The sequence below is a fragment of the Hydrogenophaga sp. genome, from assembly GCF_019635465.1.
Taxonomy (GTDB): Bacteria; Pseudomonadota; Gammaproteobacteria; order Burkholderiales; family Burkholderiaceae_C; genus Hydrogenophaga.
Genome location: NZ_JAHBZK010000019.1, coordinates 57,672 through 107,702 on the forward strand (window position 1 = coordinate 57,672; position 50,031 = coordinate 107,702).

A 50,031-nucleotide genomic window follows, 5' to 3' on the forward strand; every position below is an offset into this window, starting at 1 on the left:
TGCTCCGGCGAGTCGTCGATTGGACGATCGCATGAATGCCGTGGCCGAACAGACGCTGTTATTGGGGCCCGCCAATGGCCTGGTGGGCGTCATCACCCCTGCGCAGCCGCCGGCCGACGGTATTGGCGTACCCGATGACAAACCCTTCGTGGTCATCCTCAACGCCGGCATCATTCATCGTGTGGGTCCCAATCGCCTGCACGTGTCCCTGGCGCGTGCGCTGTCCGCCGATGGCTTTCCGGTGTTGCGGGTGGACCTGTCGGGGTTGGGGGACAGCGCGGCTCGCGAGGACGGCGCGGCCCCGCTCGAAGCCGCCATGGCCGACATCAAGGACGTCATCGACACCTTGCAGGCCACACGCAAGGTGCAGCGCGTGGTGTTGATGGGGCTGTGTTCGGGGGCCGACCATTCGGTCATCTACGCAGCCTCAGACCCCAGAGTGGTGGGCGTAGCCTTGCTCGATCCATCGATCCCGCGCACGACCGGTTACTACCTCAAGCACTATGCGGGCCGATTTTTCCGCGCGCGCACCTGGATGAATGTGGCCTCAGGGCGGCATCCCCTGTGGAAGGTCGTTACCCGGCGTCAATCGGTCGCCAGCGCAGACATGGCCGATGCACGCCCTGCGGTCACCCTGGAGCATCCCGAGGTTCGGGCATTCCTTGAAAAGGCCTATGGCGGCGCGCTGGCCAACGACACACAGATGCTGGCCGTGCTGACGTCCGATCGCGAGCGTCAACACAACTACCGGCGTCAACTGCTCGATGCCTTTCCCGCGCTGAATTTCAAGGGGCGCCTGTTGATCGAATACTTTGATCACTGCGATCACACCTTCACGACGCTGGCGAACCAGCAGCGCCTGGTGGCCCTGGTGCGGCGGTGGATGCAGGGCACCCGGTTTCGTTGACGGTGCTCGCACCCCTGGCGGGGGAGGCCGTGGCGGGTGTTGTCAGCCTTTGCGGTTGGCTGGCAACACGCGATGTTCGACCCAGCGCGTGGTCATGTCGATGAACGCCTGCTTGGCGGGGCCGCTGGTGATCAGGTGATCGGTGGTTTCGAGCAACTCGAACGCAACACGCGGCAACCAGGGTTGGCCGCGAAACATCGCCGCAAACTGTCCGCGGTGGTTGAACCACTCCGGCTGGCCACCGCAGTAGGCAAACAGCAGCTCGACCCCCTGTGCAGTGAGTGTGTCAACACGCGCCATGAACTCATCCTTGGGCGGCGACACCGACATTTCGCCCTTGGGCTTTTCGGGCGTGTCGTCAGGCGGCACCAGACGCAGTGCGCGCAGTGCCATCACCGCGGCCTTGCGCGTGGAACCGGCCAATCCCGCGCGCCCGATCTTGAAGGCGAGTTTGCGCAGGCGCGATTGCAGCGTGGGGTAGGCATACATGTCCCACAGCAGAACCGCTCGCATGCGCGGGTCCTCCAGGGCGACCAGGTGACCAATGATGGCGCCCGAACACAGGCCCACCATGAAAAAGCGGTCACACCCGAACTGTGCCTGTGCAGCGTTCATGACATCGCGGGTATCCGCAACCCATTGCTCGGTAACAGAGCGCGTGTGGTTGCTGCGTTGGCTGTCGCCCAGCCCGCTCATGTCGAAGCGCACCGAAGCGATTCCCATGTCGGCGAGCGCGCGGGCCAGCAGGACGTTGATGCGATGGGGACCGCTGCGGGGAATCACACCGGAGTTGCTCAGCAGAGCGACCACCGGTACAGGGTTGCCGGGGATGGTGGCTGCTGGGGTGAAAGTGGCCACCAGATGGCCTTCCGACCCCACGATGCGGGTTTGCTCCTGCATGGTCAGTTCAAAGAAGACAAGAGCACCCTGGGAATGTCGGGTGGCGCGATGGCGGTTCCCATGGCCTGACTGGACATCCAGTCGGTGGGGTGTTCGACGGTGTGCAGACGAAGGGCGGCCAGTCCTGTGTGGGCGGCGAGCGGGTTGGGCCGATCGCCTCGCGTGGCACAGGTGACCTGAAGCCCGCGCCGCAGGGCGGGGAGCACGTTGAAATCGGGCAGGGCTCGCAACTCGTCCACCAATCGGGCACCGAAGGTGAAACCCAGGACGTCGCCGGGCAAGGTGGGCTCGGCCACTTTCGCTTGGCGTACCAGCTGGTCCCAAGGTTGGGCAAACATCATGGCCAGCTCGGTTCGATGGCCTTCCAGCAAGGCATCAAGGTACTGGGCGCCATTGAGCACCGGCTCCCAGAGCACCAGGTGCCTCGGCGGTCGCCTGGCCAGCAAAGCCGCACGCAAGGCGATGACCGCGCCCAGCCCCATGCCGAACCAATGCACCGGCACGTCGTCGGTGGCCACCAGTTCGTGTGCGATCAATGTGTCGTGTACCCAGTCGTCGAGTGACTGGTCTGCCTCGTCACCGAGCGAATCGCCGGTGCCGTGGTAGTCAAAGCGCAGCGATTCGATGCCTTCGCGCGACAGCCGCTCGCCAGCGACCCGGAAGACGGCCGCACTGCGCACTGCCTCCTGCCCCAGTGGGCGACAAAGCAGGAACCTGGCGCGCGGGGGCGTTGCTCCCTCGGCGAGCGCGTGAACACCCACCATCGGCCGGTTCCATGGGCCGAAATGTCGGATGGAAATGGTCATGGACCCCGACGGTAACAGGCCTGGCCGGTCATCGCAGTCAGGCGCGTTGCACCAGCCGTCGCAGGCGGTTCATGATGCCGCCCGCAGAGGTGGGCGTGGAGGCAGCGGGTTCGCTGGCTGTGGCAGCCGACGTGTGCGCCTGTCCGTCGTAGGCAGCGGCAAGCTGCGCCAGGGTCTCGGAAACATAGCGGCGGGGACTGACTTGCTTGCCGATCTTCTGTTCCAGCTTCTGCACCGCCTGCATCGCAGTCAGTGACGTGCCGCCGAGGTCGAAGAAGTTGTCGTTGCGTCGAATGGCGGCCGTCCCCAGCAGGTCTCGCCAGACGAGGAAGATCTCGCGCTCGGTGGCGGAACCCTGAAAGTCGTTCGCGCTGTCCGTCACGCTTGCCTGCCTGCGCAGCCGGGATGCAGCGATCGCCAATCGGCCATCGGCCGTCGTGGCCAGGCGGTCAAAGCACAGCACGTCGACCGATGCGCGCAGATTGTCCGGGACCCACTGCGTCAGCCGTTGCTGCACGCGCTGCAACAGGGCCGTCAGGCCGCCCTCCTGAACGTTGCTGTCGGGTTCGATGCCGACGATCAGCCGGCGCGTGCCATCCGGCTGCACTTGCACGGTGGTGGCCGCGCGTTGCATCAAAGGCAGTTGGGTCAGGTCGGCAGCGATCTCACCCAGGGACAGGCGTTGCCCGTGGAGCGTTGCGTGTCCATCCAGTTCACCCAGGAACTGCAGCACGCCGTCGGCACGCCATCGCGCCAGCACGCCGGCGTTTCGCCAGGCGCCCTGGCTGTCGCGCAACCACAGGGGTGCCGGCACGCCGATGGCGGCGAGCTGGTCGGCTTGTTCACCAATGTGCACTGTGTCTCGCACGAGGGGGCGGCCGAAGGTGTCATGATCGCCCGCCCCGTTGGCCCACCCGGCGGCCACAACGAGCCCGGTGGACGGGTCGAGCGCGAGGTGGAGTGCGCTGGTAGGCGTATCGGCCAGGCGCTGCGACAGCATGGGCGTCGTCTCGCGAACGTCCAGTGCGGCGATGAGGGACAGCGCGCGACCTTCGTTGGCGTCCAGCAGCGCACCCCAGGTGTTGGCATCCGCAAAGACCAGCGCGGTGTCATCGGCGCGCAACTCGCTTACGCGGGTTGGGTCGATGGCTGCACCGGCATCGAGCAAGCTCAGCTCGACGCCTTGTCGCAGCGCCAGTCCCATCAGGCACAGCAGAAAGCCAGGCTGGCCTCCGTAGGCGAGCATCCGGTCACCCGGAAGCAGCTGGACCTGTTGGGCCAGCGCCTCCACCGTGTTGCGCCAGCGGCCAGCGTCCACCACGCCACCGGCCTGCAGTTGGACGCCGCGACCCGTCTGGAGGGCGGCAAGCATGGTCAGCAATGCATCCGCTGTTGCGGGGCCGGGCACGGTGACGGCGCCATTGCCTTGATCCAGACGGGCCTCGGCAGAGGCCATGCGCGCGCGTATGCCTGCGGCGTCCAGCCATTCGCCATTCGCTCGCAGCCGCGTGCTGCAATCGTCCCGTCCGAGCGCTTTGAATGGGTCTTGTCCGTTCAGTGCCGGTGCATCCAGCGCCTGCAGGCGAGCGGTCTCGTCGGCGCCCAATGCGATGGTGTCGGCGATGCGCTGCGTCGGCTTGTCGGCCAGGGCCATCAGGGTGGCCATGAATCGCTTATGCAGCAGCCTGGCCGTGCTGGGCAGGAACAATTGGGTGTCGTACTGAATGCCCCCCTCGATGCCGGTGGGAATTTCAACCAGCCAGAAGTTGAGATCTTCGGTCGCGCCCCGGTGCTTGAACTTGGTGCGCTCGTGGGTCAAGGGGCCCCAGTTTGCGGGTCTGGCCCGCGCGTCCTGGAACGTGAACAGCGCCTGGTAGAGGCGTCCGTGCTGGCCGGGCTGTGCGGTTTCAAGCGCCTCCGAGAGTCGCTCGAAGGGCACATCCTGGTTGGCAAAGGCGTCCACCATCGTGGCCCGGACCTGTTTGATCCAGTCGAGCCAGGTGAGGTCGTGGCGAACGCTCAGTCGCACGGGAAGCATGTTGTTGAAGAACCCCATGATGGGTTCCAGGTCCGGATGCGGCCGGCCACGAACGGGGACACCGATGGTGGGTTCGGGGTCGTGCAACAGCTGCGAAGCCAGTACCGCGTAGACCGCAAAGGCCACGATGCTCAGCGTTGCGCCGGTCTGCTTGGCCACTTCGCGCACACGCTCGGCATCGGCCGGCTCAAGGTGCATGTACTCGGTGGCGCCTTCGCGCTGGGCGCCGGGCAGACGGGGCAGGTCCGTTAGCGGGGCGGGTACCGGTCGCTTGAGGAACGGCTTTTGCCAATGGTCGAGCTGTGCGGCAATTTCCTCGCTTTGCATCCACTCGTTGTGCCAGGCCGCAAAGTCCAGATATTGCAGCGGCATCGCAGGCAGATCGGCCTCGCGGCCTTCGAGCTTGGCCGTATAGAGCGCGCTGAGGTTTTCATAGAGCAGGTCAAACGACCAGCCGTCCCACACAACGTGGTGGGTCATGAAGAAAAAGATGTGGTGGTCTTCTTCCAAGCGGATCAGACGCGCGCGAAACAGCGGCGCCTGATCGAGTTGAAAGGGCTGCGCCACCCAGGACGCGACCAGATCGGACATGGCTTCTTCGCGTTGGGCGGCGGGCACATGACTCAAGTCTTCGATGGGCAGCAGCGAGCAGGGCACCTGATCCAGTGTGCGCTGCACCCAGGCGTTGCCATCGCGCACGACGATCGTGCGCAGTGACGCCTGGCGCCGCACCATGGCCTGAAACGCTGCGTCGAACACCTCGGCGTTCATGGGGCCGCGCAGCCGGTGCGCCGACGGGACGTTGTAGACCACACGGCCAGGGTGCATCTCTTCGATGAACCGGATGCGCTCCTGCATCAGGGTAAGGGGTGCCTGGCGGCGCTCGGGTTGGTGTGTCAACGGTGCACGCTGAGGCGTCTTGCCCCCGCGCTGAGCGTCGATGGCGCTGGCCAGCTTTTCGACAGTGGGGGACTCGAACAACACGCGCAGGTTCAGCTGCAGGCCCAGGGACTTGTTGAGCTGGCCCATGAGCTTTGCCGCCAGCAGCGAGTGCCCGCCCATGGCAAAGAAGTTCTCGTCGGCGCCGATCGCAGGCAGATTCAGCACAGCCTGCATGGCGGCCATGACTGCGCGTTCGGTCTCGCTGGACGCGGCTTTGAGTGGCCCATTGGCCGCGGGCGCCTGCGACGTGGGAACGGGCAGGGCTTTGCGGTCGATCTTGCCGTTGGGCAGCAGCGGCATGGCATCGAGCAAGACCACTTGCTGCGGCAGCATGTAGTCCGGCAAACCACCCCGCAGGGCCTCGCGCAAGGCCTGCGGATCGGGGGTGGCGCCGGTGGCGGCAACGGCGTAGGCGATGAGGCGCACATCGCCTGGAGTGTCCTCGCGGGCCATGGCCACGGTGCGCGCGATGCCGGGCAAAGCGGCCAGTCGGGCCTCGATCTCGCCCAGCTCGATGCGGTAGCCCCGGATTTTGACCTGGAAGTCCAGCCGACCCAGGTGTTCCAGGGACCCATCGTCGAGCCAGCGAGCGAGGTCGCCGGTGCGGTACATGCGCGCGCCAGGCTGCTGGTGGTAGGGGTCAGGCACGAAGCGCTCGGCCGTGAGTTCGGGGCGCTTGAAATAGCCATTGGCAACGCCTGTGCCACCAATGCACAGCTCACCTTCCTGGCCGATTGCGCAAGGCTTGCCTTGTTCGTCCAACACCCAGACCTGGGTGTTGGCAATCGGGTGCCCGATGGTGATCTTCTGGCGCGGATCCGTGATGCGACACAGCGTGGACCAGACGGTGGTCTCGGTCGGCCCATACATGTTCCAGAGCTCGACACCGCTGGTGAGCAGCTTGGCGGCCAGTGACGGTGGCAAGGGCTCGCCACCGCACAAGGCGCGCAGGTCGGCGCTGGCCTGCCAGCCGGCATCGAGCAGCATGTGCCAGGTTGTCGGGGTGGCTTGCATCACCGTGATGCGGTGCTCAAGCATCAGGCGGCCCAGCACTTCGCCGTCCATGACCTCATCGCGCTGAGCGAGTACGGTGCATGCGCCGGTGATCAGCGGCAGATACAGCTCGAGCACTGCAATGTCAAAGGACAGCGTGGTCACGGCGAGCAAGCGGTCGCTGGCCTGCAGGCCCGGTTCGCTCTGCATGGTGGCCAGGAAGTTGCTCACCGCGCGTTGCGGCACCACGACGCCCTTGGGCTTGCCGGTGGAGCCCGAGGTGTAGATGACGTACATCGGCGCGTCACCGTCGGGGTTGATCGGTGCCGGCAGCGGATGGTTTGGCGCGGCATCAATGGCGGCCCGGTCGTCGTCGATCCGGATCTGTTGATCGCGCGGCAAACCGCCCAGGGCGGCGTTCGCTGCTTCGGTGACGATCAGACGCAGGCCGGCGTCCTCAGCCATGTAGTCCAGCCGATCCTTGGGAAAGCCCGGGTCGAGCGGCACGTACGCCGCACCCGTCTTGAGGATGCCCAGCAATGTCGGGACGAGTTCGGGGCCGCGCGCCATGCACACCCCGACCAGTGCGCCTGGGCCGACGCCCCGCTGAGCCAGCAGATGTCCGAACTGATTGGCGCGCTGCTCCAGTTGCGCATAGGTGAGGCGAACGCCTTGCGCGACCACCGCCTCGGCATTGGGCGTGCGCAGCGCCTGCTGGGCAATGGAGGCCTCCACACGTGTGCTCACATCGAAAGGCACGTCGGTGGCGCGGTTCCACGCAACGATCCTCGGGTCGGCGGCAGCGCCCTTGGTGCCTGCGCTGCCGGTGGTATCCGGTTGCGGCACGGCCGCCTGCGCCTTGGCGGTCGTTGGCGCGCCGTTGAGGCGATCGATTTCCTGCAGCAGACCGTCGACGAGTGCCTGCGCGCGCGCTGGGCTAAAGAACTCGGCACTGTGGTGCAGGTCCAGCGTGAGGGCGTCGCCCTGTTCGTAGAAGTTGAAGAACAGCTCTGCCAGAAGGCCCTGTTTGCGCCCCTCGTGCATGGAGGCCTGCAACGGCAGGTAGCCCGAGAGATCGACCTTGGGGTTGAGGTTGAAGTAGATCCCCGTGAGCGGCGGACGGTCACCGCGGCTGGGCATGCCCAGCGCACGTGCCAGCGTGCCTTGGGTCATGACGGGGTACTCCAGGGCATCCATGAGGCGCGAGCGCACCAGCGTGAGCAGCGTCTCATCGGTGTCCTGAGCAGTACAGGCCAGGCGCAGTGGCAGATCGAGCACACCGTCGGCCATCAATGGGCCGTGTCGATCGAGGGATTGACTGGCATAGGGAATGCTCACCACGAAGTCGCCCTGGCCGCTTTCGGTGTGGATCAGGCGGGTGATGGCGGCCAGAAGCCACTGAAACAGGGTGGCGCGTTTGGCTTTTGCGCGCTCGCGCAGCATTGCAAAGCGCTGGCCATCGATCCGGACCCGGACCGTGTCTGCGATGAATCGACGGCGCCCTTGCGGCTGGCGGTCGCCCAGGTTCACGGGCGCAGGCGCGTTGCGCAGGGCTTCCTTCCAGAAGTCGAGTGCCTCCTGGCCCTGCGCACCGCTCATGCGGGCCTGCTCGACCAGCGCAAAGGCGACGGGGGACTCGGCGGTTTTGGCAAACCGGGGGGCGTGACCCTGTCGTCGGGCCTGGTATGCCTCGGCGAGTTCGGTGTTGAACACGCTCGATGCCCAGCCATCGAAGATCAGGTGGCTGGCCACCACATGCACCACCACCCGGCCATCGGCCAGATCGATCAGGCTGAACGCGGCCAGTGGCGCCTGGTCGAGCTGGAAGTCGCGCTGGCTGGCCTGGGTGCAAAAGGCATCCAGGGCCGCTTCGGCGTCGTCCTCATGGCGCAGATCGACTTCGGCGATCACCACGGGCTGGGCCGGGCGCACACGCTGCAGCGGTTCGGTGGTGTCAAAAGTCAACTGGAACGCGTCATGGCGCATGGCGACGTCTTGCAGGGCCTGTCGAAGTGCGGCCTTGTTGACGTCACCCCGGACGCTGACGCAGAACGACTCGTTGAGTGCGCGCCGGGCGGCGTCGTCAAAGGCGGCCACCAACCAGCGTTCGGTCTGACCCGGCGACAGCGCTCCTTCGGTGGGCTGGGTTGCCGAAAGAGCTTGTGTCTGGGGCTCGGCGGCGTCGGGCTTACGGCCACCACCCGGGGCGCCGCCGTCGCGCCGAGGGATGAAGCCCAGGCCCATGAGCTCGTCCAGGGCCTTGAGCATGGTGTCTGCGATGCGGTCGATGACAGCGTCGTCCATGGCTTCGGTGACGAAGTGGCCGAACTGCTCGTAGACGTGCAGACCCAGATGGCGGATCAGGTAGTAGAAGAGGCTGACGTTTTTCAGGCCGTCATCCCAGTGCAGGCGCCAGATGGAGGTGCAGTTCACGGCGTTGCAGGGCGCGCCAAGGCGGGTGAACCCGGCGTTGAGGCGGTCGACGAGGCGCTGCGCGCGCTGGTTGATGGTGTCGTAGAACGCCGCGCCCGCGCGCTGGATGTGCAGCAACGAGGCGTGCGCCGCAGCCAGGGCCAGCGGGTGGCGCACGAAGGTGCCGGCAAAGTAGGTGACGCCGGCCTCGGGGTAGGAGTCGTCGCCGTACTGCCAGTGGCCGCCATCAAGTGCGTCCAGCCAGTGGGAGGCACCGGAGATGGCGGCAAAAGGCAGCCCGCCCCCAATGACCTTGCCAAAGGTGGCGATGTCGGCGCGCACGCCGTAGAACTCCTGGGCACCGCCGCGGGCCACGCGAAAGCCCGTCACGACCTCATCGAAGATCAGCGCACAACCCGATTGGGTGGCGATGTCTCGCAGGGCCTGCACAAAGGCTTTGGGTCGGACGTTGGGGTACTTGTTCTGGATCGGCTCGGTCATGATGGCCGCCAGTTGTGGCCCCTGCTCGCGCAGGATGCGCAGCGACTCCTCGCTGTCCCAGTCAAGCACCAGAATGTTCTCGACCGCATTGGCCAGGATGCCGGGCGCCGCCGACAGCGAACGCAGCTGCTTGGTGCCGCGCACGATCACCTCGTCGAAGATGCCGTGGTACGAGTTGTTGAAGATCGCGATCTTCTTGCGCCCGGTCACCGTGCGCGCAATGCGCATCGCGCCCATCACGGCTTCGGAACCGGTGTTGCAGAACGCCACGCGCTCCATGCCGGTGAACTCGGCGATGAGTCGTGCAACGTCGGCCGACAGCGGATGTTGGGGGCCCACCTCCAGACCCAGGTCGAGCTGGCGGTGCATGGCCTGCAGCACGTCGTCAGGCTGGTAGCCCAACATGTTGGCGCCGAAGCAGGACAGCAGGTCGATGTACTCGTTGCCGTCGATGTCCCACAGGCTGGCACCTTTGGAGCGGTCGACCACGATCGGGTAGACCAGGTCCTTCCACATCGGGTTGAAGCCGGTGACGACGCGCGGGTCCGCCATTACCTTGCGGTTGTCCTGGCTGAAGGCTTTGGACTTGCCGGTGCGCGCGTTGTACCGGGCGATGAAATCGTCGATCCAGCGATGCTGTTCCGGTGTGAAGTCCTGCCCGGCCTGAAGGGTCAGGCGGGGAGAGGCGCCAAAGGGCTTTTCAACCAGGGACTTGATGTCGGGCTCGCTCGCGCCGGTCGGGGCGGAAGCACCCGTGGCGGCGGCCGGCGCGCTCGTCGGGGCCGGCGCCACAGCGGCGGTCTGCGTCGGTGCCACCTGCACGGGAGCCATGGGTGCGACAGGTATTTGCGGCGCACCGGCCAGCAGCGCCAGCTGCTGGGACATCAGCTGCATTTGCTGCTGGATGAGCTGCTGCAGGGCCGAGCCAGCAGGCGCGGCCATGGCCGTCGCAACGGCCGGGATGGCCAATGCCTGGGTGGGAGCCGGCATGGCCGCAGCGGCCGTGGGTACTGCCGCAGGGGCGACAGCCGGTGCTGGCGCAAAGCGATCGGGCGGCAGTTCGGTGTCGAGCAGACCGGCCAGCTTGCCGATGGTGTCCAGGTCTTCAAGCAAGCGCCTGAAGCGCAGCTTGAGGCCGAACACCCGTTCGATCTCCAGCGTGGCCTGGGTCAGCGACAGGGAATCGAGACCCTGGTCAACGAAGCTGGCGTCACGCGTCAGCTCAGCGGCGGGTACCCCGGACACATCGCTGACGATGCGTTGGAGTTCGGCTTCGAGGTTGGGCAGTCGACTCATGGGCAGGGAGGGCTCGGGTGATGAAACGGGGACGGCGATGGCCGCGCTGGTGTCGCTGGACAGGGTCGACAGGGCTGGTGCCTGCGGTGCCCTTCTCGCAAACCAATGGCGATCGCGCTTGAATGGGTAGGTGGGCAGGGTCGCCCGGGGGGCCGATGCCGCAACAGGCCAGCGAACGCGCACGCCATGGCTCCACAGCGCCCCCAGGGCGGTCAATGCATGGCGTTCGGCATCGCCGGGGGCGTTGGCCGGACCCAGCAAGGCCAGGTTATTCGGCACCTTGGCTTGCGCCGTGCGGTGCTGGCGTACGAGTGCCGACAGGGCCTGGCCGGGTCCGACTTCGAGAAACAGAACGTCGCCCTTGGCCAATTCGGTCTCGATGGCTTTGCTGAACATCACGGGGGCGCGCACCTGGCGTGCCCAGTAGTCGGCGTCGAGGGCCTCAGCGGCTGTCAGGGGGGCACCACTGACGCAGGAATAGACGGTGCGTTGCGGCGCGCGACGCGTGCACTGGTCAATTGCCGCGGCGATGCGCGGCAGTGCGCCCTGCATGGCGGCGCTGTGAAAGGCGTGCGAAACCTTCAGGCGGGTGCAGTCCACTTCCTGCGCTTCCAGCGTGACCGCAAACGCCTCAATGGCGGCAAAGGGTCCGGCCACCACGGTCAGCGCAGGCGCATTGCACCCAGCGATCTCAACCTCGGGCGGAAGGCGGGGGCGCAGCACGTCGGCGCCCAGGCGCACGGCGAGCATTGCACCGGTGGGTTGCTCGGCCATGGCGGTGGCGCGGGCAATCACCGCTTCGACGGCGCCGTCCAGCTCGAACACGCCCGCGTGGCATGCCGCGGCGTACTCGCCGATGCTGTGGCCGATGGCCGCGTCGGCCTGCACGCCAAGGCTGTCCAGCCAGGCCGTGAGCGCGTACGACATGGCAAACAAGGCCGGTTGCGTGTGCTGGGTGAGCGCCAGTTGGCTGGCCGCCTGCGCGTCGCCGGGCTCGGCGTGCACCAGCCACGGCAACAGGTCAACGCCCGTCCGCTGGAGGACCCGCGTCAGGCATGCGTCGAGCGCGTCGCGAAAGGCCACCGAGCTGTCGTACAGGCCGCGGGCCATGCCCGGGTGTTGGGAACCTTGACCCGGATACAGGAACACCAGGCGCGGGGTTTTGGCTGCGGTCGCGGTTTTGATGGACCGAAGCGCCTGGATGGCTTCCTCAACGGTCTCTGCCACCACGCTGGCGCGTTGGCCCATTTCGCGACGTCCGCGCATCAATGTGGCCGCCACGCTAGCGATGGGCGTGCCCGGATGCTGCTGCAAGTGGCTGGCCAGTTGTTCGGCTCGCCCCGACAACTCGTCGGCCGTGCGGGCAGACAGGGGTAGAACCCAGCGGGCAGATTCCTGGGGCTTGACCACGTCTGCCAGGGCAGGGGCTTGCTCGATGATGACGTGGGCGTTGGTGCCGCCCACGCCCAGCGAGCTGACCGCAGCGCGCCGCGGCGAATCCGCGGTGTCTGCCCATGGCGTGTTGTCAGCGGTGACCCGAAACGGCGAGTGCGCAAAGTCGATTTGCGGGTTGGCATGCTGGAAGTGCAAGGTGCCCGGAATGGTGCCGTGCTGCAGGGCCAGCGTTGCTTTGATCAGCCCCACGACGCCGGCACCCGCTGCGAGGTGGCCGACATTGCCCTTGACCGAGCCGATGGTGCAAAAGGCGTTGTCGCCGGTGTCACCCCGCCAGGCCTGGGACAGCGCCGCGATCTCGATCGGGTCGCCCAGCGAAGTGCCCGTGCCATGCGCCTCGACGTAGCCGATGCTGCGCGCGTCAATGCCGGCGTGGTCCAGTGCCATGCGAATGGCGTCCGCCTGGCCGCTCACGCTGGGCGCAGTGAAGCTGGCTTTGTCGCCACCATCGTTGTTGACGCCCACGCCCTTGATCACGGCGTAGATGGTGTCACCGTCGGCCAGCGCATCCTCGATGCGTTTGAGGACCACCATGCCGCCGCCGCTGCCGAAAACCGTGCCGCTGGCGTCTGCATCGAACGGGCGGCAATGGCCATCGGCAGACTCCATGCCGCCTTCGACGTGGAGGTAGCCCGTGGCCTGGGGAACGTGCACATTGGCGCCGCCGGCCAGGGCGATGTCGCACTGGTCGCTTGCAAGGGCATGCCAGGCCTGTGCCACCGCCACCAGGCTGGTAGAGCAGGCGGTATGGATGCTGATGGCCGGCCCTTTGAGATTGAGGCGGTTGGCGATGCGGGTGGCGACGTAGTCCTTTTCGCTGGCCAGCATGGTGGCGAACTCGCCGTACTGCTGGATCAGCTCGGGCTGTTCCTGGCGCAGCGCGTGCGCGTAGGCGTTGTTGCCCGTGCCGGCATAGACCCCGATGCGCGACGCAGAGCGGGTGTGGTCGATGCCGGCGTGCTCGAGGGCGGTGATGCTCAGCTCAAGCATCAGGCGCTGTTGCGGGTCGAGCACGGTGGCCTCGCGGGCCGACACGCCGAAGTGCGCCGCGTCGAATCGATCGGCGTCGTCGAGCACGCCGTGTGCGGCCACAAAATTGGGGCGTTGCCGCCAGTCCGTGGGCACGGCGGGGTCGAGCTCGGATGGGCTGAAATGGCGGATGCCTTCCTTGCCTTGCAACAGAGCGCTCCAGAACGTGTCGACATCGCCTGCACCGGGCACGCGCGTCGCCATGCCTACGATGGCGATGCCGTTCGTGGCGCTGGCCTGTCCTCGGCGGGTCTGACGTTTGGCGGTGGCCACCGAGTCGTCAAGCCTGCTCAGAATGCCCGCAATGGTGGGCTTGTCATATACATCGGCGACACCGATGCGCTGAACACCGGCGTCGCGCAGGCGGGCAATGAAGCGCATCACCAGCAGCGACTTGGCGCCCAGTTCGAACAGGTTGTGTTGTTCGTCAATGTGCTCGACACCCAGCAGTTCGCTCCATACTTGGTGAACGAGTGCGCGAGGATCGGACGCGTCGCCGTGGGAGAGGGCGACCTCTGGCAAAGGCAGGTTGCGCCGGTCGATCTTTCCACTGGGCGTCACCGGCAGGCGCGGCAGCACCACGTAGCGCAAGGGCACCATGTACTCTGGCATGCGTGCGCGCAGGAAGGGGCGCCACTGTGCACTCAGCTTGCGGGTGCCCTCATCACTCAGCGGTTCGTGCAGCACCACGTGGGCCACGAGCTGCTTGCCGATACCTGGCACATCGGGTGCCGTGACGACCGCCTCCTTGACCGTCGGATGCGCCATGAGGGCGATCTCGATCTCGCCGGGTTCGATGCGAAAGCCATCGACCTTGACCTGTTGATCAGCGCGTCCGAGGTAGGTGAGGGTGCCGTCGGCGGCCTGACGCACCAGGTCACCGGTGACGTACCACCTGCCAGGCAGGTCGGCGATGTCGGTACGAAACCGCTCTGCGCTGAGCTCTGCGCGACCGAGGTAGCCGTTGGCCAGCGTGTCGCCACCAAGCAGCAGTTCACCTTGCGTGGCACCACCATCCATTTGCTCCGTCTCGCGCAGCGCCACGCGCACATGCGGCAAGGGCAAGCCGATGGGGGGAATTTCGGGCCAGCCACTGGCGGCACCGGTCAGCTCGTGCGCGGTGACCACGTGGCTCTCGGTGGGGCCGTAGTGGTTGTGCAGTTGCGCTTGCGGCAAGCGCTCGAACATCGATCGGATGGCGGGACTGACCTGCAACTGCTCGCCGGCGCTGATCACCTCGCGCAACGCGCAAGGGGCTTCGTCGCGCGAGGCGTCAGCAATCATCTGCAGCGCGACATAGGGGACGAAGATCCGTTCGACACGCTGCGCCAGCAGCAGCCGGTGCAATTGGGCGGGGTCGCGCCGCTGTGCCTCAGGCACCAGCACGAGGGTGCCGCCGCAGGCCAGGGTGGAAAAAATCTCCTGAAAGTGGACGTCGAAAGACAGCGGGGCAAATTGAAGCGTGCGCGCCGCCAGGCCCAGACGCGGGTGCCGAGCGTGCCAATGAATGAGATGGCGCAAGGGCAGGTCGCCCATGGCCACCCCTTTGGGGCGACCGGTAGACCCTGATGTGAACAGCACGTAGGCCAGGTCAGGGGTGGCCGCATGCAGCCCTTGTTCGGCTGGCGCGGGGTTGTCCAGCGTCGGCAATACAGGCACTTGCGCCCGCAGGGCGGCCAGTGCGTCAGGAGCGCCCACCACTGCCCGCGGTGCGGCATCTTCCAGCATGGCCTGCAGCCGCTCAGCTGGGTAGGACAGGTCCAGCGGCACGTAGGCCACCCGCAGGTGGGCGGCCACGAGGATGGACACCACCGACGCGGTGCTTCGCGACGCCGCGATGGCCACCCGCTCGCCGGGCTGAACGCCGGCAGCCGTCCACTGCGCGGCCTCGGCTTCGACCTGACGCAGAAGCTGGGCATAGGTCAGTTGCCCTTCGATCACGCTGTCGATGGCAACCTGACTGCCCCATTCGGTCGCACCACGGACCAGCCAATCCCCAAGACGGGGTGCCTCGTCCGCTGAAACCGATCCCTGCTTCCTTGTGCGCATGCCCGCAGTCCCGTCTGACCAAAGCCGGTCAATCTAATACAAAAGAGCGCTACCTGATACCAACTGTAACGAAGCCATTTGCAGAATCGACCTCTTGTTGGGGGACGTTGTGTGAACTATTTGGCCTGTGCACCCCAACCCGACGGAATCTATGGCGTCGGAATGACACTGTCGGGGCAGCGGCGACCACCGTGGGCCTTCAGGGCGCCACCGGTTGGGTGCCCGAGGTGCTCAGAGCCAGCCAAGCGCGCCGAGCGCGCCGCCAGCACCCAGCAGCCAAAGCAGGTGCAAGCGGGTTCGCCAGACAAGGCCGGCACTCACCGCGGTCACCAACCACAGGCGCCAATCGCGCGCGGGCTGGTCGTGAGCGGCGGTCACCAGCCAGCCCGTGGCAATGAGCAAGGCGATGACGATGGGCGCCATGCCCGCTTTGAAGGCACGCACCACACGGCGTTCCCGGTTGCGGTGCGCCCACTGGGTTGCGGTGTAGGTCAACACCGAGGAGGGCAGCAGGATGGCCACCATGGTGGTCACGACGCCAAACAGACCCAACACCCAGGACCACCATCCCGCCTGCGGACCACCACCGGCATTCAAGCCCGCATTGAAGCCGAGCAAGGCAATGAACAGCACGTTGGGGCCCGGCGCCGCTTGCGACAACGCGATGGAAGAGGTGAACTGCGTGTCGCTGAGCCAACCGTGCTCGGTAACCAGAAAGCGGTGCATGTCGGGCGCCACGGTGATGGCGCCCCCTACCGCGAGCAACGACAGCGTCAGGAAATGCAGGAACAGCTGCAGCCAGTCGATGGCAACAGGTGCTGCCGTCACGGTGAGGCCACCTGTCTGGCCAAGCGGTGCCAGGCCCAGCCGCAGGCCAGCGAACCAAGGCCGAGCAGCACCCAGGCCAGCGGCCATCGCAGCAAGGCGACTGCCACGAAACTGGCCAGCGCAAAGCCGATGCAGGCGCCCATGCCCATGACGTTGGTGCGCAGCGCGCCGATCATCTTTAAACCGGTGGCCGCAATCAGGCCCGCCGCTACCGCCCCCATGCCGCGCAACGCAGCCTGCACCTGAGGGGCATCGGCCAGCTGGCTGTACACGGTTGCCAGGGTCAGCAGCAGCGCCAATGGCGCCAGCAACATGCCGGCCAGCGCGGCCAGCGCGCCCGTGAGACCGAAGTGGCGCCCGCCGATCATCATGGACAGGTTCACCACGTTGGGGCCGGGCATGATCTGCGCGACGGCCCAGTCTTCAACGAACTGCTCGCGGGTGAGCCACTGGCGTTTCTCGACCAGTTCGCGTTGCACCACGGCCAGCACACCGCCAAAGCCCTGCAGCGCCAGCCAGGTGAAGGCAGTGAACAGTTCGGCGCGAGACTGCGGTTTGGCCGGCGCCTCTTCGCCCATGGCTCAAGCCGCCTTGAGCATGTCGCGAACCATGTCGGCCATCAGGGGTTTGATGACGTATCCCTTGATGACGGGAATCTCGCTGGCGCGCTGGCGATCCTGAGGAGCGCCGGAGGAGGTCAGCATCATCAGGATCGTGGTGGGCTTGCCTTCCAGCAAGGGCGCGGCATTGGCCGCCACCTCGAAGCCGTCGATCACTGGCATGTTGATGTCCAGGAAGATGCAGGTCGGCAGTTTGAGGGGGTCCTGCTGCAGAAAGCTGAGGGCGTCGCTGCCGTTGTCAAAGATCACCACGTCGCCCTTGAAGCCGGCGCGGCGGATCATGATCTCGTGGTAGACGTTGTCTGCGTCGCTGTCGTCAATCAGGATGAAACGTTCTGGCGCTGTCATGGGAGTCTCGGGAATCAGGCGGGTCCGGCGGCGGCCGGCAGGTGCAAGGTAAAGCAACTACCTTGCCGGGGTTCGGACTGCAGGCTCAGCCGTCCTCTGTGCAGGTCGGCCACCCGTTGGCAGATGGCCAGTCCCAAGCCGGCGCCATCGTACTCGCGGCGGTTGTGAAGCCGGGTGAACAGGCCAAAAATGTTCCCGTGGTGCTCATGGGCAATGCCCACGCCGTTGTCGGTGACGTGCAGCATGTCCAGGGCCTCATCCTGCGTGGCCTTGACTTGCACCACGGGCGGTACGCCGGGCCGCGCGAACTTCAGCGCGTTGCCAATGAGCTGGTGCAAGGCCATGCGAAGCAGGTTGGCGTCGGCCATGATGATCGGCAGGCTGCCGACCTCGATGCGTCCGGCGCAAGTCGTAAGCTCGCCGTCCAGGGCTTCGCGAACCTGGCGCACGATCTCCGCGGTGTCCACGGGTTCAAGGCGCAGCGCGTGATCATCGAGTTGTGCGTAAGTGGCCAGGCCGTCAATGAGGCGGCTGATGCGCAAGCCACCCTCACGCACAAAGCCAAGATGGCGGTGGGCGGTTGCGGGCAGGGACTGCGCGTGTTCTTCCAGCAGCAGCGATGAGAAATTGTTGACGGCATTGACCGGTTCGCGCAGGTCATGCGACAGCATGTGAATCAGGCGCTGTTGCTCGAGCGTCTTGCGCTCGAGCTGGTTGACCGCTGCGTTCAGGCGTGACTCGTTGCGCTTGAGGACTTCGATGTCCCGGCCCCGCAGCACCACGCCGGCGAGTTTCCCGTCGACTTCGCGTACCGGAAGCAGGGCGACCTCCATGTGCCGCTTCCCCCGTCCCTTGAAGTCGGCCTGTCGTTGATACAACACCGACTCGCCCGACAGCGCACGCGCCAGCTGGCGCCCGACGACGTCGCGGTACAGCGCTTCGCCCACATGCTCGGCCACATGGCGGCCGATGACGTCGCTGGCGGCGCAGCCGTTGTATTCGAGGTAGGTGTCGTTGACGTGGCGGTAGATGCCGTCCGGGTCGATGAATGCCTGCAGGTCCATGCCGGCGGCGGTCATGGCCGTCAGCCGCGCGTTGCGCGTCGCGGTGTCGCGCTCGGTCTGCTCCTGCTCCAGCCGGCGCACGCCTTCGTGCTCGAGCAGGTCGCTGACGATGTCGGCAAGGCGTTTCAGGGAGGTGACCTGCACCTCGGTGATCTGCCTGGGCTGGTGGTCGATGACACACAGCGTGCCCAGGGCCAGCCCGTCGCGTGTGACGATGGGCGCACCGGCGTAGAAGCCAGTGCCGCCCAACAATTGCGCCAGTGGGCTGCCGGCAAAGCGGGCGTCCGCGGCCATGTCCTCGATGACCATGACGCGCTCGGGCGTCAGGATGGCGTGGGCGCAGAAGGCCGAGGCCCTGGGCGTCTGTTCGTCAGGGACGCCGATGCGGGATTTGAACCACTGGCGGTCTTCGTCGATGAAGGAAATCAGCGCGATCGGCGTGTCACAGAGGGTTTGCGCCAGGGCCGCAATGTCGTCAAAAGCCCGCTCCGGCAGGGTGTCCAGGACGCGCAGGGCCCTCAGGCGGGCCAGGCGTTGCGGTTCATTGGCAGGAGTGGCGGGGGGAAACATTCAGGGCAGGGCGGCGCGAAAACCCGAATTTGTAACACGCCCCGGTGACGCGGTTTGCCCACCCGGCGGGCCCGCTCGCGTCTGCGGATTCCGTCACGTCAACTGTCTAGGGAAGCATGCCTACTTTCACACCGACATGCCGCCGCTGACCTCGATCACCGCGCCATTCACGTAGCTGGCATCGTCGCTGGCCAGGAAGGCGTAGACGCTGGCCACTTCTTCAGGCCTTCCGAGGCGACCCAGCGGCACACGGTGCTTCATCTCGCCGATCACCTTGTCGGGGATCGTGCCCAGGATCGGTGTTTCGATGAATCCGGGCGCCACGGCATTGACGCGCACGCCCTTGGGGCCCAGTTCGCGTGCCCAGGTCTTGGTGAAGCCGATCACCCCGAACTTGCTGGCGGCGTAATTGGTCTGCCCGTAGTTGCCATAGATGCCGACCACTGACGAGGCGTTGAGGATGACGCCATGCCCCTGCTTGACCATGGCGTCGGCCACCAGCTGGGCGCAATGGAACACGCCGCGCAGATTGACGTCGATGACGCGATCGAACTGCGCCAGCGTCATTTTTTGCAGCCTGGCGTCCTGGGTGATGCCGGCGTTGTTGACCAGCACGTCGATGCGGCCATGGCGCGCCAGCACCTCGGCCACCACACGCTCGACGGCGTCGCGATCCGTCACGTCCAGTACCTGACCTTCAGCGGTGGCGCCCAGCGCCTGGCAGCGGTGTACGGCGTCGGCCACGGGCTCGGGCTTGAGGTCGGCCACGATGACGGTGGCGCCTTCGCGGGCAAAGGTTTCGGCGGTGGCCAGGCCGATGCCCTGGGCGGCGCCGGTGATGAGGCAGATCTTGTGGGACAGACGGGGCATGAAAGGGGATGGGTTCAAAAAGGCAGAAGAAGGTGGCTCAGTAGACCGACTGGAATCGGCGCAGGGCGTCGCGTGCCGCGCCGTCGAGCAGGAAGCCCGGTCCATATCGGCGAGCCAGTTCGTCGCAGCGGCGCTCGAAATGCTCGATGCCCTGGCCATAGACGAATTGAAGCGCGCCACCGGTCCAGGCCGGAAAGCCAATGCCGAAGATGGAGCCGATGTTGGCGTCGTGGGCGCTGGTGAGCACGCCCTCGGCCAGGCAGCGTGCCGTCTCCACGGACTGCCGGTACAGCAGGCGGTCCTTGACGTCGCGCAGCTCCCAGGCGAGCTTGGGGTCCTCGAACAGGCCTTTCAGTTCGGGCCAGAGGTGCTTGCGCGCCCCTTGGGGGTAGTCGTAGAAGCCGCCGCCAGCCGCACGGCCCGCACGCTTGAGCGTCTTGACCATGCGCTCGACCAGCAGTTCGCCCGGTGAGCCTTCGTAGGACTTGCCTTCGGCCTTGAGGTCGGCGCGCGTCTGATCCAGCACATGCACCGACAGCGACAGGGCGGTCTCATCGAGCACCGCCAGTGGGCCCACCGGCATGCCGGCCTGGACTGCGGCGTTTTCGATCACCGGTGCCGGAATGCCCTCGCCCAGCATGGCGGCGCCTTCCATCACGTAGGTGCCGAAGGTTCGGCTGGTGTAGAAGCCGCGCGAATCGTTGACCACGATGGGCAGCTTGCCCAGTGCCTGCACGTAGTCGTAGGCTCGCGCAATGGTCTCGTCATCGGTCTTCTGGCCGCGGATGATCTCGACCAGCTTCATCTTGTCGACCGGGCTGAAGAAATGGATGCCCACGAACTTCTCGGGACGGCGGCAAGCCTTGGCCAGCCCCGTGATGGGCAGGGTGGAGGTGTTGCTGGCCATGAAGCCACCGCGGGCCAGTTGCTCCTCGGCCTCGCGGGTGACCTGTGCCTTGACCTCGCGGCTTTCGTACACCGCCTCGATGATGAGCTCGCAGCCCTGCAGATCCTTGGGGTGGTCGGTGGGCGTGATGCGGTTGAGCACGGCTTGCTGCTCGCGCGTACTCATCAGGCCCTTGTCCACACGCGGCTGGGTGATGCGCAGGCTGTAGCTGCGGCCCAGCTCGGCGTTTTCGAGGCTCACGTCTTCGATCACGGTGTGAATGCCTCGGCTGGCCTGGGCATAGGCAATGCCGGCACCCATCATGCCGGCGCCGAGCACACCCACCTTGGTGGGGCGGTACTTCGGCACGTCCCTGGGGCGCGAGCCGCCGCTCTTGACCGCGTTCATGTGGAAGAAGAACGTGTTGATCATGTTCTTCGCCACCGGACTGACGATCAGCTGCGCGAGGTAGCGGCTTTCGATGCGCAGGGCTGTGTCGTAGTCGACCTGGGCGCCTTCAACCATCGCCGCCAGCGCGGCCTCGGGCGCCGGGTACAGGCCATGGGTCTTTTGCCGCAGCATGGCGGGGGCCACCGTCAGCATGCCGGCCACCTTGGGATTGGCCGGCGTGCCGCCGGGCATGCGGTAGTCCTTGGCGTCCCAGGGGTGGTGGGCCTGGGGATGGGTGGCGATGAAGGCCTCGGCGGCGGCGCGCATGGTCATGGCATCGGGCGCCAGCTCATGGACCAGACCCAGTTCGAGGGCTTCGCGCGGCGAAAACAGTCGGCTCTCCAGGATGTAGGGTTGCGCACCCTGCAGGCCCAACAGCCGGGTCATCTTGGTGATGCCGGTGGCCCCCGGAATGAGCCCCAGCGTGATCTCGGGCAGGCCCAGCTGGATGCGCGGGTTGTCCAGCGCGACCCGGTGATGGCCCACCAACGCCACCTCCCAGCCGCCGCCCAATGCGGCACCGTTGATGCAGCTCACCACCGGCACACCCAGGGTTTCCAGCGTGCGGAAGTTCTTCTTGAGCTGTTCGATCTCGGCGAACACGCGGGGCGCATCGCTGGGCTGCAGCCGCATGGTCCCCTTGAGGTCGGCGCCGGCGAAGAAGGTCTGTTTGGCCGACGCCAGGATGATGCCCTTGATGAGCGCCTTGTCGCGCACCACCAGGCCGGTGACGGTGGTCATGTCGCGCTGCCAGTCGGCGCACATGGTGTTCACCGGCGAGCCGGGCTCATCGAAGGTGATGGTCGCCACACCCTGGTGCAGCTCGTACTGGATGGTCTTCATCGGTTCAAACCCGTTCGATGATGGTGGCGATGCCCATGCCGCCGCCCACACACAGGGTGGCCAGTCCGCGCTTGAGGTTGCGCCGCTCCAGCTCGTCGAGCAGCGTGCCCAGGATCATGGCGCCTGTGGCACCCAGCGGATGCCCCATGGCGATGGCGCCGCCGTTGACGTTGACCTTTTCGTGCGGCACGCCCATTTCGCGCATGAACTTCATGGGCACGGCTGCAAAGGCCTCGTTGACCTCGAACAGGTCGATGTCGTCGACCGTGAGCCCCGCCAGGGCCAGCGCCTTGCGGCTGGCCGGCATCGGTCCGGTGAGCATGATGGTCGGGTCGGCACCCGACAGCGCGGCCGAGACAATGCGTGCGCGCGGTGTCAGCCCATGGCTCTTGGCAGCGGCTTCGGTGCCGATCAGCACGGCGGCTGCGCCGTCGACGATGCCCGACGAATTGCCGGCATGGTGCACGTGGTCGATACGTTCCACCTGGGGATAGCGCTGCATGGCCACGGCGTCGAATCCCATGCCGCCCAGTTGCTCGAACGCCGGGCGCAGGGCACCCAGGCCCTCCAGCGTCGTGTGGGGCTTGATGAACTCGTCTTCGTCCAGGATGGTCTGGCCGATCGCGTCGCGCACCGGTACCACCGAGCGTTGAAAGCGCCCCTCCGCACGGGCTTGTGCCGCGCGTTGTTGCGACGTCAGGGCGAACTGGTCGACGTCGTCGCGCGAAAAGCCTTCGAGCGTGGCGATCAGGTCGGCGCCAATGCCCTGGGGCACGAACAAGGTGGCGCTGTTGGTGGCAGGGTCCTGAGCCCACGCGCCACCGTCGGAGCCGATGGGCACGCGGCTCATGCTCTCCACGCCACCGGCCACGACCAGCTCCTCCCAGCCGCTGCGCACCTTCATGGCGGCCAGGTTCACGGCCTCCAGGCCCGACGCGCAGAAGCGGTTGAGCTGCACACCGGCACAGCGCCAGTCCCAGCCGGCCTTGAGCGCTGCCACTTTGGCGATGACCGAACCCTGCTCGCCAATGGGCGATACCACGCCCATGACGACGTCGTCGACCGCGCCGGTGTCGAACTTGAGCCTGGTGTGCAGACTCTCCAGGGTGCCGGCGAGCAGGTCGATCGGCTTGACCTCGTGCAGGCTGCCGTCCTTCTTGCCCTTGCCTCGGGGCGTGCGGATGGCATCGAAGATATAGGCTTCGCTCATGGCTGTCTCCTCGGTGAACACCGATCGTGCGGGGCAGTATAGACTTTTGCCAAGCAACTGCTTTCCAAAATTCAATCGTCACGTCCTGTCGGAGACATCATGATCGAACGCAATCTGTTCAGCAGCGACCACTCGGCCTTTCTCGACAGCTTCCAGCGGTTCATCGACAAGGAGATCGCACCTTTTCACGAGGCCTGGGAGGAGCAGGGCTTCGTGGACCGGGAGGTCTGGCGGCGTGCCGGGGAGAACGGCTTTCTGTGCCCGACCATGCCGGAGGCGTATGGTGGTTCGGGCGTTGACAAGCTCTACTCGGTCGGCCAGATGGAAGCGCTGGCGCGCGGCGGCTTCAGCGGCGTGGGCTTCGGTCTGCACAGCGAGATCGTGGCACCGTACATCCTGCACTACGGCACCGAGGCGCAAAAGCGGCACTACCTCCCGCGTCTGGCCACAGGCGACATGGTGGGGGCCATCGCCATGAGCGAGCCCGCCGCGGGCAGTGACTTGCAAGGCATCAAGACGACGGCGTTGCGTCAGCCCGATGGCAGCTACCTGCTCAACGGCAGCAAGACCTTCATTACCAATGGCTGGCACGCCGATCTGGTGATTGTGGTGGCCAAGACCGACCCGAGTGCAGGGGCCAAGGGCACCACGCTGTTGCTGGTCGAGCGGGGCATGCCCGGGTTCGAGAAGGGCAAGCGGCTCAAGAAGCTCGGCTTGAAGGCGCAGGACACGTCCGAGCTGTTCTTCAACGACGTACTGGTTCCGGCGGACAACGTACTCGGGGGGGCAGACTTCGTCGGGCGAGGGTTCGTCTGCCTGATGGAACAACTGCCCTGGGAGCGGCTGCAGATCGCCATTGGCGCCGTGGCGTCTGCCCAGGCCGCCATCGACTGGACGGTGCAATACGTCAAGGACCGCAAGGCCTTTGGCAGCACGGTCGGCGCCTTCCAGAACACGCGCTACACCCTGGCCGAGCTGCAGACCGAGGTGCAGGTGGCACGGGTGTTTGTGGACAAGTGCTGCGAGTTGTTGGTGTCAGACAAGCTCGATTCGGGCACCGCCAGCATGGCCAAGTACTGGTGCAGCGACCTGCAATGCAAGGTGATGGACGAATGCGTGCAGCTGCATGGCGGCTATGGTTACATGTGGGAATACCCCATCACACGTGCCTATGCCGATGCGCGAGTGCAACGCATTTACGGCGGCACCAACGAAATCATGAAAGAGTTGATATCGCGCCAGATGGGGCTCGGCAGCCGCTGACAAGCGCGTGCGTGCCTTGCCGGCTCTCGGTTCGGGGCTGCCGCTGAAAGTGCAATTGCGATAGGCTTCGCGCCAATTGGGTGGGCGAGGTCGTGCGGGCGGGACGCTCACCCTGGTGGAGCGCCTTGCCGCATGAAGAACGTCGACATTCGTCAGTTGCAGCTCTTGTGCGAGTTGGTGGATGCGGGAAGCCTCGCGCAGGCCGCCCAGCGCATGGGCATGACCTCGTCGGCAGCGAGTCAGTCCCTGGCCCGGCTTCGCCCTGCCTTCGCTGCCGACGTGTATGTGCGCGATGGCGCTGCCTACCGATTGACCCCCTATGGCGAGCAGGTGCTGACGGGTGCCCGTGCCATCGTGCATCGGTGGCAGAGCGTGCTCAGCCATAGCGAGCAATTCGACCCCGCTCAATGCGAGTTGCGGTTCGGGCTGGCTTGCGTGGCGCACGTTGCTCACCCCGATCTGCTCAAACTGCATCGCACGTTTCGTGGGTTTGCGCCGCGAGCGCAGCTTGACCTTCAGGTTCCGCTGCACAACAGCGTGGACATTCTGGCGCTTCGCTCAGGGCGCCTGGACGTGCTGTGCGCGAGTGCGGCGCCCCCTGAAGATGTGCGGGATCTTCACCACGAGTTGCTGTGCACCTTCGACTTGTCGCATGTGGTGTTTCGCGAGGGACATCCACGCATTGGATCGTCGCTCACGCTCGCGCAGTACCTGGCCGAAGAGCACCTGATTGCGCACTATCGCAACCTGGATCCGGCCACCCGAAGTCCGTTGGACGCGACTTTGCTGGCAGCGGGTCTGGGTATGCGCCGTTCGATCTATGTGCAATCCATGTGGGCCTGCGTGCACATGGCGGCGCACACGGACCACTTGCTCACCATGACCGCCGAGGGCGCCAAGGTTCTGGTCGGCAATGTTCATGGCCTGCGCACGCTCCCCTTGCCCGATGAATTGACGCGTGTGCGGTCGTCGCTGCACATGATCTGGCACGAACGCACGCACCGCAGCAATGCGCACCTGTGGCTGCGAGGTCTGGTCCGCCATGCCTCGGGTGAAGAACCAGCCAGGCATCAAGCCAGCGGGTTCAACGGAGTTCACGGATGAGCGCCATAGACATCCGGCAACTCGCCTTGCTTGTGGCGCTGTACGAAAAGCAGAACTTGACGTCGGCCGCTGAGGCCTTGCATATGACCCCCTCAGCGGCGAGCCAGTCTCTGCAGCGATTGCGTCAGGCTGTGGCGGACGAACTGGTGGTGCGCGAGAACGGCGCCTACCTGGCCACACCGGTCGGCGAATATGCGCTGGAGGCGTTTCGCGACATCTTGCGACTGTGGGAAGACATTGGACATGGGCACGCCAGCTTTTCTCCCGCCGACGCGCCTGCACACTGGCGGATTGCCTACGCCGAAGACTTCAACGAGTTGGACATCAACGCCTGTTACGCCTCGCTGGTCGCCGCCGCCCCGCGCAGTCGCATCGACCTGCTGGGTATGGATGAGGGCATCTGGCAGGAGTTGCGGGCAGCCAGGGTAGACCTGGCGCTGTCTGCCATGGCACCGCCGGACGATGCGGCCGACTTGCACGCAGTGCACGTGGCGGACTGCGAGTTGTCTCACTGCTGTCTTAGCGTGGCTCACCCGCGCATACGTAGTTCGCTGGACTTGACGTCCTTCGCCACCGAATCACACGCGGGCCTCGCATCGGCTGAAGCAGGTTTGCAAGGTCAGGCACTGGACGCGGCCCCGGTGGACGCGGGGCTGTCTTCGCGGCGTCTGAGTACCGTTGCGCACTTGCAGCAACTGGCGGTGGTAATTGCGACCACGGACAGGTTGGCGTCCGTCAGTCATCGCCAGGGTGTGGCGATGCTTCGTTTGTCTGAGGGACTGCGGTTGCTGCCGTTACCGCCGGCGCTTCCCCGCACGCCCTTGTCGCGCTTCATGGTGTGGCATCACCGGGACCATCAAGTGGCCGGGCATCGATGGCTGCGCGAGCAGATCAAGCAGCATCTGAACAAGAGATCACTGAGTGAGGAAGCGCCACCCCACCTTGTGCAGGGCCGGGCTGGCGTTGGAGATGCCTTGCCCCCGAATCCCGCAGCTTGAAGCCTGCGACGCCGGGTCGCCATGGCGGCATCAGCTGAGCAGGCGATGCAGCTCCTGAAGGCGCAGCACTGCGGTGGCTGCGCCGCGCGTGCGAACGATCAGATCAAAGCACACGTAGAACTGGTCCCGCAGTTCCTCGCAGGATGTGGATGCGATGAGGCTTTCGTAGGTGCGCAGGTCGCTCGGCGGCAGAAATGCCAGATAGGCCCCAATGGTCTTGGCTATGAGTGCACGCGCGCACGCTGCGCGGTCCGTCGAAGTGCCCGTCCTCGCAGCGTCGCTGGGTTGGCTCCGCCAGCGCTCGAGCAGCGCATCGAGCATGGACCGGGTGAGCAGCGGTTCGGCGATGGTGTTCGTGGTCATGGCTGTGTTCGAGGGCAGCGGGTGACGCGAATGTAGGTACGACCGTTGCGCCCGTCCATTTAGCGATCTGCAATTCGGGTTCAGTTTTCGTAACTTGGCGACAGGGTTATGAAAGGAGTGCATAAGACTGGCGCTTTGGCCAGAATTTGGCATACAAATGAGTGCTAAAGTACCAATTGATGGCGCTTCTGTTGATCTTGGACGGTGCCGCATGCGTCGTCTCAATGGACGCAATCGTGACCGGATGGTCGTCTGGCCGCTGAGCCGGGAGGTTAGTGCCGCGGCGAAAGCCAGGCGTCAATCTCCTTGATTCGGACCACCGCGATGCCTTCGCCCATGCGCCGGCACAGAAGGTCAAACAGATCGAATCGCAGATGGCGTACGGTTTCGAGCGAACTCGTGCTGGTGAGGCACTGATACAGGCGCGTGTCTCGCTGTGACAGTTGGTGGCGGTGCGGATCCAGGTCACTGGCAACCAGGCGGCGGATCGCCAGGACACGGAGGTGCTCGCTTTGAGAGGTGCGTGGGCGTCGCTCGTGTCCAAACCAGCGCTTCAACCAGCGCTCGATGACCGATGCTGGCGCGTCGTCTGCAGGCGCGGCTCCCCGGCGTTGGTCGCCAGCAAGCACCCGGTGAAGGCGGGGTGGATGAGCGAGGTGTCTGGATTCCATCACCGATGACCTCCTTGGCGCCCCCGACCGGTCGAGGGCGCCAGACCGTGTGGGTCAGCGCGGGGTCGAAAGTGGCGCGGGGGGCCGAATGTAGCGCGCAAAGGCGCGTCGCTCAATCCAGCGAAACCACCATGCGGGGCGCGAGTCGGCTCTCGACCGAGTGATCGGCTACCCACCAGGCGCGGCTGGGGTGGTCGGCCAGGTCCTGAAGCACCTCGATCAGGAACCCGGTCGAAGTCGCATCCAGGGCGGCAAAGGGTTGGTCCAGCAAGGTGAGCGGTGCGCCGCTTGCCAGGGCGGCGGTCAGCCACACCTTTCGCCGCGAGCCGGTTGACAGCATGTACAACGGCTTGTGCAGGTGCGCCGACAGGTCGAAGCCGTCAACCAGATCCGACAGTGCGGACGCGCTCAGGTGGGGCCAGTGGTGCGCAAGGCCTTCCAGGTAGCTGGCAGCGGGCGTGGCGTCGTGTGCCTCGGTTTGCGGGTCGATGCGAAACACCTGGGCCCGATAGGCGTCGGGATTCTCGTGGTACCAATGGCCAGCTGCGCACAGGCGGCCCTGGGAAGTGGGCAAGGCGCCGGCGGTCAATGCCAGCAGCGTGCTCTTGCCACTGCCGTCATCCCCTTGGAGCCAGTTCAGGCCGGGGCCCAGCGAGAAATTGAGGTGGTCGAACAAGCGACGACCGTCGGGCCAGGCAAAGCCCAGGTCTTGCACGATCAACAAGGGGTCCGCCATGAAGCGCTCGCTTGTCAGTAGCTCAGCCGCAGGCGTTGACCCTGGTGGTTGATGACGGCCGAGCGTTGGCCGATCGACTCAAGGGTGACGCCGGCCGCAATGTCCTGGCCCTCCTGGACCACTTGGCCATCAAGGATGAGCATGCGCAGGCTGGGCGTCTCGGCATACGTGACACCGCTGACCTTGAGCGGCGGCAAGCCAGCCCGCTGGGAGGGCGCCAGGTCGTTGATGCTGGGCAAGGGCTTGTCGCTGGCTGGCGGCGGCGTTTCAGCTGCTGCCGCCTTGGCGGGTGGTGGCTGCACCGGAGCGGGCGCCAATATGGGGCCGGTGGCCGGCGTGACAGGCGGGGTGGCCGGCGGTGCGACCGCCTCCGCGGGGGGCGCTGGCATCGCCGCAGCCGCAGCTGCCGCAGGGGGCGGGGCAGGTGCGGGGGATGAGGGGGTTTGCGAAGTGTTGACTGGCGGGCGTGCCTCCCCCGGGGTGGGCTCGGCGGGATCACCCGATGGCTTGCCGATAAGCCACCAAGCGAGCGCGGCAACGAGGGCGAGCAGCGCCAGCAGTCCCACGAGCGCTGACCTGCGCGCTGCAACGCCCCTGGCGGCGGGTGATCGACGACGCTGGCCTTCTTTGGCCCAAGTCGTTGGCGGGGTGTGCAAGCCCGGCACCTGGCCGCGCTCGCGTTCGGCATCGGCACGGCGCAGGGCGTCCAGGATGTAGGACATGGCGTGGGTCAGGACTTGGGCACCAGTCGGGGCTCATCCACCCCGCTGGCCAGATTGATCTGCATGAAGGTCACCGGCCCTGCCGGTCCGCCCGTGTCGATGCCTTGTGCTCGCTGAAACGCGGTGAGCCGGGACTGCATGGAGGTGGCGCCGACGGAAATCCAGCCGCTGCGCTGCAGCGCAGCGAGCTGGGCGTCCAGCCAATCGGCGGCCGGGCCGGTTCGGCCATCGATCAGTCTCGCGGTCTGCCCGGGTGGCAAACGCCACAAGGTGGCGAACTGGCCTTGCCATTTCGTGTCGAGTTCGGCAACGGCCACGCGCCAGGTCCGGGCGCCATCGCCAAGCAGGGCTTCGTCGGCCGAGAGCCCGGTCAACAACAGCCACCCACCGTCGCCTGTGGCATCGCGCACGCGCAGAACGCCTGGGCGGTTGAGCGCCTTCAGGCCATTCAAGGTCATGCGGTTGGTGCGGTAGCACTGGAGCCCGGCGCGCAAGGCCATGGCACACGGATCGCCAGCGGGAAGGTCAACCTGCCACAAGCTCGCCAGTTCGCGCCAGGCCTCGTCTTCCGTTGTCTGCAGGCGATCGGCAGGCGGCCAGCCGGACATGACCTGTGGCGCTGCGGCTGTGTCGGCCGGCGCAGCACTGGCGGGAGTGGGCTTCGCGGTGGGAAGGGCAGCTGCGTCGGTCGGCCCGGAGGCAGGGGCTGCCGTGGCGGCAATGCCGGTGGGCGGGCGCGTGTCGGCGCCGTTCAAGAGCGTCGCCTGAGCGTCGGCGGAAGGCGCCCTGGCGGATGAAGTGGCGCGCTGCTGTGTCCACCACCAGATGGCACCGGCGGCCACCAATGCGCCGATCAGTGCCCCCGCCGCAGCACCCACCCCCAAAGCCCGCCACCCCAGCGTGCCGGCCCGGCGACGGTTCGCGCTGACGCGGCGTTGTGCGGTGGTGCCCGCGTGCTCGCTCAGCACCTCGGCCGCGGCCTTGTCGACGGTGGCGCGCTCCACCTTGTGCTGGCCGGTGGCGTAGGCGCCCAGCATGGACCGATCGCAGAGCAAGTTGATGCGTCTCGGTACGCCGCGCGAGAGCGTGTGGATGCGATCAATGGCCGCACTGCTGAACGGTGGCGGGCCCTTGAGGCCGGCCACCTGCAATCGGTGCTGGATGTACTGGCGCGTCTCATCGGCGTCGAGCGCTTCGAGGTGATAGCGCGCGATGACGCGCTGCGCGAGTTGCTCCAGCTCGGGGCGTGCCACCATGTCGCGCAGTTCAGGCTGGCCGATCAGGATGATCTGCAGCAGCTTGCGCTCGCTCGTCTCGAGGTTGGTGAGCAGGCGCAATTGCTCCAGCACGTGGGGCGTGAGGTTCTGCGCCTCGTCGATGATGAGCAGGTTGCGCTCGCCGCGCGCGTGGCTCGCCATGAGGTAGGCGTTGAGCGGATCCAGGTGGTCTTTGACCGTGGCGGGCCCGATGCCCTCGTGCTTGACCTCGATGTGGAATTCACTGCAGATGGTGCGCAGCAAATCTCCGACGGTGAGCTTGGGGTTGAAGATGTAGGCGACTTTGCAGTTCTCGGGCACTTGCTCCAGGAAGCATCGGCAAATGGTGGTTTTGCCGGCACCGATTTCGCCGCTGAGCAATACAAACCCGCCGCCGCCCCGTACGCCATACAGCAGATGAGCGAGTGCCTCGCGGTGGCGCTCGCTCATGTAGAGGTAGCGGGGGTCGGGGGCGATCGAGAAGGGATCGCGCTGAAGTCCGAAGAACTCGGCGTACATGGCCCCGAGCATACCGGGGCCGGTGGGCCTTGCGCCAGTTGGCGGGATCGACGCTGTCAGGCAGCCAGCGCCATGGAGGGCTTGGCCGTGGTGCTGGCGCTTGCGCCCGAGGCCGACTTGGCGGCGCCATGGGTCGCGCACTCGACGTCACCCGAAAGCTGGCCTCCCTCTTCGATCACGACCTTGCCGTAGCGGATGCGACCGGTGACCTTGCCCGTGGCGTGAATCACCAGCTTCTGGCGCACCGTCAGGTTGCCGTCGATGCTGCCGTGTACTTCGGCAATGTCGACCTCGGCCGAGCCTTTGAACGCACCTTGTTGGGCGATCTGGATGACGCGCGAATCCATGGTGGCTTCAACGGTGCCTTCCACGAACAAGGTGTCGCAGTCCTGGATTTCGACGCCCTTGAGCTTGATGTTAGGGCCGACGATGAGTTTGCTGCCGCCTTCCGGGGCTGTGGTCTGCGGGGTGGCAGCGGTGGTGGCCACGGGCTGAGCCTGCGTATCGGCGGGTGTGCTGCCGGGATTGGCGCCATAGGCTGTGCCGCTCGGGTTGGTGGTGGCGCCCGGACGGGGGCTGGCCATGCCGGAGCCAAGGGGGCGGGCGTGCTCGTTGTCGCGTTTGCCGAACTGCAGTGCCATGGGTCTCTCCTGTGTGGTGTGGTGATGGAAGGCGCCCATGCTAGGGAACGTTTGGCTTACATTCCCACCCCTTCCGTAAGACCTGTGTCGAGATGAACGGGCTTATTGGCCCGGTTGGCGGCGGGATTCGATTGCACGTACCAACGCGCGCGCTTCGTCGCCTTCGGGGATGGCTTTGCCGCTGTCTCGCCACTGCACGGCGGCCTTGAAGCCTTGCTCCTGGGCATAGCGCCGGAACCAGAGTCCCTCCGGATTGTGGCGTGTGATGCCGTCGAAGACGGTGGCCATTTGCTGCGTTTGCTCCAGGCCCATGGTCAGCATCACCTGGTTGACCACCAGCTTGTGCATGGCGAGGTGGGATTTGGGCACCCCGGCAATGCGCTCTGCAAGCTGCCGGGTTCGCTCCTCCAGTTGGTCTGCGGGCACGGCCTCGTTGGCCAGCCCCCAGGCGGCCGCGGTGCGGCCGTCGATCACGTCGCCGGTGAACATGAGCTGTTTGGCGCGCATCGGTCCCAGCCGGTACGTCCACATGGCCGTGGTCGGGCAGCCCCATACCCGGGTCGGCATGTAGCCGATGCGGGCGTCGTCGGCCATCAGCAGCAAGTCGCAGCACAAGGCGATGTCGCTGCCACCGGCCACGGCCGCACCGTGGACCTTGGCAATGGTGGGTTTGGCGCTGCGCCACAGGGTCATGAAGTCCTCGGTGTTGCGCTTCATGAAGGCGTAGTCGTCCATGGGGTCCCAGGGGTGGCGCTCCTGCTGGCAAGGGTGGTCGATCTCGCCTTCGCCGAACTGCGACAGGTCGTAGCCTCCACAGAAGCCCTTGCCGGCACCCTCGACCACGATCACATGGACATCGGGATCCGCATTGGCCCACTCGACCGCGGCGCGAATGTCGCGCGGGGTGTCATCGGTGATGGCGTTGTAGTGCTCGGGACGGTTGAGCAGCAGACGCGCGATGCGGGGGTTCTGCGCGTCGTGATGGATGGTGAGCGTGGCGAAGTCGGGCATGTGTGTCTCCTCTATGTCGATTCATGTTAGCGACGCACGGTAGGGTGGGCTGTCGCTCACGTGCGATATAGTTGCGCCCGCAACTAAATGAGGTATTCATGCGTTCAACGCTTGCGCCACGCGTATCCGTGGCCATCGTCGGTGGCGGCCCGGTTGGGCTGACGCTGGCCGCCTTGCTGCAGCGCCAGGGCGTCGACTGCGCCGTACTGGAGGCAGACGAGGGCTACTGCACCGGCAGCCGGGCCATCTGCATGTCGCGACGCTCGCAGGAAATCCTCTCCTGGGTTGGTGCCCACGCGCCACTGGTGGCCAAGGGGCTGGGCTGGGTGGGCGGTCGCAGCCACTTTCGACAGAGCGAGGTGCTGCACTTTCAGATGCCGAGCGAGACGACGCAGCGATTTGCGCCGATGGTCAACATCCAGCAGTTCTATGTGGAGGAATACGCCCACCAGGCCATGAGCGACGTCAAAGCGCTGCATTGGGGGCACCGCGTTGAAAACGTCGAACCTGTGGAGGATGGGGTGGTGCTGAAGGTTCGGCACGGCGAGACCTTGCACCAACTGCATGCCAACTGGCTGATCGCTTGCGACGGCGGACGCAGCACCGTCCGTGAGCAATTGGGCTTGCAACTGGAAGGCACCCAGTACGAGGGGCGGTATGTCATTGTGGACATTCGCCAGAAGACCCGCCGACCGGTGGAGCGGCTGGCCTGGTTCGACCCACCGTCAAACCCCGGCTCCACCATCCTGATGCATCGCCAACCGGACGATGTCTGGCGCATCGACTACCAGATCCGCGACGACGAGGACCCGGTGGAGGCCGTCAAGCCCGAGAACGTCCTGCCCCGTGTGCAGAGCCACCTGCAGATGATTGGCGAGATCGAGCCCTGGGAGCCGCTGTGGATCTCGATCTACAACGCCAAGTGCCTCACGCTGCCCAGTTACCGGCACGGCCGGGTGTTCTTCGCCGGCGATGCCGCGCACCTGGTGCCCATCTTCGGTGTGCGTGGCCTCAACTCGGGGCTTGACGATGCCGGCAACCTGGCCTGGAAGCTCGCTCGCGTAATCGCCGGCACCTCGCCAGAGGCCTTGCTGGATTCGTACAGCGTCGAGCGGGTGCACGCCACGCGCGAAAACATCGCGTACGGCGCCAAAAGCACGGAGTTCATGGCGCCACCGGACTTCGCCTTTCGCCTCATGCGCGAGGCCGCGTTGCGCCTGGCGATGGACGACCCGCAGGTGCGGGGCCTCATCAACCCACGGCAATCGGCCGCCATTCGCTATGTGGGCTCACACCTGAACGGACCGGATACGCCGGGCTGGGCCAGTGAGGAGGCAGCGCCCGGCGCGCCTGCGCCAGAAGCCTTGCTCAGCGGGCCCCAGGGGGCATGGCACTTGAGCAGCATGTTCGGCAAGGGCTTTGTCGCGCTCGTCTTCGGTGGCCAGCGCCCGGACTTGCCAATCGATGTGGTGGGCGTCGAACTGAGCCCCGACACGGATGTCGCCGGCCAGGCCTGGCGTCGCTATGGGCTCGGCAGTCCCACCGACCAGGCGCTGATCCTGATCCGCCCCGATGGCTACGTGATGGGCCGCTGGCGTGGGCTCGATCCCACCGCTTTGAAACAAACCCTTCTGACCACCGGAGTCTGCGCATGACCGACAGCGATCTGGACACGAGCTACACAGCCCTCTGTCATGCCCTGGGTGAAGTCGGCGAATCGCAGGCGCCGGTGCTGCTGGCCATGCTCAGCCTGTCGCTGCTGGCGCGCCAACCCGACGCTGCGTCGGCGCTGAGCCTGATCAACCAGGCGCGATCGCGCTGCCTGAAGGAGCCCCTGCATGGCCCCGCGTGACGCATCCAGCGCCTTGGCCGCGCAGCTGACCTGGCGTCTGCACCGCCTGGGCAAGCTCACCGACCGCGTCACGGCGGCCGCCTACCAAGCCGAGCTGGGCCTGGGCGTGGCCGAGGGCAGGGCGCTGGCCGCCGCGGGCGCCTTCGGCCCGCTGTCGGTGAACGACCTGGCCGCCCACGCCCACCTGGACAAGGCCCAGGCCAGTCGGGCGGCGCAGATGCTGGTCGAGCGCGAACTGCTGGCCAAGACCGCCAGCGAGCACGACGCGCGCGCCGTGGTGCTGAGCCTCACGCGGCGCGGCGCGGTGCTGCACCAGCGGGCGATGGCGCTGATCGAGCGCCGCAACCAGGAAATCATGGCCTGCCTGAGCGCGCCCGAGCGCAAGACCTTGCTGCAGCTGGTCGATCGCCTCGTGGCGCATGCGGGCATCGCCGCTGAAACAGATTGAAACCCGCAAGGCCGCTATAAATCGCGCCATGCCGAACAAGCCATCCACTTCTCAGAGCGCTTCCCAAAGCGCTGGCCAGAATTTCGAATCCGACGACTTGTCGGTGAAGGTCTCCGAACTGCTGGTCGCCACCGCCGACCAGTCCGACGAGGCCCTGGACCAATCCATCCGCGAGGTGCTGGCCCTGCTGCGCGAGCGCATGGCCATGGACGTGGTGTTCGTCTCCGAGTTTGTCGAGGGCCAACGGGCGTTTCGTCAGGTGGCGCAGGCACCCGGTGTGAAGCTGCTCACCGAGGGGCACAGCGATCCGCTGGAGGCGTCGTGGTGCCAACGCGTGGTCGATGGGCGGCTACCGCAGTTCATGGCAGATGCACGCCAGCACCCGGCCGCGGCCTTGCTGCTCAAGGACCTGTCCCACCCCATCGGCACCCACATCAGCACCCCGGTGGTCTTGTCCAGCGGTGAGGTGTTCGGCACGCTGTGCTGCTTCAGCTTCCAACCCAATGGGCAGTCCAGCATCGAGGACCTGTCTCGCCTGAAGATGACGGCCCGGCTGGCTGCGCACCGCCTGGAGCAGCGCCGTCAGGTGCGCCCGGCGCCGACCGAGGTGCCGACCTGGACGCTCAAGCCCAAATGAGTGCGCGCCAGAGGGCGCGCCGGTAGAATCTGCGCCTTTGTCTGGCACCGCCCCGCGGGCGCTGGCCCCGCCATGAACGCCCCCATTGACGTCTCCTTTTTCCCTCGGCCGGCCAAGCCGCTGACCAGCTATCGCCCCTATTGGGCGAAGCGCTTCGGCACGGCGCCATTCCTGCCCATGAGCCGGGCCGAGATGGACGCGCTGGGTTGGGACAGCTGCGACGTCATCATCGTGACCGGAGACGCCTACGTCGACCACCCGAGTTTCGGCATGGCCGTGATCGGGCGGGTGCTGGAGGCGCAGGGCTTTCGCGTCGGCATCATTGCGCAGCCCGACTGGACCAGCGCCGAGGCCTTCAAGGCCCTGGGCAAGCCCAACCTGTTCTGGGGCGTGACCGCCGGCAATATGGATTCGATGATCAACCGGTACACCGCCGACCGGAAGATCCGCAGCGACGATGCCTACACGCCGGGCGACGTGGGCGGCAAGCGGCCCGATCGCGCCGCCATCGTCTACAGCCAGCGCTGCCGCGAAGCCTTCAAGGATGTGCCGATCGTGCTGGGCGGCATCGAGGGCAGCCTGCGCCGCATTGCCCACTACGACTACTGGAGCGACAAGGTGCGTCGCTCGGTGGTGGTCGACAGCAAGTGCGACCTGCTGCTCTATGGCAACGCCGAGCGCGCCCTGGTCGAGGTGGCACACCGCCTGGCGGCGCGCGAACCCATCGAGCAGATCACCGATGTGCGCGGCACCGCCTTCGTGCGTCGCCCGGGCGACCCCAGCGCCGAGGGCTGGATCGAGCTCGACTCCACCGAGGTCGACACCCCCGGCCATGTGGAAGACCACATCAACCCCTACCAGACAACCAGCGAGCAGGCCCAGGCCAAGGGCCAGAGCTGTGCCAAGGACGACGAGGTCGCGCCGCCCGCAGTGCAGCCGATCACCATTCACCGTCCGCAGGGCAAGGGTGGCGTGGCCAAGCTGCCGCGCGAGCGCACCGTGATCCGCCTGCCCAGCTATGAGCAGGTCAAGGGCGATGCGGTGCTGTACGCACATGCCAACCGCGTGCTGCACGTCGAGGCCAACCCGGGCAACGCCCGCGCGCTGGTGCAGGCCCATGGCGAAGGTGCCACGGCGCGCGATGTGTGGATCAACCCGCCGCCGATCCCGCTGACCACGGCCGAGATGGACCATGTCTTCGACCTGCCGTACGCGCGCAGCCCGCATCCGGCCTATGCCGATGCGCAGGGTCGTCACGATGGCGAGACCAAGATCCCGGCGTGGGAGATGATCCGCTTCAGCGTGAACATCATGCGGGGCTGCTTTGGCGGCTGCACCTTCTGCTCGATCACCGAGCACGAAGGCCGCATCATCCAGAGCCGCTCCGAGGACTCCATCATTCGCGAAGTCGAAGAGATCCGCGACAAGGTGCCGGGCTTCACGGGCGTGGTCAGCGACCTCGGCGGCCCAACCGCCAACATGTACCGCCTGGGGTGCCGCACCCCCGAGATTGAAGCGGCGTGCCGCAAGCCGAGTTGCGTCTACCCCGGCATCTGCCAGAACCTCACAACCAACCACGGCCCGCTGGTCAGGATCTACCGCCGTGCGCGCGCACTCAAGGGCATCAAGAAGGTGTTGATCGGTTCGGGCCTGCGCTACGACCTGGCCATCAAGAGCCCCGAGTACGTGAAGGAGCTGGTGCAGCACCACGTGGGCGGCTACCTCAAGATCGCACCGGAGCACACCGAGAACGGCCCGCTGTCCAAGATGATGAAGCCCGGCATCGGCAGCTACGACCGCTTCAAGCAGTTGTTCGAGAAGTACAGCGAAGAGGCCGGCAAGCAGCAGTTCCTGATTCCGTATTTCATCGCCGCCCACCCGGGCACCAGCGACGAAGACATGATGAACCTGGCGCTCTGGCTCAAGCGCAACGGCTTTCGCGCGGATCAGGTGCAGACCTTCTACCCCAGCCCCATGGCCACGGCCACGGCGATGTACCACAGCAGCCTGAACCCGCTCAAGGGCATCCACCGCGACGAGCGTGGCGAGCGGGTCGACATCGTGCGGGGCGAGAAGCGGCGCAGGTTGCACAAGGCCTTCCTGCGCTACCACGACCCGAACAACTGGCCGCTGCTGCGAGAAGCGCTCAAGGCCATGGGCCGGGCCGATCTGATCGGCAACGGCAAACAGCACCTGATCCCGACCTTCCAGCCGCTCACCGATGGCGGTTACCAGAGCGCGCGGCGCAAGAACAGCACGCCGGCCAAGGGGCGCTCGCCTGCGCAGGGTGGCACGCCACCCAAAGGGCGGCTGCTCACACAGCACACCGGGCTGCCGCCGCGGGCAAAGCGCTGACGCACCTGTTCGTCGCGCCTGCGCGTCAACCGCCCCGCTCGCGTTCAATCGCCGTGCCGAATTGCCGATACTCGCGGCAGCTCCAATCGCGCACGCCATGAAAAAGTCTGGATCCATCGTCCGCTGGGACCCCGAGCACCAGAGCGGCTACATCCGCAGCCCGCAAACCGCCGCCGAGGTCTACTTCCACCTGCGCGACTACGAAGGCCCACACCCGGTGACCATCGGGACCGAGGTGGTGTTCGACGAGATCGTGATTGGCGGCAAAGGGCCGCGTGCCCTGTCGGTGAAGTTGCCGCCGCCACCGCCGCTGCAGGAAGCCGCCGCTGCGCCGCAGGTGGCCGCCGAGCCTGTGCTCGAAGCGAGTGCGGGGGTCTCGGCCGCCGCGCGCTGGCGCGAGCGACGTGACGAACGCCGGCGCAATCTGGTGGCGACCGGCCTGCTGGGCGCCTGGTGCCTGTTGTGGCTGATCGGCATTGCTGCAGGGCGCATGCCCTGGGTGGTCATCACCGGCGTGGTGCTGGTCAATATCGCCACCCTGTTCTTGTACTGGCGCGATAAGCACGTGGCCGAGGAGGGCGGCTGGCCCTGGCCGGTCGAGCATTTGCACGCAGCCGCGGTGCTGGGTGGCTGGCCCGCGGCCTGGGTGGCCCAGCACGCCCTGGCCCACCGCCTGGAAGAGGCGAGCTTTCAACGCACCTTCCTCGCCTGCTGCGTGGTCAATGCGCTGGGCTTGCTGCTGTGGGTGACCCTGCCGTTGTGGGCGGGTTGAGAGGGGACGGTCCCCGCGTCGCTCAGGCCAGTGTGTGCAGCGGCAGATCGCGCTGGCTGGCAAGCTTGTCCAGCGCAGCCCGTTTCTGACCCGCAAAGAAGGCCGCCATCGCAGCGTGCGTGGCAGGTGCAAACAGGGTAGCGACGCCGCGCATGGGCACGCCGACAGCGTCGCACAATGCTGCTGCGAAATGGGGCTCCAACGCCGCCACGGCCACACGCCCGTCCTTGCAGTCGTACACGCGGTAGCCCGCGTGGGCACCGCCGACGGCCCCCTTGGGCTGGGTGAGACCCCAGCTGCGGGGCAGCGCCAGCCAGGCGGCCGCGTCCGACAGGGCCACCTCCTGGAAAACGCCCTTGCCTTGCGTGCGCGCACACAGGACCGCCTGCAATGCGGCATCGGCCGCCATGAGGGCGCCCCCCATGTCGGCAAACAGCGTGGGCGGCAGGTCCCGGCCGGTGATCAAGCCGGCCTCGGCCAGATACGTGAGGTCATGGCCTGGCTCTTCGGCACGCGCACCCGGTGCGCCCACGATGGCGACCATCGACAGGTGCGGATGCGACTTGCGCAGTGCTTTCCAGGACAGGCCGAGTTTGTGGAGCGCGGAGGGTCGAAACGAGGTCAGCAGGACGTCGGTCTTGCCCAGCTCGCGCTGCAGCGCAGCCTGGCCCCGGTCGCTCTTGAGGTCCATGGTGACCACGCGAACGCCCTCGTGCAGCACGGCATAGGCGCCTGGGTTGTACTGCGCCATGGGGTCGCCGCTGCCGCCGTCGCGCCCGGGTGGCTCCACCTTGCGGCAGGTGGCGCCCAGGGCGCGCAGACGCATCAGGGCGGCCGGACCGGGCAGGTTCAAGGCGAGGCTGAGCACGCGCACGCCGCGCAATGGCTTGAGGGTGGTGCTGGTCATCGGATCACCGGGTGGTCGAGTAGCCGGTGACTGTAGTCGCCAAGCGCGCGCCGCAGCGGCAAGTTGGCGACAGCGCGAATGCGCTCAGCCGCGCGTCTTGTCGCCAAAATCCAGTGGCAAGCCAACGTAGTTTTCGGCCAGCGATCGCGACAACGCTTCCGAGTTCACCAGGTACTCCAGTTCGGCCTCCTGCACCTTCTGGCCAAAGCCGCCGGTGTCGGGGAAGCGGTGCATCAGGGTGGTGAGCCACCAGCTGAAGCGCTCTGCACGCCAGATGCGGGCCAAGGCACGCTGCGAGTAGTGATCGATGCCGACATCGCTTTTCTCGATGTAGTGCTCGATGAGCGCGCTGGAGAGGTACTTCACGTCGCTGGCGGCCAGGTTCAGGCCCTTGGCGCCTGTGGGCGGCACGATGTGGGCCGCGTCGCCGGCGAGAAACATTCGGCCGAAGCGCATCGGCTCTGCCACAAAGCTGCGCAGGGGCGCGATGCTCTTTTCGATGCTGGGTCCGGTCACGATGGCTTCGGCCATGGCCGGGTCCAGCCGGCGACGAAGCTCGTCCCAGAAGCGGTCGTCGCTCCATTGCTCGACTTTGTCGTCGATGGGGCATTGCACGTAGTAGCGGCTGCGCGTGAGGCTGCGCATCGAGCACAGACCGAAGCCTCGGTCGCTGTTGGCATAGACGACCGCGTGAGGTGACACCGGTGGCACGTCGGCCAGCACACCGATCCACCCGAAGGGGTAGACCTTCTCGTATTCGGTGATGGCCCCTTCGGGCACGCTGGCACGGCACACGCCGTGAAAGCCGTCGCAGCCGGCGATGAAGTCGCAGGCCAGTTCGTGGGTTTGTCCGTCAGCCTCATAGCGCACGGTCGGGCGGTCGCCGTCGAAGCCATGCACGCTGACGTTGGCGGCGCTGTACACGGTGGGCAAGCCCGCGGCGGCACGGGCTTCCATCAGGTCGCGTGTGACCTCGGTCTGTCCGTAGGCGGTCACAACCTTGCCACCGGTCAGACCTGTCACGTCGATGGGGTGACGTGTGTTCTTGAAGACGAGTTCGATGCTGTGGTGAACGGTACCCTCGCGCGCCACGCGCTCTCCCACGCCGGCTTCATGCAACAGGTCAACCGCGATCTGCTCGAGGATGCCGGCGCGGATACGGCCCAATACATAGTCGGCGCTCTGCCGTTCGATGATGACGTTGTCGATGCCGGCCTTGTGCAGCAGCTGACCAAGCAGCAGGCCCGAGGGGCCCGCGCCGATGATGGCGACCTGGGTTCGCATGGGGTATGTCTCCGGGTATTGGGTGATGCGCGCAGCCTATGCGCACTCCTCGACACACTCAACGGCGGTTCGGGAACTTTGCGCGATGATCGCGCAATGTGTGCGATCATCGCGCGCTTGTTGGAGCAGGGCGATGAGACAGACAGGCATTGCGCGCGCGGATTTCATCGAAGGCCTGGCCAAAGGATTGGCCGTGCTGGAGAGCTTTGACACCGAACGCCAGCGTTTGAACGCGACGCAGGCCGGGGAGCGGGCTGGGCTGACGCGCGCCGCAGCCAGGCGCCACCTCTTGACCTTGGCAGATCTGGGCTATCTCGAATCCGATGGCCGCCACTACTGGCTGTCGCCCAAGGTGCTGCGCCTGTCAGGCAGTTATCTGGCGTCGTCGCGGCTGCCTCGCCTGGTTCAACCCACCTTGAACCGATTGGCATTGGTGGCGCGAGAGTCTTTCTCGGTGGCGGTGCTCGATGGCGAAGAGGTGGTCATCGTGGCCCGCAGTGCTTCGCCTCAGGCGCAGCGTCTCGTCCCCTATGGATTGCATCTGGGCACACGCATGCCTGCGCACGCGACGTCGACTGGGCGAATTCTCCTGGCGGCCATGCGGCCGCAGGCATTCGCGGAATGGATGAAGGGGCGCGAGTTGCAGCGACTGACGCCGATGACAGCGATTGATCCCAGGAGCCTGCGCGCCGCGGTGGCGCAGGTCCGGCAGGAGGACCTGGCGGTCGTGAGGGAAGAGCACGAGTTGGGCGTGCTGGCTCTGGCGGTTCCGTTGCGAAACATGAAGGGCAGCACGCTGGCTGCCCTGAATGTCGTGGTTTCCCCGGATCGAATGGACGCTGTTCAGCTCAAGTCAGAGCTTTTGCCCCTGTTGCTGGAGGCCTCTCGCGAGCTGCGGTCGCTCCTTTAGACCTCAGCTCATCGAGGCACGATGGCCCAGGTGGGGTCGGAGGGCAGGTTGGCGTCCATGGCGGAGGACAGTGACTTGACCTTGTTGTAGGCGGCCAGGCCATCGCTCATGCCTGCGTTGTAAGCGGAGGCCATGGAGGCACGTGCCATGGCGGACATGCCATCGGGCTCGCTGGGGTAGGCCTCCTCGTTGAGCGGAACCTGGCTGCAGGGCTTGCCGGCGTAGGAGGCGAAGTTGTAGTTGAACATCTCGCTCCAGGTGGTGATCCACTGGCCGGAGCCGTTGCGGCTGCTCTGGTCGTAGGTGAGTGCCTTGGTGGGGCAGTAGCCGTTGGCCTCGTTGAGGAAGCGCCCGACCTGGAACTTGCCGATGAGGTTGAGGGCGTCGGAGGCCTTGGCCACGTTGTTCTCGGTGAGCCAGCTGTAGACGACGGTCATGAAGTCGCTCTGCCAGGGCGTGAGGAAGCCGGGGTAGTCCTTGAGGTGCAGGCCACCGATGGGCGAGTACTGGGCGGAGCTGCCGTAGTAGGCCATGTTGTTGAGCAACACGTTGTTGTAGTAGCTCTTGAGCGGATGGCTGTCGGGCGCGGCGAAGGCGGCCTCACCGATGGAGCGCAGCGACCAGGCTTGGGCGCGGGTCTGGTCGTAGTAGATGAGACCCTTGCTCTGCAGGCGGGTGCCTTTGTCGCTCATGCCGATGTTCCAGCTGGCCCAGAACATCATCTCGTCGAGGTAGAAGGCGTCGCCCGTGATGAGGTAGGGCAGGTAGGCGAAGGAGGGCTGGTGAGCGCGATCGGGCGTCCAGACGGTCGAGCCCGAACCGGAGGGCACCGCCGGCTGCGAGCTGCTGTACTGCAGCTCGACATTGGGTCGGGTCTCCACGCTCAGGGGCTGATCGGTGTCCTCATCGCGGTAGTGCACGGGCACACCGGCGGCGGCATTGGCGTTGGCCAGCATGGCCGCCAGGGCGCGGTCGTCCTGGGTGATGAGATAGAGCACGGACCACTGGGGCAGGATGGCGATGTCCGGGCGTGCGCCGGTCATGGGGAAGTAGGTCTGCACCAGCGCCGGGCCCATGGGGCCGGTGTTGGAGCTGGCCAGGCGGCTGGCGAGGTTGCTCAGTACGGTGGAGGGCACGCTGATGCCCAGGTCATAGTTGAGCACGGCCTTGCTGGCCACGACGTAGGGCATGTTGTGGCGCAGCCGGTAGCTGGGGGCAGTGCCGTTCCAGACCACCTTGTGCCAGCGGGCGTGGTGGTAGTGGGTGAAGGAGGGCTGGCTCAGCAGGGTCTGGCCGTTGGCGGTGACCGAGAGGGAGTAGGTGATGTTGGAGGGACCGCTCTTGAAGGTCCAGTTGTTCTCCATGATCACGTCCGTGCGGATGCGCGCGCCGCCTTCGTAGAGACGGGTGTGCAGCCGTGCGACCAGGTGCGGGTGAGCGGCGCCGGTGGACTGGTTGACCATCGGGGCGACGATGTTGAACTCGCTGGCCACGCTGCCGTTGAGGCGGCGGTTGGCGCCCGAGGCGATGGCTTGCTGCAGCGCGGCCTGCGGGCTGGCCACGAGCTTGGTGCCGTCAGCGAGGGTGGCGGTGACCTGCAGGTTCCAGTTGGGGTTGGCGGGCAGGCTGGCGCTGGAGGAGGACTTGGCCGCGGTGTAGAAGTTGATGATGCGCGGGGTGTTGGCGGCCAGGTTGGGGACCTGGGCGCTGAGCACGGCAAAGCGCACCGAGCCGTCGGCGTGGGTGGAGAGTTCATCGGCCTGCAGGGGCACGGAGGTGCCGCTGGCGTCGCGGGCGACCAGGCCCTGGGTGCTGGACCAGTCGCCTTTGCGGAAGGGCTGACCGAAGGTCACAGGCACGCTGGTCTGCGCCGTGCCGCTGGAGACTTCCACGCAGGTGATGGCACCACTGGCGCACGCGAGACCTGCAGCGCCTGCCGCAGGGGCCGGACTCGGACTCGGGGAAGGACTCGGACTCGGGGAAGGACTCGGACTCGGGGTAGGACTCGGACTCGGACTCGGACTGGTCGTCGGCGCCTGCGCCTCACTGCCTTGGGCAACGTCTTGCGAGGCGCCCGATCCCCCGCCGCCGCCACATGCGGTCAGAGCCAAGGCGGCAAAAAGCGTGCAGAGCATGCGGTGATTGACCTGATGAGATGAGTCGAGCGAGTCCATCAATGATGTCGAGGTGGCGTTCGTCAGGCAAACACTCGGTCGTGCAGCGCCAGCGATGACGCCGAAGACCAGTTGCGGGAATTCGGGAAGATGCCGGGTGTTCCGTATGGCTTTTCGCCCACGGGCCACTGCGGCGTGCGTATCGTTTCATGCCTTTGTGACCGACCCAATTCAGGATGTATGAGCGGACCCCTACCCGGACTCGCCCGCATAGGCCGGTTTTCCCTCTGTAGGAAGGCGAGTCGTGGCAGGTATCACGCATTGGCAAGGCGTTTCCATTTGATACATTGATCTGCCTGATTCAGTCTTTTTATTTATCTAGTGAAGAGTCCGATTGCGCCCGCTGCCCAATCCGCCTGCAACGACATGCGTTGTGCGGGTTTGCAGCCGTGATGATGCCAAGTGTGGCGTCCGCAGGAATTGCCCGTCCAGTCTGGCTGGGTGGGGCATTGGTGGCTTGGGCCGCTGCGCTGGCATTGGCGGCGTCGCATCCCCTTTGGCCAGCAGGCTGCGTGGCCGCTGTATGTGGCGTCGTCGCCCTGGCAGCGCGCAGGCCGCTGCTAGGGGTAACCTTGCTCGCGGCTTTGCTGCCTATGGCGGATGCGAGCATCTGGCGTGGCGAACACTGGGTCGATGAGATTGACCTGCTGTCTCTGGCCTTGATAGCCGGTACTGCGATGGCCAACGCGTTTGCCACGGCCCGTCCACCGGTGGACGGGCGCCGGCTTTGCCTGGTATTGAGCTTGCCCGCCCTGGTATTGCTTGGCGGGTTGACGGCCATGGTGGCGCAGGATCGGACCTTCACCGACCCAGTGGCCTGGCTTGATGCCTGGCGTGGATCAAAAGCGTTGTTGTGGGCTGTCCTGCTGCTGTCAACCTGGCTGGTGGCCGAAAGGGGTGAGCCGCTCGGATTGGCCCGCCACTGGATTCTGGGGTGCCTGATCGGACTGTGCCTTGTGTGCCTGACCGTGTTGTGGGAGCTGCTGCTCGATGGCGGGCGTCTGATGCCTGTAGGGGGGTATCGCGTGGCAGCCATGTTCTGGGAGATGCGCCTGGGAGGCGGCGCGATCGATGTCTACCTGGCTTTGACGCTGCCCATGTTGCTCTGGTGCCTGGTGCGCGAATCGGACAGTCGGCGGTGGTTCATTTTGGCGTTGCTTGTATTGCTTGCCGCGCAGACATTGGTGGCAATGCAATCGCGCGCAGTGCTGGGCGCAGCATTGCTGGCGTCAGGCGCCATCGTCGCCCTGGTGTGGCACTCGCCAGCGCTGTGTCGATGGCAGCCTCGCCAGCGGCGTCAAGCGGTCATCCTGACCTTGGCCCTGGCTCTTCAGGTGGGTTGGGCCATGACACAAGGGGGCGACATGCCACGTCGTCTCGACGCGGTTGGGCGGGATTTTCAAGCCCGCCTCGCGCATTGGCACAAGGCTTGGGGCTTGTTGCAAAGTGACACGGAAAAGTTGCTTGGCCTTGGTCCCATGCAATGGACACACCGGTATGGCAACTCTCCAGGGCCCGGGTCCTTCGGTGGCCAACTGGCGTGGCGTCAAAGCGCCAAGGGGCAATGGGTGATGCGATTGCAGGGACCCATCGACGACCCGCGTGCCGGGCCACTCTTTGCCGCCACCCAGCGGGTCAAGGACGCGCAGGTGGGCTCGTATTCCGTGCGCTTGCAGCTACTTGCGCCTGAGCCGGTGACCATCCTGGCAAGTTTGTGCGAGCGCTACCTGATCTACGACCGGCGCTGCCAATGGAGAAGATTTCAAGTCGGGGGCCAGGAACACCAAGTGCAATCTGTGGCATTTGACTTGAAGGGGAGCGACTTCTCCCCTGACGCTTGGCTGGCCCGTTGGCGCCCTCGGACCTTTGCCATTTCGGTACTGACGCCGGGAACACGAATTGAGGTGAGACAGCTGAACTTGGACTCGCCAGACGGCGTCGACGTCCTGGTCAATGGCGATTTCTCTCAGGGCCATCGCTTCTGGCTGGCTGCGGCTCAGGGCCGATTTGAGCCCTGGCATCTTGACAACCAGTACCTTCAGTACTGGCTTGAGGGCGGGGCCCTTGGATCGATGGGTTGGGTGATTGCGTGGCTATTGGCACTTCGTCAGTGCTGGCGGGTTCGTCACGAAATGGCCGACGTTGCGCCAGCGTTGGCGGCCAGCGTGCTGGCCGTGGCAGCGCTATCCGTGTTCATCAGCTTCAGTGAGCTGTCCCGCCTGAGCCTTGGGGTGTGGCTCACGCTGGGCACAAGTCTGCTGCTTAGGCCAAAAACATCACACATCAGCAGGATGTAAACGATTGTTCTGACTTGTGTCGCCCGTTATCCTCGTTCGAGCTACAGGAGAGGCGCTACCCCCGTTCCGTTTGTGGAGCGGTCAGGCGACACCGTTTGATCAAGATATTCAACCATTATTTCGACCGTCGCACCCTGATCCAGCAGATGCTGGATGTGCTGTTGGTGGCTGGCGTATTTGTCGGTGCGTTGGTCGCACTGTCGGAGCCGGAAGAACTGACCTCGGCCCAGATCGGGCGAGGGGTGATCCGGGGCTTGGTCATGGGCCTGGGCTTTCTCGCCATCAATTCGGCGCTCGGGTTTTACGACCGGCGCGGCGCACTCAGCCCTCGCCAAGCAATTGCCCGCTCGGTCGTGTCGTTCATCACGACCTCGCTGTTGTCGTCAGCGATTCTGCTGCTGCTGCCGCTGCATGCGTTCTATGGGCGAACCTGGTCGGTCGTGCTCATCATGATGGTGACGGCCGCCTTGCTGATCTATCAGGTGGTTGTCGGCGAGTTTCTGCCGCGCACGGTTGCGCGCCGCCGCGTGCTTGTGTTCGGCTCTGGCGATCGGGCACAGGCAGTGGGCCGTTGCCTTGAGCACACGGGTACCAACGCCGAGCTGTTTGGGTACATGGCCGGCCCCAATGAACGCGAACCGGTTGTGCAAGCCAATGTGGTGTTGCCTGCGGAGCGCAAGCTGGACGAATTCGTTCGCTCACAAGGCATTGATGAGGTGGTGGTCGCATTGTCTGAGCGCCGTGGCGGCAGCATGCCAATGCGAGAACTGCTCGATTGCAAGCTGGGCGGCGTTCGGGTAACCGATATTGCGACGTTCTATGAGCAAAACCTTGGCCAGATCCGACTCGACGCCGTGTCGGCTGGGTGGCTCATTTTTGGAGAAGGCTTCAATCAAGGCGTGGTTCGAACCACCATCAAACGGTTGTTTGATCTGGCTGGTGCCAGCGTGCTCTTTTTGCTGGCGCTGCCCTTGATGGCCATCACTGCCCTGGCGATCAAACTTGAGAGCCCCGGTCCCGTGCTTTACCGGCAGGAGCGTATCGGGCTCAATGGGCGTCCGTTCAATGTCGTCAAGTTCCGCAGCATGCGCACCGATGCCGAAAAGGACGGTGTGCCACGTTGGGCCACGGCTGGCGACAGCCGCGTCACCCGGGTGGGCAAGGTCATTCGCAAGATTCGGGTCGACGAATTGCCCCAGCTGTTCTCCGTGCTCAAAGGAGACATGAGTCTCGTGGGGCCGCGCCCGGAACGGGGATTCTTTGTCGACAAACTGGTGCAGGAAATTCCCTTCTACGCTGTTCGCCACAGCGTAAAGCCAGGGGTGACGGGTTGGGCTCAAGTTCGATACCAGTACGGATCTACCGTGGAGGACACCGCTGAGAAGCTTCAGTTCGACCTCTATTACGTTAAGAATCACTCGTTGTTCCTTGATCTGGTGATCCTTTTTGAAACCGTGGGTGTCGTATTGACCGGCAAGGGGGCCCAATAGGGCGCTAAACCGCGCAGAGCGTTTACTTTTTGCTACAGAAACCCGTAAAATCGCGTCGAAGTCCAGTCACGCCAATGGGCACTGGGCGCCCAATCAGTGAGGCCACTATGTCTGACCATATGAACGATTCCGCCCAAGCGAAGTCACCCGCCGAATCCCCTCAAGGCGGGTTGTCACGACGCCATTTGGTGCGAGCCGGCCTGAGCGCTGCGCCTGTGGTCGCGGGTCTCAAGAGCAATTCGGTGCTGGCCGGCGATCACACCTGCATCCGGCCGTCGTCGTTCTCATCGCTGCGTGCCGCGAACATGAAGGTTAGCTACCAGCGCGACATCAAAACGGACTATGAGTGCCGCTCGCATGGTTACTGGAAGCGCCATGGTGATGGCCTACCCGCCGACTACAAGAAGAACACGAAGTTCATCTCCAGTGAGACCGGATTTACCGCTAACCCTGGCAGCGCCTATACCGGCAAAAGCCTGCAGGACGTGCTTGACATGGGGGGCAACCAGTACAACACGGCGCTCGCACGCCACGTCGTAGCGGCGTTTCTAACGGCTGTCGCCTACCAGAACGATCCGTCGATCGTGATGCTCACCAAGGCGCAGTGCAAATCGATCTGGCAGGGACAAGGTTCGTGGCAACCCTTCGCGGGTGCGACATGGAGTTACACGGACACCATGGCCTACTTCGATATGGTGTACGGACCGGCCTTTCTCTGATCGGGCGTGATGCCCGCCTGCCACTGGGTCTGCCGTTACCCTGACACGCTCGCGCTGAAGGTCTGGTCAGAGGGCGCGGTGGTGTATGACGCCACCGACGCAAGCCTCCACGCCTTGACGCCGGTTGGCGGTGACATCATGCAAGCGCTGCTTGACGGCTTTCCCCACGATGCAGGAAGCCTTGCGGCGGAACTGCTCGGCGAGGCCCCGACTTCGTCCGATGTGGATCAAGTAGTGCGTCAATTGGCGCAGTTCGAACACCTTGGGCTGATCGAACGCTTGCAGTCGACATGAGCGACGCGCCAAGTCTCAGCTCCCTGACCGAGTCCGAACTCTCCTCCCGCTTGAACGGCGCAGGGCTGGTCGTTTCCATTCCGCCGTTCAAGATACAGATCAAGAGCCCAATACCCGTAGTGGCTGAAGGCCTTCGCGCCCTCTATGGCGCGTACGGCCTGGTCAACGAGCCGGATTCCTTCCGGGACTTTCACCTGGGGTTGGTTCCCCGAATGGGATGGCGCCGGCCATTGTGCGAACTCGACGTCGATGGCATGCGGCCGTTCACGCCCTTGGCTCGCGGCGAGGCGTTTGCGCTGTTCGAGTGGGGGTTGAACTGGTGCATCACCAGCCATTGCCACAATTGGCTGACGATTCACGCCGCCGTTGTGGAGCGCAACGGCTTGGCAGTGATCATGCCGGCGCCGCCGGGGTCGGGGAAGAGCACGCTGTGCGCATGGCTGATGCATCAAGGGTGGCGCTTGCTGTCGGACGAGCTGGCGCTTGTCGATCCGCAATCAGGGCTGTTGACCGCTTGCCCACGCCCCATCAGTCTCAAGAACAACTCGATTCAGCTGATGAAAGGGCTCCTGCCCAAGGCAGTGTTTGGACCGATTGCGCATGACACCAGCAAAGGTACCGTAGCGCACATGGGGGTCAGTGACACCAGTCTGCAGCGGGCCAGCGAGTCGGCATTGCCCCGCTGGATTGTGTTTCCCCAGTACACGCCGGGTGCGCCTTTGTCCGTGCATCAGATCGAGCATCCGCAGGCGCTGGTGGAGCTCGCGTCGAACAGCTTCAACTACCACGTGCACGGCCGTTCCGGTTTCGAGCGCCTGGCGGCGATGATCGACAACTGCGATGTTGTCCAACTCACCTACAGCCGCCTTGACGAGGCGACGGCATGGTTCGATGGATTGAGCGGGTAAGACTGATGCACCCAAGCCTTCATCTGCTGACACAGTCATTGTTTGACCATCGAGCTGCTGCGCAACTCTCTCCCGGTCAGTGGGATCTGGTGATTCGACTGGCCAGGCGTGCAGATGTGCTGGGGCGAATGGCCAGCACGATCGGTCGCCACGGCGCAATGGCCAAGTTGCCCGTTGAAGTGACCCGCCATTTGCGGTCATCGATGCTTCTGGCTGATCGTCAACATGAAGAGATCAGGCATGAGGTGCGGCGATTGCAGGGATTGTTCGCGCCGATGCAACTCCCCCTCATCTTGCTCAAGGGGGCTGCATACGTGATCGGGGAGCTGGATGCCGGCCATGGACGCATGGTGTCGGACATCGATATTCTGGTTCCTCGAGATCGACTCGCCGATGCGGAGTCAGCGCTCATGCGTGCTGGCTGGGTGTCCACCAAGAGCGATGCGTACGACCAACACTACTACCGCACCTGGATGCACGAGCTTCCGCCACTGCGGCACATGCGCCGCGGCACGGTGCTTGATGTTCACCATGCGTTGGTGCCCTTGACCGGCTCGCTTGCATCGGGTTCAGACGCCATACTGGCCGCTGCTGTCCCTGTGCCGGGGTGGGCCAATGTGCGTACCCTCGCACCCGCCGATATGGTGCTGCACAGTGCGGCGCACCTGTTCACTGAAGGTGAG

At 65.6% G+C, this 50,031-nt stretch carries 38 protein-coding genes (1 of these 38 cut by a window edge); 18 read left to right on the top strand and 20 right to left on the bottom strand.

The annotated features are described in order from the left end of the window. Together KF871_RS16415 and KF871_RS16420 are read left to right on the top strand one after the other, a co-directional pair. A protein-coding gene (locus KF871_RS16415; RefSeq protein WP_291144947.1) for an alpha/beta hydrolase crosses the window boundary here: on the top strand, positions 1-35 show its 3' portion. Its footprint begins 736 nt before the window's first position; 35 of the gene's 771 nt are visible here — the last part of the coding sequence; its start codon lies beyond the left edge, outside the window; the stop codon is at positions 33-35. Continuing rightward, entirely contained in the window at positions 32-907 is an 876-nt protein-coding gene (locus tag KF871_RS16420; protein ID WP_291144950.1) for an alpha/beta fold hydrolase, read from the top strand. Before KF871_RS16415 ends, KF871_RS16420 begins: the two co-directional genes overlap by 4 nt. Positions 908-949: 42 nt before the next feature. Here the strand turns inward: KF871_RS16420 and KF871_RS16425 are convergent, their stop codons facing one another. The 10 genes from KF871_RS16425 to KF871_RS16470 all read right to left on the bottom strand — a co-directional run bounded on the left by KF871_RS16425 (position 950) and on the right by KF871_RS16470 (position 23,017). Further along, on the bottom strand, positions 950-1,807 hold the full coding sequence (locus KF871_RS16425; RefSeq protein ID WP_291144953.1) for an alpha/beta hydrolase: 858 nt from the start codon (positions 1,805-1,807) through the stop codon (positions 950-952). 2 nt (positions 1,808-1,809) lie between these two features. Continuing rightward, positions 1,810-2,487 carry an alpha/beta fold hydrolase gene (locus KF871_RS16430; protein ID WP_291144955.1) on the bottom strand — a complete coding sequence of 226 codons (678 nt, stop codon included), beginning with the start codon at positions 2,485-2,487 and terminating at the stop codon, positions 1,810-1,812. Positions 2,488-2,650: 163 nt separating this feature from the next. Continuing rightward, complete coding sequence (locus tag KF871_RS16435) at positions 2,651-15,328, bottom strand: non-ribosomal peptide synthetase/type I polyketide synthase (protein WP_291144957.1); 12,678 nt, start codon at positions 15,326-15,328, stop codon at positions 2,651-2,653. A 231-nt stretch (positions 15,329-15,559) separates the two neighbouring features. Then, a complete protein-coding gene (locus tag KF871_RS16440) occupies positions 15,560-16,156 on the bottom strand; it encodes a chromate transporter (RefSeq protein ID WP_291144960.1) in 597 nt (198 codons plus the stop codon). Then, positions 16,153-16,734: a chromate transporter gene (locus tag KF871_RS16445; protein ID WP_291144963.1), complete on the bottom strand. Its 582-nt coding sequence runs from the start codon at positions 16,732-16,734 to the stop codon at positions 16,153-16,155. The genes KF871_RS16440 and KF871_RS16445 overlap by 4 nt, the downstream gene beginning before the upstream one ends. A 3-nt stretch (positions 16,735-16,737) precedes the next feature. Continuing rightward, on the bottom strand, positions 16,738-17,124 hold the full coding sequence (locus tag KF871_RS16450; protein ID WP_291144966.1) for a response regulator: 387 nt from the start codon (positions 17,122-17,124) through the stop codon (positions 16,738-16,740). A gap of 14 nt (positions 17,125-17,138) precedes the next feature. Beyond that, the gene (locus KF871_RS16455) at positions 17,139-18,758 is read right to left on the bottom strand and encodes an ATP-binding protein (RefSeq protein WP_291144968.1); all 1,620 of its coding nucleotides are present in this window, start codon (positions 18,756-18,758) and stop codon (positions 17,139-17,141) included. 126 nt (positions 18,759-18,884) lie between these two features. Then, positions 18,885-19,628: a 3-oxoacyl-ACP reductase FabG gene (gene fabG / locus KF871_RS16460; protein ID WP_291144971.1), complete on the bottom strand. Its 744-nt coding sequence runs from the start codon at positions 19,626-19,628 to the stop codon at positions 18,885-18,887. A 37-nt stretch (positions 19,629-19,665) separates the two neighbouring features. Then, a complete protein-coding gene (locus KF871_RS16465) occupies positions 19,666-21,807 on the bottom strand; it encodes a 3-hydroxyacyl-CoA dehydrogenase NAD-binding domain-containing protein (RefSeq protein WP_291144974.1) in 2,142 nt (713 codons plus the stop codon). A gap of 4 nt (positions 21,808-21,811) precedes the next feature. After that, positions 21,812-23,017, bottom strand: a complete 1,206-nt coding sequence (locus KF871_RS16470) for an acetyl-CoA C-acetyltransferase (protein ID WP_291144977.1) — start codon at positions 23,015-23,017, stop codon at positions 21,812-21,814. Between the two features lie 99 nt (positions 23,018-23,116). Here KF871_RS16470 and KF871_RS16475 point away from each other — a divergent pair, with 99 nt between their 5' ends. The 3 genes from KF871_RS16475 (at position 23,117) to KF871_RS16485 (ending at position 26,382) form a co-directional block, all read left to right on the top strand. Further along, positions 23,117-24,280, top strand: a complete 1,164-nt coding sequence (locus KF871_RS16475) for an acyl-CoA dehydrogenase family protein (RefSeq protein ID WP_291144980.1) — start codon at positions 23,117-23,119, stop codon at positions 24,278-24,280. A 132-nt stretch (positions 24,281-24,412) separates the two neighbouring features. Next, positions 24,413-25,384, top strand: a complete 972-nt coding sequence (locus tag KF871_RS16480; RefSeq protein ID WP_291144983.1) for a LysR family transcriptional regulator — start codon at positions 24,413-24,415, stop codon at positions 25,382-25,384. Then, positions 25,381-26,382 carry a LysR family transcriptional regulator gene (locus tag KF871_RS16485; protein WP_291144986.1) on the top strand — a complete coding sequence of 334 codons (1,002 nt, stop codon included), beginning with the start codon at positions 25,381-25,383 and terminating at the stop codon, positions 26,380-26,382. The genes KF871_RS16480 and KF871_RS16485 overlap by 4 nt, the downstream gene beginning before the upstream one ends. 30 nt (positions 26,383-26,412) lie before the next feature. Here the strand turns inward: KF871_RS16485 and KF871_RS16490 are convergent, their stop codons facing one another. The 7 genes from KF871_RS16490 to KF871_RS16520 form a co-directional block, all read right to left on the bottom strand. Beyond that, positions 26,413-26,745 (bottom strand): hypothetical protein, encoded by a 333-nt coding sequence (locus KF871_RS16490; RefSeq protein WP_291144989.1) that lies wholly within the window; start codon positions 26,743-26,745, stop codon positions 26,413-26,415. Between the two features lie 272 nt (positions 26,746-27,017). Beyond that, on the bottom strand, positions 27,018-27,302 hold the full coding sequence (locus tag KF871_RS16495) for a hypothetical protein (protein WP_291144992.1): 285 nt from the start codon (positions 27,300-27,302) through the stop codon (positions 27,018-27,020). A gap of 226 nt (positions 27,303-27,528) precedes the next feature. Next, positions 27,529-28,152, bottom strand: a complete 624-nt coding sequence (locus tag KF871_RS16500; RefSeq protein ID WP_291144994.1) for an ATP-binding cassette domain-containing protein — start codon at positions 28,150-28,152, stop codon at positions 27,529-27,531. Between the two features lie 14 nt (positions 28,153-28,166). Further along, positions 28,167-28,541 carry a general secretion pathway protein GspB gene (locus KF871_RS16505; RefSeq protein WP_291144998.1) on the bottom strand — a complete coding sequence of 125 codons (375 nt, stop codon included), beginning with the start codon at positions 28,539-28,541 and terminating at the stop codon, positions 28,167-28,169. Between the two features lie 341 nt (positions 28,542-28,882). Continuing rightward, positions 28,883-30,649, bottom strand: coding sequence for an AAA family ATPase (locus KF871_RS16510; protein WP_291145000.1), 1,767 nt, complete (start codon positions 30,647-30,649; stop codon positions 28,883-28,885). Between the two features lie 56 nt (positions 30,650-30,705). Continuing rightward, a complete protein-coding gene (locus KF871_RS16515) occupies positions 30,706-31,290 on the bottom strand; it encodes a polymer-forming cytoskeletal protein (RefSeq protein ID WP_291145002.1) in 585 nt (194 codons plus the stop codon). Between the two features lie 102 nt (positions 31,291-31,392). After that, positions 31,393-32,301, bottom strand: coding sequence for a crotonase/enoyl-CoA hydratase family protein (locus KF871_RS16520; protein WP_291145005.1), 909 nt, complete (start codon positions 32,299-32,301; stop codon positions 31,393-31,395). A 98-nt stretch (positions 32,302-32,399) separates the two neighbouring features. Here KF871_RS16520 and KF871_RS16525 point away from each other — a divergent pair, with 98 nt between their 5' ends. From KF871_RS16525 to KF871_RS16550, 6 genes are all read left to right on the top strand, one after another. Then, on the top strand, positions 32,400-33,956 hold the full coding sequence (locus tag KF871_RS16525; RefSeq protein ID WP_291145008.1) for an FAD-dependent monooxygenase: 1,557 nt from the start codon (positions 32,400-32,402) through the stop codon (positions 33,954-33,956). Further along, positions 33,953-34,153: a hypothetical protein gene (locus KF871_RS16530; protein ID WP_291145011.1), complete on the top strand. Its 201-nt coding sequence runs from the start codon at positions 33,953-33,955 to the stop codon at positions 34,151-34,153. The genes KF871_RS16525 and KF871_RS16530 overlap by 4 nt, the downstream gene beginning before the upstream one ends. Then, positions 34,140-34,601, top strand: coding sequence for a MarR family transcriptional regulator (locus KF871_RS16535; RefSeq protein WP_291145014.1), 462 nt, complete (start codon positions 34,140-34,142; stop codon positions 34,599-34,601). The genes KF871_RS16530 and KF871_RS16535 overlap by 14 nt, the downstream gene beginning before the upstream one ends. 28 nt (positions 34,602-34,629) lie before the next feature. After that, positions 34,630-35,238: a GAF domain-containing protein gene (locus KF871_RS16540; RefSeq protein WP_291145016.1), complete on the top strand. Its 609-nt coding sequence runs from the start codon at positions 34,630-34,632 to the stop codon at positions 35,236-35,238. Positions 35,239-35,310: 72 nt separating this feature from the next. Next, positions 35,311-37,593 carry a YgiQ family radical SAM protein gene (locus KF871_RS16545; protein WP_291145018.1) on the top strand — a complete coding sequence of 761 codons (2,283 nt, stop codon included), beginning with the start codon at positions 35,311-35,313 and terminating at the stop codon, positions 37,591-37,593. 97 nt (positions 37,594-37,690) lie between these two features. After that, positions 37,691-38,365, top strand: coding sequence for a DUF1294 domain-containing protein (locus KF871_RS16550; RefSeq protein WP_291145021.1), 675 nt, complete (start codon positions 37,691-37,693; stop codon positions 38,363-38,365). Between the two features lie 22 nt (positions 38,366-38,387). On the opposite strand, the gene KF871_RS16555 is transcribed toward KF871_RS16550, so the two are convergent. Together KF871_RS16555 and pobA are read right to left on the bottom strand one after the other, a co-directional pair. Beyond that, the gene (locus KF871_RS16555; protein ID WP_291145023.1) at positions 38,388-39,272 is read right to left on the bottom strand and encodes a CaiB/BaiF CoA-transferase family protein; all 885 of its coding nucleotides are present in this window, start codon (positions 39,270-39,272) and stop codon (positions 38,388-38,390) included. 84 nt (positions 39,273-39,356) lie between these two features. Then, positions 39,357-40,556: a 4-hydroxybenzoate 3-monooxygenase gene (gene pobA / locus KF871_RS16560; protein WP_291145025.1), complete on the bottom strand. Its 1,200-nt coding sequence runs from the start codon at positions 40,554-40,556 to the stop codon at positions 39,357-39,359. Between the two features lie 133 nt (positions 40,557-40,689). Here pobA and KF871_RS16565 point away from each other — a divergent pair, with 133 nt between their 5' ends. After that, complete coding sequence (locus KF871_RS16565; RefSeq protein ID WP_291145027.1) at positions 40,690-41,466, top strand: IclR family transcriptional regulator C-terminal domain-containing protein; 777 nt, start codon at positions 40,690-40,692, stop codon at positions 41,464-41,466. An 8-nt stretch (positions 41,467-41,474) separates the two neighbouring features. Here KF871_RS16565 and KF871_RS16570 read toward each other — a convergent pair whose 3' ends face one another. After that, positions 41,475-43,358 (bottom strand): hypothetical protein, encoded by a 1,884-nt coding sequence (locus tag KF871_RS16570; protein ID WP_291145029.1) that lies wholly within the window; start codon positions 43,356-43,358, stop codon positions 41,475-41,477. An 854-nt stretch (positions 43,359-44,212) separates the two neighbouring features. Here KF871_RS16570 and KF871_RS16575 point away from each other — a divergent pair. The 6 genes from KF871_RS16575 to KF871_RS16600 all read left to right on the top strand — a co-directional run. Continuing rightward, a complete protein-coding gene (locus KF871_RS16575) occupies positions 44,213-45,937 on the top strand; it encodes a hypothetical protein (protein ID WP_291145031.1) in 1,725 nt (574 codons plus the stop codon). Between the two features lie 95 nt (positions 45,938-46,032). Beyond that, positions 46,033-47,427 (top strand): TIGR03013 family XrtA/PEP-CTERM system glycosyltransferase, encoded by a 1,395-nt coding sequence (locus KF871_RS16580; protein ID WP_291145033.1) that lies wholly within the window; start codon positions 46,033-46,035, stop codon positions 47,425-47,427. A 119-nt stretch (positions 47,428-47,546) separates the two neighbouring features. Further along, entirely contained in the window at positions 47,547-48,146 is a 600-nt protein-coding gene (locus KF871_RS16585) for a hypothetical protein (protein ID WP_291145035.1), read from the top strand. A gap of 9 nt (positions 48,147-48,155) precedes the next feature. Next, positions 48,156-48,440 carry a hypothetical protein gene (locus tag KF871_RS16590; protein WP_291145037.1) on the top strand — a complete coding sequence of 95 codons (285 nt, stop codon included), beginning with the start codon at positions 48,156-48,158 and terminating at the stop codon, positions 48,438-48,440. After that, on the top strand, positions 48,437-49,348 hold the full coding sequence (locus KF871_RS16595) for an HprK-related kinase A (RefSeq protein WP_291145039.1): 912 nt from the start codon (positions 48,437-48,439) through the stop codon (positions 49,346-49,348). Before KF871_RS16590 ends, KF871_RS16595 begins: the two co-directional genes overlap by 4 nt. Positions 49,349-49,353: 5 nt before the next feature. Then, positions 49,354-50,031, top strand: a 678-nt coding sequence (locus tag KF871_RS16600; RefSeq protein WP_291145042.1) for a nucleotidyltransferase family protein, incomplete at its 3' end; no start/stop codon positions are given.

Bases quoted from the DNA above. Each gene is read 5' to 3' on its own strand.
- KF871_RS16420 (WP_291144950.1), top strand. From the start codon at position 32: ATGAATGCCGTGGCCGAACAGACGCTGTTATTGGGGCCCGCCAATGGC.
- KF871_RS16425 (WP_291144953.1), bottom strand. From the start codon at position 1,807: ATGCAGGAGCAAACCCGCATCGTGGGGTCGGAAGGCCATCTGGTGGCC.
- KF871_RS16435 (WP_291144957.1), bottom strand. From the start codon at position 15,328: ATGCGCACAAGGAAGCAGGGATCGGTTTCAGCGGACGAGGCACCCCGT.
- KF871_RS16445 (WP_291144963.1), bottom strand. From the start codon at position 16,734: ATGGGCGAAGAGGCGCCGGCCAAACCGCAGTCTCGCGCCGAACTGTTC.
- KF871_RS16450 (WP_291144966.1), bottom strand. From the start codon at position 17,124: ATGACAGCGCCAGAACGTTTCATCCTGATTGACGACAGCGACGCAGAC.
- KF871_RS16455 (WP_291144968.1), bottom strand. From the start codon at position 18,758: ATGTTTCCCCCCGCCACTCCTGCCAATGAACCGCAACGCCTGGCCCGC.
- fabG (WP_291144971.1), bottom strand. From the start codon at position 19,628: ATGCCCCGTCTGTCCCACAAGATCTGCCTCATCACCGGCGCCGCCCAG.
- KF871_RS16465 (WP_291144974.1), bottom strand. From the start codon at position 21,807: ATGAAGACCATCCAGTACGAGCTGCACCAGGGTGTGGCGACCATCACC.
- KF871_RS16470 (WP_291144977.1), bottom strand. From the start codon at position 23,017: ATGAGCGAAGCCTATATCTTCGATGCCATCCGCACGCCCCGAGGCAAG.
- KF871_RS16475 (WP_291144980.1), top strand. From the start codon at position 23,117: ATGATCGAACGCAATCTGTTCAGCAGCGACCACTCGGCCTTTCTCGAC.
- KF871_RS16480 (WP_291144983.1), top strand. From the start codon at position 24,413: ATGAAGAACGTCGACATTCGTCAGTTGCAGCTCTTGTGCGAGTTGGTG.
- KF871_RS16485 (WP_291144986.1), top strand. From the start codon at position 25,381: ATGAGCGCCATAGACATCCGGCAACTCGCCTTGCTTGTGGCGCTGTAC.
- KF871_RS16490 (WP_291144989.1), bottom strand. From the start codon at position 26,745: ATGACCACGAACACCATCGCCGAACCGCTGCTCACCCGGTCCATGCTC.
- KF871_RS16500 (WP_291144994.1), bottom strand. From the start codon at position 28,152: ATGGCGGACCCCTTGTTGATCGTGCAAGACCTGGGCTTTGCCTGGCCC.
- KF871_RS16505 (WP_291144998.1), bottom strand. From the start codon at position 28,541: ATGCCAGCGCCCCCCGCGGAGGCGGTCGCACCGCCGGCCACCCCGCCT.
- KF871_RS16510 (WP_291145000.1), bottom strand. From the start codon at position 30,649: ATGTACGCCGAGTTCTTCGGACTTCAGCGCGATCCCTTCTCGATCGCC.
- KF871_RS16515 (WP_291145002.1), bottom strand. From the start codon at position 31,290: ATGGCACTGCAGTTCGGCAAACGCGACAACGAGCACGCCCGCCCCCTT.
- KF871_RS16520 (WP_291145005.1), bottom strand. From the start codon at position 32,301: ATGCCCGACTTCGCCACGCTCACCATCCATCACGACGCGCAGAACCCC.
- KF871_RS16525 (WP_291145008.1), top strand. From the start codon at position 32,400: ATGCGTTCAACGCTTGCGCCACGCGTATCCGTGGCCATCGTCGGTGGC.
- KF871_RS16530 (WP_291145011.1), top strand. From the start codon at position 33,953: ATGACCGACAGCGATCTGGACACGAGCTACACAGCCCTCTGTCATGCC.
- KF871_RS16535 (WP_291145014.1), top strand. From the start codon at position 34,140: ATGGCCCCGCGTGACGCATCCAGCGCCTTGGCCGCGCAGCTGACCTGG.
- KF871_RS16540 (WP_291145016.1), top strand. From the start codon at position 34,630: ATGCCGAACAAGCCATCCACTTCTCAGAGCGCTTCCCAAAGCGCTGGC.
- KF871_RS16545 (WP_291145018.1), top strand. From the start codon at position 35,311: ATGAACGCCCCCATTGACGTCTCCTTTTTCCCTCGGCCGGCCAAGCCG.
- KF871_RS16550 (WP_291145021.1), top strand. From the start codon at position 37,691: ATGAAAAAGTCTGGATCCATCGTCCGCTGGGACCCCGAGCACCAGAGC.
- KF871_RS16555 (WP_291145023.1), bottom strand. From the start codon at position 39,272: ATGACCAGCACCACCCTCAAGCCATTGCGCGGCGTGCGCGTGCTCAGC.
- pobA (WP_291145025.1), bottom strand. From the start codon at position 40,556: ATGCGAACCCAGGTCGCCATCATCGGCGCGGGCCCCTCGGGCCTGCTG.
- KF871_RS16565 (WP_291145027.1), top strand. From the start codon at position 40,690: ATGAGACAGACAGGCATTGCGCGCGCGGATTTCATCGAAGGCCTGGCC.
- KF871_RS16585 (WP_291145035.1), top strand. From the start codon at position 47,547: ATGAACGATTCCGCCCAAGCGAAGTCACCCGCCGAATCCCCTCAAGGC.
- KF871_RS16590 (WP_291145037.1), top strand. From the start codon at position 48,156: ATGCCCGCCTGCCACTGGGTCTGCCGTTACCCTGACACGCTCGCGCTG.
- KF871_RS16595 (WP_291145039.1), top strand. From the start codon at position 48,437: ATGAGCGACGCGCCAAGTCTCAGCTCCCTGACCGAGTCCGAACTCTCC.